Source organism: Pantoea sp. X85, from assembly GCF_029623675.1.
Lineage (GTDB): Bacteria > Pseudomonadota > Gammaproteobacteria > Enterobacterales > Enterobacteriaceae > Pantoea > Pantoea leporis.
The window spans coordinates 2,187,269-2,244,939 of record NZ_CP121108.1 but is presented as its reverse complement, the minus strand read 5'-3'; the positions used below and the strand labels follow the sequence as shown (position 1 = coordinate 2,244,939).

52 protein-coding genes, 1 pseudogene and 1 other annotated feature (2 of these 54 running past the window's edge) are annotated in these 57,671 nt (G+C 53.4%); of the genes and pseudogenes, 28 read left to right on the top strand and 25 right to left on the bottom strand.

Annotation, left to right across the window (positions count from 1 at the left end; all coding sequences use genetic code 11):
• Window positions 1–392: the 5' end (the start) of a bifunctional acetaldehyde-CoA/alcohol dehydrogenase gene (adhE, locus tag P6287_RS10435; RefSeq protein ID WP_101764245.1), read on the bottom strand. It extends 2,284 nt beyond the left edge of the window; 392 of the gene's 2,676 nt are visible here — the first part of the coding sequence; the start codon lies at window positions 390–392; the stop codon falls past the left edge of the window.
• A 446-nt stretch (window positions 393–838) separates the two neighbouring features.
• On the opposite strand from adhE, the gene P6287_RS10430 reads away from it, so the two are divergent.
• The 7 genes from P6287_RS10430 to oppF all read left to right on the top strand — a co-directional run bounded on the left by P6287_RS10430 (window position 839) and on the right by oppF (window position 9,451).
• A complete protein-coding gene (locus tag P6287_RS10430; protein WP_008106584.1) occupies window positions 839–1,486 on the top strand; it encodes a YchE family NAAT transporter in 648 nt (215 codons plus the stop codon).
• A gap of 573 nt (window positions 1,487–2,059) precedes the next feature.
• On the top strand, window positions 2,060–3,694 hold the full coding sequence (locus tag P6287_RS10425) for an ABC transporter substrate-binding protein (RefSeq protein WP_277973665.1): 1,635 nt from the start codon (window positions 2,060–2,062) through the stop codon (window positions 3,692–3,694).
• 159 nt (window positions 3,695–3,853) lie between these two features.
• Window positions 3,854–5,494, top strand: a complete 1,641-nt coding sequence (oppA, locus tag P6287_RS10420; protein ID WP_277973664.1) for an oligopeptide ABC transporter substrate-binding protein OppA — start codon at window positions 3,854–3,856, stop codon at window positions 5,492–5,494.
• Window positions 5,495–5,574: 80 nt separating this feature from the next.
• On the top strand, window positions 5,575–6,495 hold the full coding sequence (gene oppB / locus P6287_RS10415) for an oligopeptide ABC transporter permease OppB (protein ID WP_007892378.1): 921 nt from the start codon (window positions 5,575–5,577) through the stop codon (window positions 6,493–6,495).
• Window positions 6,496–6,510: 15 nt separating this feature from the next.
• Window positions 6,511–7,419: an oligopeptide ABC transporter permease OppC gene (gene oppC / locus P6287_RS10410; RefSeq protein WP_008106577.1), complete on the top strand. Its 909-nt coding sequence runs from the start codon at window positions 6,511–6,513 to the stop codon at window positions 7,417–7,419.
• Window positions 7,420–7,430: 11 nt separating this feature from the next.
• Complete coding sequence (locus P6287_RS10405) at window positions 7,431–8,450, top strand: ABC transporter ATP-binding protein (protein WP_222182260.1); 1,020 nt, start codon at window positions 7,431–7,433, stop codon at window positions 8,448–8,450.
• Window positions 8,447–9,451 (top strand): murein tripeptide/oligopeptide ABC transporter ATP binding protein OppF, encoded by a 1,005-nt coding sequence (gene oppF / locus P6287_RS10400; RefSeq protein ID WP_101764250.1) that lies wholly within the window; start codon window positions 8,447–8,449, stop codon window positions 9,449–9,451. Before P6287_RS10405 ends, oppF begins: the two co-directional genes overlap by 4 nt.
• 43 nt (window positions 9,452–9,494) lie before the next feature.
• Here oppF and P6287_RS10395 read toward each other — a convergent pair whose 3' ends face one another.
• Entirely contained in the window at window positions 9,495–9,824 is a 330-nt protein-coding gene (locus P6287_RS10395) for an HI1450 family dsDNA-mimic protein (protein ID WP_271459703.1), read from the bottom strand.
• Between the two features lie 37 nt (window positions 9,825–9,861).
• A complete protein-coding gene (gene cls / locus P6287_RS10390) occupies window positions 9,862–11,322 on the bottom strand; it encodes a cardiolipin synthase (protein WP_101764252.1) in 1,461 nt (486 codons plus the stop codon).
• Between the two features lie 162 nt (window positions 11,323–11,484).
• Between cls and P6287_RS10385 the strand changes: the two genes are divergently transcribed.
• The gene (locus P6287_RS10385) at window positions 11,485–11,658 is read left to right on the top strand and encodes a YciY family protein (RefSeq protein ID WP_137385893.1); all 174 of its coding nucleotides are present in this window, start codon (window positions 11,485–11,487) and stop codon (window positions 11,656–11,658) included.
• A gap of 190 nt (window positions 11,659–11,848) precedes the next feature.
• On the opposite strand, the gene P6287_RS10380 is transcribed toward P6287_RS10385, so the two are convergent.
• Window positions 11,849–12,145: a YciI family protein gene (locus P6287_RS10380; RefSeq protein WP_101764253.1), complete on the bottom strand. Its 297-nt coding sequence runs from the start codon at window positions 12,143–12,145 to the stop codon at window positions 11,849–11,851.
• 205 nt (window positions 12,146–12,350) lie between these two features.
• Here P6287_RS10380 and tonB point away from each other — a divergent pair, with 205 nt between their 5' ends.
• The gene (tonB, locus tag P6287_RS10375; protein ID WP_277973663.1) at window positions 12,351–13,079 is read left to right on the top strand and encodes a TonB system transport protein TonB; all 729 of its coding nucleotides are present in this window, start codon (window positions 12,351–12,353) and stop codon (window positions 13,077–13,079) included.
• Window positions 13,080–13,132: 53 nt separating this feature from the next.
• Here the strand turns inward: tonB and yciA are convergent, their stop codons facing one another.
• From yciA to P6287_RS10355, 4 genes are read right to left on the bottom strand one after another with little or no spacing between them, the layout of a single operon-like run.
• The gene (yciA, locus tag P6287_RS10370; protein WP_007892397.1) at window positions 13,133–13,552 is read right to left on the bottom strand and encodes an acyl-CoA thioester hydrolase YciA; all 420 of its coding nucleotides are present in this window, start codon (window positions 13,550–13,552) and stop codon (window positions 13,133–13,135) included.
• 54 nt (window positions 13,553–13,606) lie between these two features.
• The gene (locus tag P6287_RS10365) at window positions 13,607–14,146 is read right to left on the bottom strand and encodes a septation protein A (protein WP_277973662.1); all 540 of its coding nucleotides are present in this window, start codon (window positions 14,144–14,146) and stop codon (window positions 13,607–13,609) included.
• A 58-nt stretch (window positions 14,147–14,204) separates the two neighbouring features.
• On the bottom strand, window positions 14,205–14,939 hold the full coding sequence (locus tag P6287_RS10360) for a YciC family protein (protein ID WP_101764255.1): 735 nt from the start codon (window positions 14,937–14,939) through the stop codon (window positions 14,205–14,207).
• Window positions 14,940–14,966: 27 nt separating this feature from the next.
• Window positions 14,967–15,383: a YkgJ family cysteine cluster protein gene (locus P6287_RS10355; RefSeq protein ID WP_101764256.1), complete on the bottom strand. Its 417-nt coding sequence runs from the start codon at window positions 15,381–15,383 to the stop codon at window positions 14,967–14,969.
• Window positions 15,384–15,629: 246 nt separating this feature from the next.
• Between P6287_RS10355 and ompW the strand changes: the two genes are divergently transcribed.
• Window positions 15,630–16,262 carry an outer membrane protein OmpW gene (gene ompW, locus P6287_RS10350; RefSeq protein WP_064738828.1) on the top strand — a complete coding sequence of 211 codons (633 nt, stop codon included), beginning with the start codon at window positions 15,630–15,632 and terminating at the stop codon, window positions 16,260–16,262.
• A 46-nt stretch (window positions 16,263–16,308) separates the two neighbouring features.
• Here the strand turns inward: ompW and P6287_RS10345 are convergent, their stop codons facing one another.
• The 6 genes and pseudogenes from P6287_RS10345 to P6287_RS10320 all read right to left on the bottom strand — a co-directional run bounded on the left by P6287_RS10345 (window position 16,309) and on the right by P6287_RS10320 (window position 23,441).
• A complete protein-coding gene (locus tag P6287_RS10345) occupies window positions 16,309–16,623 on the bottom strand; it encodes a BON domain-containing protein (protein WP_101764257.1) in 315 nt (104 codons plus the stop codon).
• A gap of 250 nt (window positions 16,624–16,873) precedes the next feature.
• Window positions 16,874–17,677, bottom strand: a complete 804-nt coding sequence (gene trpA, locus P6287_RS10340; protein WP_192411716.1) for a tryptophan synthase subunit alpha — start codon at window positions 17,675–17,677, stop codon at window positions 16,874–16,876.
• On the bottom strand, window positions 17,677–18,870 hold the full coding sequence (gene trpB / locus P6287_RS10335) for a tryptophan synthase subunit beta (protein ID WP_101764259.1): 1,194 nt from the start codon (window positions 18,868–18,870) through the stop codon (window positions 17,677–17,679). Before trpB ends, trpA begins: the two co-directional genes overlap by 1 nt.
• A 46-nt stretch (window positions 18,871–18,916) precedes the next feature.
• Window positions 18,917–20,284, bottom strand: coding sequence for a bifunctional indole-3-glycerol-phosphate synthase TrpC/phosphoribosylanthranilate isomerase TrpF (trpCF, locus tag P6287_RS10330; protein WP_277973661.1), 1,368 nt, complete (start codon window positions 20,282–20,284; stop codon window positions 18,917–18,919).
• Window position 20,285: 1 nt separating this feature from the next.
• Window positions 20,286–21,879, bottom strand: a pseudogene (gene trpD, locus P6287_RS10325) (bifunctional anthranilate synthase glutamate amidotransferase component TrpG/anthranilate phosphoribosyltransferase TrpD).
• Window positions 21,879–23,441 carry an anthranilate synthase component 1 gene (locus P6287_RS10320; RefSeq protein ID WP_277973660.1) on the bottom strand — a complete coding sequence of 521 codons (1,563 nt, stop codon included), beginning with the start codon at window positions 23,439–23,441 and terminating at the stop codon, window positions 21,879–21,881. Before P6287_RS10320 ends, trpD begins: the two are co-directional and overlap by 1 nt.
• Before the next feature lie 23 nt (window positions 23,442–23,464).
• Window positions 23,465–23,573, bottom strand: a sequence feature (Trp leader region).
• A 154-nt stretch (window positions 23,574–23,727) separates the two neighbouring features.
• Here P6287_RS10320 and P6287_RS10315 point away from each other — a divergent pair.
• Both P6287_RS10315 and P6287_RS10310 read left to right on the top strand, forming a co-directional pair.
• A complete protein-coding gene (locus P6287_RS10315) occupies window positions 23,728–24,612 on the top strand; it encodes a PHP domain-containing protein (RefSeq protein WP_277973659.1) in 885 nt (294 codons plus the stop codon).
• A gap of 12 nt (window positions 24,613–24,624) precedes the next feature.
• Window positions 24,625–25,245, top strand: coding sequence for an L-threonylcarbamoyladenylate synthase (locus tag P6287_RS10310; protein WP_110866253.1), 621 nt, complete (start codon window positions 24,625–24,627; stop codon window positions 25,243–25,245).
• On the opposite strand, the gene P6287_RS10305 is transcribed toward P6287_RS10310, so the two are convergent.
• Window positions 25,246–25,902, bottom strand: coding sequence for a serine protease (locus P6287_RS10305; RefSeq protein ID WP_277973658.1), 657 nt, complete (start codon window positions 25,900–25,902; stop codon window positions 25,246–25,248).
• Between the two features lie 818 nt (window positions 25,903–26,720).
• Here P6287_RS10305 and rluB point away from each other — a divergent pair.
• Window positions 26,721–27,596, top strand: coding sequence for a 23S rRNA pseudouridine(2605) synthase RluB (gene rluB, locus P6287_RS10300; RefSeq protein ID WP_101764266.1), 876 nt, complete (start codon window positions 26,721–26,723; stop codon window positions 27,594–27,596).
• A gap of 37 nt (window positions 27,597–27,633) precedes the next feature.
• Here rluB and cobO read toward each other — a convergent pair whose 3' ends face one another.
• Window positions 27,634–28,221, bottom strand: coding sequence for a cob(I)yrinic acid a,c-diamide adenosyltransferase (gene cobO, locus P6287_RS10295; RefSeq protein ID WP_277973657.1), 588 nt, complete (start codon window positions 28,219–28,221; stop codon window positions 27,634–27,636).
• The gene (locus P6287_RS10290; protein WP_277973656.1) at window positions 28,218–28,982 is read right to left on the bottom strand and encodes a YciK family oxidoreductase; all 765 of its coding nucleotides are present in this window, start codon (window positions 28,980–28,982) and stop codon (window positions 28,218–28,220) included. The genes cobO and P6287_RS10290 overlap by 4 nt, the downstream gene beginning before the upstream one ends.
• Window positions 28,983–29,155: 173 nt before the next feature.
• Between P6287_RS10290 and sohB the strand changes: the two genes are divergently transcribed.
• A complete protein-coding gene (gene sohB / locus P6287_RS10285; protein ID WP_110866249.1) occupies window positions 29,156–30,202 on the top strand; it encodes a protease SohB in 1,047 nt (348 codons plus the stop codon).
• Window positions 30,203–30,228: 26 nt separating this feature from the next.
• On the opposite strand, the gene P6287_RS10280 is transcribed toward sohB, so the two are convergent.
• The gene (locus P6287_RS10280) at window positions 30,229–30,477 is read right to left on the bottom strand and encodes a DUF2498 family protein (RefSeq protein WP_176969985.1); all 249 of its coding nucleotides are present in this window, start codon (window positions 30,475–30,477) and stop codon (window positions 30,229–30,231) included.
• A 370-nt stretch (window positions 30,478–30,847) separates the two neighbouring features.
• Here P6287_RS10280 and topA point away from each other — a divergent pair, with 370 nt between their 5' ends.
• The 5 genes from topA to acnA all read left to right on the top strand — a co-directional run bounded on the left by topA (window position 30,848) and on the right by acnA (window position 38,573).
• The gene (gene topA, locus P6287_RS10275) at window positions 30,848–33,445 is read left to right on the top strand and encodes a type I DNA topoisomerase (RefSeq protein ID WP_008106525.1); all 2,598 of its coding nucleotides are present in this window, start codon (window positions 30,848–30,850) and stop codon (window positions 33,443–33,445) included.
• Window positions 33,446–33,638: 193 nt separating this feature from the next.
• Window positions 33,639–34,613 carry an HTH-type transcriptional regulator CysB gene (gene cysB, locus P6287_RS10270; RefSeq protein ID WP_064738814.1) on the top strand — a complete coding sequence of 325 codons (975 nt, stop codon included), beginning with the start codon at window positions 33,639–33,641 and terminating at the stop codon, window positions 34,611–34,613.
• A 493-nt stretch (window positions 34,614–35,106) separates the two neighbouring features.
• On the top strand, window positions 35,107–35,265 hold the full coding sequence (locus tag P6287_RS10265; RefSeq protein WP_071531660.1) for a YmiA family putative membrane protein: 159 nt from the start codon (window positions 35,107–35,109) through the stop codon (window positions 35,263–35,265).
• Between the two features lie 3 nt (window positions 35,266–35,268).
• Complete coding sequence (locus P6287_RS10260; RefSeq protein WP_064738813.1) at window positions 35,269–35,448, top strand: hypothetical protein; 180 nt, start codon at window positions 35,269–35,271, stop codon at window positions 35,446–35,448.
• 443 nt (window positions 35,449–35,891) lie between these two features.
• Window positions 35,892–38,573 carry an aconitate hydratase AcnA gene (gene acnA / locus P6287_RS10255; RefSeq protein WP_101764271.1) on the top strand — a complete coding sequence of 894 codons (2,682 nt, stop codon included), beginning with the start codon at window positions 35,892–35,894 and terminating at the stop codon, window positions 38,571–38,573.
• 49 nt (window positions 38,574–38,622) lie between these two features.
• Here the strand turns inward: acnA and ribA are convergent, their stop codons facing one another.
• On the bottom strand, window positions 38,623–39,216 hold the full coding sequence (gene ribA, locus P6287_RS10250; protein WP_097097212.1) for a GTP cyclohydrolase II: 594 nt from the start codon (window positions 39,214–39,216) through the stop codon (window positions 38,623–38,625).
• A 228-nt stretch (window positions 39,217–39,444) separates the two neighbouring features.
• Here ribA and pgpB point away from each other — a divergent pair, with 228 nt between their 5' ends.
• The 5 genes from pgpB to yciH all read left to right on the top strand — a co-directional run bounded on the left by pgpB (window position 39,445) and on the right by yciH (window position 43,052).
• Window positions 39,445–40,209, top strand: a complete 765-nt coding sequence (gene pgpB / locus P6287_RS10245) for a phosphatidylglycerophosphatase B (RefSeq protein ID WP_192411723.1) — start codon at window positions 39,445–39,447, stop codon at window positions 40,207–40,209.
• Window positions 40,210–40,337: 128 nt separating this feature from the next.
• Entirely contained in the window at window positions 40,338–40,643 is a 306-nt protein-coding gene (locus P6287_RS10240; protein WP_101764273.1) for a LapA family protein, read from the top strand.
• A 6-nt stretch (window positions 40,644–40,649) separates the two neighbouring features.
• Complete coding sequence (gene lapB / locus P6287_RS10235) at window positions 40,650–41,819, top strand: lipopolysaccharide assembly protein LapB (RefSeq protein ID WP_110866246.1); 1,170 nt, start codon at window positions 40,650–40,652, stop codon at window positions 41,817–41,819.
• Window positions 41,820–42,021: 202 nt separating this feature from the next.
• Window positions 42,022–42,729, top strand: coding sequence for an orotidine-5'-phosphate decarboxylase (gene pyrF / locus P6287_RS10230; RefSeq protein WP_277973655.1), 708 nt, complete (start codon window positions 42,022–42,024; stop codon window positions 42,727–42,729).
• The gene (yciH, locus tag P6287_RS10225) at window positions 42,729–43,052 is read left to right on the top strand and encodes a stress response translation initiation inhibitor YciH (RefSeq protein WP_110866244.1); all 324 of its coding nucleotides are present in this window, start codon (window positions 42,729–42,731) and stop codon (window positions 43,050–43,052) included. Before pyrF ends, yciH begins: the two co-directional genes overlap by 1 nt.
• Window positions 43,053–43,120: 68 nt before the next feature.
• Here the strand turns inward: yciH and osmB are convergent, their stop codons facing one another.
• Window positions 43,121–43,339: an osmotically-inducible lipoprotein OsmB gene (osmB, locus tag P6287_RS10220; protein WP_008106509.1), complete on the bottom strand. Its 219-nt coding sequence runs from the start codon at window positions 43,337–43,339 to the stop codon at window positions 43,121–43,123.
• Between the two features lie 246 nt (window positions 43,340–43,585).
• On the opposite strand from osmB, the gene araD reads away from it, so the two are divergent.
• From araD to P6287_RS10205, 3 genes are all read left to right on the top strand, one after another.
• Window positions 43,586–44,284: an L-ribulose-5-phosphate 4-epimerase gene (gene araD, locus P6287_RS10215; protein ID WP_192411724.1), complete on the top strand. Its 699-nt coding sequence runs from the start codon at window positions 43,586–43,588 to the stop codon at window positions 44,282–44,284.
• Between the two features lie 547 nt (window positions 44,285–44,831).
• Window positions 44,832–45,815: a 2-keto-3-deoxygluconate transporter gene (kdgT, locus tag P6287_RS10210; protein ID WP_277973654.1), complete on the top strand. Its 984-nt coding sequence runs from the start codon at window positions 44,832–44,834 to the stop codon at window positions 45,813–45,815.
• Between the two features lie 145 nt (window positions 45,816–45,960).
• Window positions 45,961–46,827: a crotonase/enoyl-CoA hydratase family protein gene (locus P6287_RS10205; RefSeq protein WP_007892438.1), complete on the top strand. Its 867-nt coding sequence runs from the start codon at window positions 45,961–45,963 to the stop codon at window positions 46,825–46,827.
• Window positions 46,828–46,842: 15 nt separating this feature from the next.
• On the opposite strand, the gene pdeR is transcribed toward P6287_RS10205, so the two are convergent.
• From pdeR to P6287_RS10180, 5 genes are all read right to left on the bottom strand, one after another.
• On the bottom strand, window positions 46,843–48,828 hold the full coding sequence (pdeR, locus tag P6287_RS10200; RefSeq protein ID WP_101764279.1) for a cyclic di-GMP phosphodiesterase: 1,986 nt from the start codon (window positions 48,826–48,828) through the stop codon (window positions 46,843–46,845).
• Between the two features lie 156 nt (window positions 48,829–48,984).
• Window positions 48,985–49,281 carry a CstA-like transporter-associated (seleno)protein gene (locus P6287_RS10195; protein ID WP_192411725.1) on the bottom strand — a complete coding sequence of 99 codons (297 nt, stop codon included), beginning with the start codon at window positions 49,279–49,281 and terminating at the stop codon, window positions 48,985–48,987.
• Window positions 49,274–51,340 carry a carbon starvation CstA family protein gene (locus P6287_RS10190; RefSeq protein WP_110866240.1) on the bottom strand — a complete coding sequence of 689 codons (2,067 nt, stop codon included), beginning with the start codon at window positions 51,338–51,340 and terminating at the stop codon, window positions 49,274–49,276. The genes P6287_RS10195 and P6287_RS10190 overlap by 8 nt, the downstream gene beginning before the upstream one ends.
• A gap of 184 nt (window positions 51,341–51,524) precedes the next feature.
• Window positions 51,525–53,459, bottom strand: coding sequence for an exoribonuclease II (locus tag P6287_RS10185; RefSeq protein ID WP_192233995.1), 1,935 nt, complete (start codon window positions 53,457–53,459; stop codon window positions 51,525–51,527).
• A 124-nt stretch (window positions 53,460–53,583) separates the two neighbouring features.
• Window positions 53,584–55,890, bottom strand: a complete 2,307-nt coding sequence (locus P6287_RS10180) for an FdhF/YdeP family oxidoreductase (RefSeq protein ID WP_277973653.1) — start codon at window positions 55,888–55,890, stop codon at window positions 53,584–53,586.
• 244 nt (window positions 55,891–56,134) lie between these two features.
• On the opposite strand from P6287_RS10180, the gene P6287_RS10175 reads away from it, so the two are divergent.
• A protein-coding gene (locus P6287_RS10175; RefSeq protein WP_222182229.1) for a PTS transporter subunit EIIC crosses the window boundary here: on the top strand, window positions 56,135–57,671 show its 5' portion. 53 nt of this gene lie beyond the right edge of the window; only the first 1,537 of its 1,590 coding nucleotides appear in the window; its start codon is at window positions 56,135–56,137; its stop codon lies beyond the right edge, outside the window.

The window sequence follows — 57,671 nt, the reverse complement described above, 5'->3', positions numbered from 1 at the left end:
CGGGTTTTCAGGCTAATCAGCGCTTTGAAAATTGCCGTAGAAGTAGGGTTGGTGGTAGGAACGATGCCGCAGATCAGGCCAATCGGTTCAGCAATAGTAATCGTGCCGAAGGTGTCATCAGTGGCGAGAATACCGCAGGTTTTTTCATCTTTATAGGCGTTATAGATGTATTCAGAAGCAAAGTGGTTCTTGATGACTTTATCTTCAACAATACCCATACCTGATTCGGCAACGGCCAGCTTGGCCAGTGGAATGCGTGCGTCTGCAGCGGCGAGGGCGGCAGCGCGGAAGATTGCATCAACTTGTTCCTGACTAAAATTAGCGTACTCACGCTGTGCCTTTTTTACACGTTCAACCAGTGCATTAAGTTCGGCAACATTAGTAACGGCCATAGTGCTCTCCTGAAGGAAGTTAAACTCTTTTAGTAAACAAGCCTGAATCCAGAAGTATAGTCACGCTATGCTTATATATTGATCAGGTTGGCGTCTGTATTGCCGTTGCTTACTAAAAGGGTTTCCTGGTCAAGATACTTAAGCGTCAGGAAGTTGTTTCGACGGGGTAAGATTACCCCTGATGAGGTAGGTAAATTTTGATGCAGATCAATCCGGATCTAAGCTGACACCTTTCAGCACTAACTTTCGCAAGTAAAGTTAGCGCGATGTGCCACATATTCTGCACGCATCGGCTGCATCGCAATAACCAACGGTTAACAGCAGCTAAATAAACTGGCTCAAAGCCAGACGGATAGCATAAATTTCTGCCGCCACCTCTGGTTTTTCGCCCGGCTTATGCACTACATTAAGCGCGCTTTTCTACTCAGACTTTACCGGAGCCCACTTTGAATCCCGTGCTACTCGATCTTTCCGGCTACATTAAGTTTTTTGTCGGTTTGTTTGCCCTGGTAAATCCGGTAGGTATCATCCCGGTCTTTATCAGCATGACCAGCTATCAGGCGGTGGTTGAACGAAATAAAACCAATCTTACCGCCAACCTGGCTGTGGCCATCATCCTCTGGACGTCACTGTTTCTTGGCGATGGCATCCTGCATCTGTTTGGCATTTCGATAGATTCATTCCGTATTGCTGGCGGTATTCTGGTGGTCACTATCGCGATGTCGATGATCAGCGGAAAACTGGGTGAGGATAAGCAGAACAAGCAGGAGAAGTCAGAGAGCGCTATTCGCGAAAGCATTGGCGTGGTACCGCTAGCGTTACCGTTAATGGCTGGTCCCGGCGCAATCAGTTCAACCATTGTCTGGAGTACGCGTTATCACAGCTGGCAGAACTTAATTGGTTTTAGTATCGCGATTGCCATTTTCGCCTTTTGCTGTTGGCTGCTGTTCCGCGCAGCACCGTTGATGGTGCGGGTGCTCGGACAAACCGGGATTAACGTGATTACCCGTATTATGGGTTTGTTGTTAATGGCATTGGGCATCGAGTTTATTGTTACAGGTATGAAATCTATTTTTCCTGGTTTGCTGAATTAAACGAAGTTATTTTTTTCTTTTAAGAGATTTCACGATCCAAAATGGTGCATATCTTCATTTTATTGCACCATTTTGGTTAATTTATTCATTAGCCTTAACTGCAAACGTCCAGCATCACTTTTACTACTATCCTCATCCCATCCGAGTAAAACCTCACACTAAACTGTGATAATTGTCACAGATAATTGTTCTGCACATATCTTTGAAACTAGCATTTGAGAAAAGTTGATAAGTTAATCGATGACTCTTTATGCGGATAATGGCTATTTTTATAGTCGAATTCGTAAAAATCATATTGAAAGAACAATAACGAGTAAATTACATGCAGTTATCCTACAAATAACTTTAAAATCATTTGGTTAATCGATAATTCAATAAAAGAATTAACACTTTTCCTACTCATCCGAACGTGATAAAAGAGAATCTGCTAACATTTTTGTAGTTTAGCTTTGGCGTGCGGGCATCTGTTCTGATAATTTTCGGCACATCACAAATTTTTTATCTGATAGCGACAAATGTGTACGCTTCTTGCTTACAGGCTATCAGGCTTATGATTAAGGTTGATATTTGTTGATGAAATGCATGGTAGCGAAAACGGCAGTACGTTCAGTGCTTGCCCTCTGCCTTACAGGCGCACTGGCAGCAAGCCAGGCAGCCCAAATTCCCGCGGGCACGCAATTATCTGAATTACAGCGTATCGTGATTAATAATGGCAGTGAGGTGGCAACGCTTGATCCGCAGAAAGCAGAAGGCGTGCCGGAATCCAATGTCATGCGTAATTTACTGGAAGGCTTGGTTGAAACCGATAATAACGGTCAACTCGTCCCCGGTGTCGCTAAGCAATGGCAAAGCGAAGAAGGGCGCATCTGGATTTTCACGCTGCGTGACGATGCACGCTGGAGTAACGGCCAGCCTGTTACTGCTCAGGATTTCGTCTACAGCTGGCAGCGCCTGGCCGATCCTAAAACTGCTTCGCCTTACGCCAGCTACTTACAGGCAGCGCATGTGGCGAACGTTGACGCCATTCTGTCTGGCAAAGCCGCACCGTCTGAACTCGGCGTTAAAGCCCTCGACGATCGTCATCTGCAAGTCACCCTTTCTGAACCCGTTCCCTATTTTGTAGCCATGCTGGCTCACAGCGCGATGAAGCCGGTCTATCGTCCGGCGATAGAGCAGTGGGGTGAGCAGTGGACGCAGCCGCAACACTATGTTGGCAATGGCGCTTTTACACTCGCGGAGTGGGTGGTAAATGAAAAAATCGTGGTTAAACGCAATCCACAGTATTGGGATAATGCCCACACGGTGATGGAAGAGGGCGTATTTTTACCGCTCTCCTCAGAGAACAGCGATATCAACCGCTATCGCAGCGGTGGCACCGATATGACCAACAGCGTGGTGCCGCCGGAAATGTTCAAAAAGTTACAGCAGGATCTCGGCGATGAGGTCAAAATCAGCCCGCTGCTGTGCACCTTCTATTACGAAATTAATAACAAAAAAGCGCCATTCGATGACGCGCGCGTACGCGCCGCGCTAAAGTTAACCCTCGATCGCGACATCATTGCGCAGAAGATCATGGGCCAGGGCCAGATTCCTGCCTACGGATTGACGCCGCCGTTTACCCACGGTATCACGCTTTCCCCTCCGGCCTGGGCGCAACAAACGCAGTCCGAGCGTAATGCCAGCGCCAAACAGTTATTAGCCGATGCCGGCTTTAATCAGCAAAACCCGCTGCGTTTTACGCTGCTGTACAACACCTCCGAACAAAACAAGCGACAGGCGATTGCTGCGGCCTCGATGTGGCAGAAAAATTTGGGGGCGGTGGTGTCATTGCAGAACCAGGAGTGGAAAACGCTGCTGGAGACGCGCCATCAGGCGCAGTATGACGTGGTACGCGCCACATGGTGCGCAGATTACAACGAACCTTCTACCTTCCTGAATATGCTGTTGAGCGGTTCATCCAATAACACCGCGTTTTACCACAGCCCGGCGTTTGACCAGTTGATGAAGCAAACATTAACCAGCGCAGACGAAGCAAAGCGCGCCTCGCTTTATCAGCAGGCGGAAGCGCAACTCGATAAAGACTCGCCAATCGTACCGGTCTATTACCGCGTTAGCGTGCGGTTGGTAAAACCCTGGGTGGGTGGTTTTACCGGCAAAGATCCGCAGGACATGCTGGCGTTGAAATACTATTACATAAAGAAACATTGAGTAATGGGCCGATCCGGCGCTACAGTCGGGCGGCACTTTACCGTGGTAAACCCTGAAGGGTGATTAGGGTCTTCGTTCAGACACGCAAAAATCACCTGGAAACGGGGTACGCCGGGCGTTAAATCGACCCGGTAAAGATAATAAAACTGGAGCGTAATAATGAACAACATCACAAAAAAAAGCCTGATTGCCGCGGGCGTATTAGCCGCAATCGGCGTGCTGGCAGGGAATGCCGCGCTGGCAGCAACAGTGCCAGCAGGCGTTGAATTGGCAGCAAAACAGGAACTGGTTCGCGGTAACGGCGATGAAGTACAGTCGCTCGATCCCCACAAGATTGAAGGTGTACCCGAAGACAACATCGCACGTGATCTGTATGAAGGTTTAATCACCAGCGACAGTGATGGCAAACCGGTACCGGGCGTGGCGGAAAGCTGGGAAAACAAAGATTTCAAAGTCTGGACTTTCCACCTGCGCAAGAACGCTAAATGGTCCAACGGTGAGCCGGTCACCGCACAAGATTTCGTATATAGCTGGCAGCGCTTGGTCGATCCGAAAACCGCATCGCCTTACGCCAGCTATCCGCAATACGGCCACATCGTCAATGTTGACGACATCATCGCCGGTAAAAAGCCAACTTCCGAGCTGGGCGTAAAAGCCATCGACGATCACACACTGGAAGTGACGCTGAGCGAGCCCGTACCTTACTTCTATAAGCTGCTGATCAACTCCGTGATGTCTCCGGTGTATAAGCCGGCGATCGACAAATTTGGCGATCAGTGGACTCAACCGCAAAACTGGGTCGGTAACGGCGCCTTCAAACTTGAATCCCACGTGATCAACGAACGCGTAACGCTGGTGCGTAACCCGCAGTATTGGGATAACGAGCACACCGTGCTGAACAAAGTCACCTTCCTGCCAATTAACTCCGAAGTCAGCGACGTTAACCGTTACTTCTCTGAGAACGGCAGCGATATCACTTACAACAACATGCCTATCGAGCTGTTCAAAAAACTGCAGCGGGACAACGGCAAAGAGTTGATGGTCAAGCCATACCTGTGCACCTATTACTACGAAATCAATAACCAGAAAGCGCCATTCACCGATCCACGCGTGCGTACCGCGCTGAAACTCGGTCTGGATCGCGACATCATGGTGAACAAGGTTCTGGCACAAGGTCAGCAACCGGCTTACAGCTTCACCCCGCCAGCCACCGATGGCATGGAACTGCTGCCGCCGGATTGGTTCAAGTGGGATCAGAACAAGCGTAATGAAGAAGCGAAAAAGCTGCTGGCTGAAGCGGGTTACACCGCGGATAAACCGCTGACCTTCAACCTGCTGTACAACACCTCCGATCTGCACAAGAAACTGGCGATCGCCGCCTCTTCTATCTGGAAGAAAAACATCGGCGTGAACATTAAGCTGGAAAACCAGGAGTGGAAAACCTTCCTCGACACGCGTCATCAGGGCAACTTTGATGTCTCTCGTGCGGCATGGTGTGCGGATTACAACGAACCGACTTCATTCCTGAACATCATGCTGTCTGACAGCAGCAGTAACACCTCGCACTACAAAAGCGCTGACTTCGATAAAGTTATCCACGATGCGGTGAAAGCCACAGACGATAAAGCGCGCGTAGCGGATTATCAGAAAGCTGAGCAGATTCTGGATAAAGACAGCACCATTGTACCGGTTTACTACTACGTCAATGCGCGTTTGGTTAAACCTTACGTGGGCGGTTACACCGGCAACGATCCGCTGGATAAAACCGTCGATAAAAACCTGTATATCATTAAACATTAATAGCACTCAGGCTATCGACAGTGGCGGTGCTGCGGCACCGCCTTTTTACTTTGTGAAGCAACAGCCTGGTAGGTACGGCAATGTTAAAATTCATCCTGCGTCGGCTCCTTGAAGCCATCCCGACGCTGTTTATCCTCATCACCATCTCGTTCTTTATGATGCGACTGGCACCCGGCAGTCCATTTACCGGCGAACGTGTCCTCTCGCCGGAAGTGATGGCGAATATCGAAGCTAAGTACCATCTCAACGATCCCATTGGCAAACAGTACCTGAGCTACCTGGTGCAGTTGGCACATGGCGACTTTGGCCCTTCGTTTAAATACAAAGATTACTCGGTCAATTATCTGGTCGGCCACGCCTTCCCGGTGTCAGCCAAACTTGGTCTGGCTGCCTTCTTCCTCGCCGTGGTGCTGGGCGTAACGGCTGGCGTGATCGCCGCCCTGAAGCAAAACAGTTTGTGGGATTATGCCGTGATGGGGGTCGCGATGACCGGCGTGGTGATCCCCAGCTTTGTCGTGGCACCGTTACTGGTGCTGGTGTTTGCGATTACCTTACGCTGGCTACCAGGCGGCGGCTGGAACGGCGGCCAATGGAATTACATGTTGCTGCCGATGGTGGCGCTGTCGCTGGCCTACATCGCCAGCATCGCGCGTATTACCCGTGGTTCGATGATTGAAGTGATGCATTCAAACTTCATCCGTACCGCGCGCGCTAAAGGACTGCCATTGCGTCGTATCGTGCTGCGTCACGCGCTGAAGCCTGCCATGTTGCCGGTGCTTTCCTATATGGGACCGGCGTTTGTCGGCATCATCACCGGTTCCATGGTGATTGAATCCATCTATGGTTTGCCGGGCATCGGCCAGCTGTTCGTTAACGGGGCATTGAACCGTGACTACTCGCTGGTGATGAGTCTGACCATTCTGGTTGGCGTGCTGACCATTCTATTTAACGCGATCGTTGATGTGCTGTACGCCGTGATCGATCCGAAAATCCGTTACTGATTGTGGAGCTCGCCCATGATGTTAAGTAAAAAAAACAGCGAAGCTCTGGATGCCTTCAGTGAAAAACTGGAAGTCGAAGGGCGCAGCCTCTGGCAGGATGCGCGTCGCCGCTTTATTCACAACCGTGCAGCCTTCATCAGCCTGCTGGTGCTGCTGGTGATCACTTTGTTCGTGGTGTTCGCCCCGATGTTGTCGCAGTTCAAATATGACGACACCGACTGGGCGATGATGTCTGCCGCGCCGGATACCGTCTCCGGCCACTGGTTTGGCACCGATTCATCGGGTCGCGACCTGCTGGTGCGTGTTGCGATTGGTGGCCGTATCTCGCTGATGGTGGGCATTGCCTCCGCGCTGATCGCGGTGCTGGTGGGCACGCTGTATGGCTCACTGGCGGGTTATCTGGGCGGTAAAATCGACTCGGTGATGATGCGTATTCTGGAGATCCTCAACTCCTTCCCGTTCATGTTCTTCGTTATCCTGCTGGTAACCTTCTTTGGTCGCAACATTCTGCTGATCTTTGTGGCGATCGGCATGGTGTCGTGGCTGGATATGGCGCGTATCGTACGTGGGCAGACGCTGGGCCTGAAGCGCAAAGAGTTCATCGAAGCGGCGCAGGTCGGCGGTGTGAGCACCTTCAAAATCGTGCTGCGTCACATTGTGCCAAACGTATTAGGCGTGGTGGTGGTGTATGCCTCGCTGCTGGTGCCGAGCATGATCCTGTTCGAATCTTTCCTCAGCTTCCTTGGCCTCGGAACTCAGGAACCGCTGAGCAGTTGGGGCGCATTGCTAAGCGATGGCGCCAACTCGATGGAAGTGTCGCCGTGGTTACTGATGTTCCCGGCAGGTTTCCTCGTGGTCACGCTGTTCTGTTTTAACTTTATCGGCGATGGCTTGCGTGATGCCCTCGACCCGAAAGATCGTTAAGGAGTTTCCCGATGACCATTCATGAATTTCAGCCAGCCCTGGCTGCACGTGCGGGAAACAATAACCTGCTGCTTGATGTAAAAGACCTGCGCGTCACCTTCAGCACCCACGATGGCGATGTCACCGCTGTGAACGACCTCAACTTTTCACTGCATGCGGGTGAAACGCTGGGCATTGTTGGCGAATCCGGCTCGGGGAAATCGCAAACCGCGTTTGCCTTGATGGGCCTGCTGGCAAAAAATGGGCGCATTGGCGGTTCAGCGAAATTTAACGGCGCAGAGATCCTCAATCTGCCGGAAAACAAGCTCAACAAACTGCGCGCAGAGCAGATTGCGATGATCTTCCAGGATCCAATGACGTCGCTTAACCCTTACATGCGCGTCGGCGAGCAGTTGATGGAAGTGCTGAAGCTGCATAAAGGCATGAACAGCGCGCAGGCGTTCGAAGAATCGGTGCGCATGCTGGATGCGGTGAAAATGCCGGAAGCGCGTAAGCGTATGAAGATGTTTCCGCATGAGTTCTCGGGCGGTATGCGTCAGCGTGTGATGATTGCGATGGCGCTGCTGTGTCGGCCGAAGCTGCTGATTGCCGATGAGCCGACTACGGCGCTCGACGTGACCGTACAGGCGCAGATCATGACGCTGCTGAATGAGCTGAAGCGCGAATTCAATACCGCAATTGTGATGATTACCCACGATCTCGGCGTGGTAGCGGGTATCTGTGACAAAGTGCTGGTGATGTACGCCGGTCGTACCATGGAATATGGCCGTGCACGTGATGTGTTCTATCATCCTGCCCATCCATACTCGATTGGCTTGCTGAGTGCGGTGCCGCGTCTGGATGCTGAGGAGGGCGAGTCGCTGACCACCATTCCAGGCAACCCGCCAAACCTGCTGCGCCTGCCGCAAGGCTGTCCGTTCCAGCCTCGCTGCGCCTACGCCATGGACATTTGTGCCAAGGCACCGCCGCTGGAGCCTTTCGCTGAAGGTCGCTTGCGTGCCTGCTTCAAGCCGGTGGAGGAGTTAGTATGAGCACCGTAGTCGAAGAGAAAAAAGTCCTGCTGGAGATCGCCGACCTTAAGGTGCACTTCGAGATCAAGGATGGCAAACAGTGGTTCTGGCAGCCACCGCATACCCTGAAAGCGGTCGACGGCGTCAGTCTGCGTTTGTACGAAGGTGAAACATTGGGCGTGGTAGGCGAATCAGGCTGCGGTAAATCAACGCTGGCCCGCGCCATCATTGGCCTGGTGAAAGCCACAGAAGGGCGCGTCGCCTGGTTAGGACGCGATCTGCTCGGGCAAAGCCAGGAGCAATGGCGTCAGGCGCGCAGCGATATCCAGATGATTTTCCAGGATCCGCTGGCATCGCTCAATCCGCGTATGACCATTGGCGATATCATTGCTGAACCGCTGCGCACCTATTACCCAAAGATGCCGGGCCAGCAAGTGAAGGATAAGGTAAAAACCATGATGATGAAGGTTGGGTTGTTACCTAACCTCATCAACCGCTATCCGCACGAGTTCTCGGGCGGCCAGTGTCAGCGTATTGGCATTGCGCGTGCGCTGATTCTCGAGCCGAAGCTGATCATCTGCGATGAGCCTGTATCGGCGCTGGACGTGTCGATTCAGGCGCAGGTCGTTAACCTGTTGCAGCAATTGCAGCGAGAAATGGGGCTGTCACTGATCTTTATCGCGCACGATTTGGCGGTGGTAAAACACATCTCCGATCGCGTGCTGGTGATGTATCTCGGGCATGCGGTTGAGCTGGGTACTTACGATGCGGTGTATAACAATCCGCAGCATCCGTACACCCGCGCTTTGATGTCAGCGGTGCCGATTCCCGATCCGGACCTGGAGAAGAACAAGCAAATCCAGCTGCTGGAAGGAGAGCTGCCATCGCCGATCAATCCGCCATCGGGTTGTGTGTTCCGTACCCGTTGCCCGATTGCCGGACCAGAGTGCGCGAAAACCCGGCCGCTGCTGGAAGGCAGCTTCCGTCATGCGGTCTCTTGTTTAAAAGTCGATCCGCTGTAAATGAAAACGCCGGGCGATTGCCCGGCGTTTTTTTGTCTGTCGCTTACTCGCGCCACAGGATGTGGCAGAGTTTGTGATTTTTCTCGCGGCAAAGCAGGACGCGTGCGAACACATCAGTGATCGGCTCGCCGTCGGCTTCACCTAATCCAATCACCACTTCTGCGAAGAAGTCTGGGTTGAGATCGAAATCAACATGTTCCTGCCAGTCTTCCGCAGGATCGAACAGTTCCGCGCCACCGCGCTCTTCAAACTGCAGATTGAACAGAATAATGTCAGCGGGATCGAGATTGTCGCCAGCCAGCTCAAGAAAAATATCGTAAGCCTGCTCCAGCGTTTCATCTTCAGTAAGGCGATTATTTAAATCCATGGTCATTCCTGCTTGCCCTGAGACGGTAATATTTTCGCTCGTTTTACAGTAAAGGACTAAAGAAGTAAAACAGTCGTTCAACGATGCGTTGCCACCAGGCACGTTTAGCCCAGCGAGCACCATCCAGTAAGCGTGAGCGGGCGATGTAATCATCCTGCACGGTAGCGAGATCGCTGCCAAAGCCGTCATCATCAACCACCAGAGTGATCTCAAAGTTGAGCCACAGGCTGCGCATATCCAGATTTACCGTGCCGACCAAACTCAGCTGCCCGTCAACCAGCACACTTTTGGTATGCAACAGGCCATCTTCAAACTGGTAAATCTTCACGCCGGCTTCCAGCAGTTCGGTGAAGAAGGCACGACTCGCCCAGCCTACCAGCAGCGAATCATTATGGCGCGGCACAATGATGCTCACTTCCACACCGCGTAACGCTGCGGTACAGATGGCGTGCAGCAGGTCATCGCTCGGCACAAAGTAGGGCGTGGTCATAATCAGCTGCTGACGCGCGGAGTAGACCGCTGTGAGTAACGCCTGATGGATCATATCTTCCGGGAAGCCGGGACCAGAAGCGATTACCTGAATGGTATGCCCGCTCTCCTGTTCGAAGGGCATCACGTTGCCATCCGGCGCGGGCGGCAGAATGCGTTTACCGGTTTCAATCTCCCAGTCGCAGGCATACACAATGCCCATGGTGGTTGCCACCGGGCCTTCCATGCGCGCCATCAGGTCAATCCATTGGCCCACGCCGGCTTCCTGCTTAAAGAAGCGTGGATCAACCAGATTCATGCTGCCGGTATAAGCGATGTAGTTATCGATCAGCACCACTTTACGATGCTGACGTAGGTCCATACGGCGCAGGAAAACACGCAGCAGGCTTACCTGCAACGCTTCAACCACATCGATGCCGGCATTGCGCATCATATTGACCCACGGACTGCGGAAGAAGGTGACGCTGCCCGCTGAATCCAGCATCAAACGGCAATGTACACCGCGACGCGATGCAGCCATCAGCGATTCCGCCACTTCATCGGCCAACCCGCCGGGATGCCAGATATAGAACACCATCTCGATATTATGCCGTGCCAGCTGGATATCACGGATCAGTGCGTGCATCACGTCATCGGAGTTGGTTAGCAACTGCAGCTGATTACCTTTCACGCCGGCGATGCCCTGACGATGGCGGCACAAATCAAACAGGGACCGCGCCACGTCGCTGTGTTCGGTGGCGAAGATATGCCGGCACTGTTTGAGATCGTTGAGCCATTTGGCGGTGGAGGGCCACATGGTGCGCGCGCGTTCGGCACGCCTTTTACCTAAATGCAGCTCACCAAAAGAGAGATAAGCGATTATACCCACCAGCGGTAGAATGTAGATGATCAGCAGCCAGGCCATTGCTGAGGTGACTGCGCGGCGTTTCATCAGAATACGTAGCGTGACACCCGCAATCAGCAGCCAGTAACCAAACAGCAGCAACCAACTGATTAGGGTATAAAATGTGGTCATTAAGTGGACATCCTGTTCGCGCTTTGTTGTGCAAAGTTTACGTGCTGATCACAGGGAGTGAAACCTTTAATCGTGAATGACGTTTCGATGAAGCTTTCGATTTGGCATTTCCTGGCAGATCTTTATAATGCCTGCCGAGTTTAGCCTGTCTGAGAGGATGTGATGAGACGCAGCAAAAATGAAGTGGCGCGCTGGAGAATGTTACGGCAGGTACACCGTCGTCGTTCTCGCTGGCTGGAAGGGCAGTCGCGTCGTTATAAGCGCATCCATACCATTCGTCATCAGGTGGCGCAGCAACATCGCCGCTCCATCCTGTTTATCTCGCAAATGGACTGATGGGTTTACGCGGCCATCATGCGCCGCGTAGCACCCGAATGACATTGACCATTTCTACTGCCGCTGCCAGCACAATTAACATCACAATGTGCTGACGAGCGTTGCGCCAGCCTTGCTGACGCCATAGCCAAAGTGCTCTGCCGATGAGAGCGAATGCTATCACCAGCAGTAAAACTGACAACCACATAGATTAGAAAACGCGTTTGAACGGTTTGACCGCGACTTTCTCATACACGCCTGCGGCAATGTAGGGATCATCCTTGGCCCATGATTCCGCGACTTCCAGTGAAGAGAATTCGGCGATGATCACGGAACCGCTGAAACCGGCCGGGCCTGGATCGTTGCTGTCAACTGCTGGCAGCGGACCCGCAGCAATCAGTCGACCTTCATCTTGCAACAGCTTCAAACGAGCAAGATGCGCGGGACGTACCGAGTTGCGTTTTTCCAGTGAATCAGCGGTATCTTCCGCATAAATGACGTAAAGCACGATGGGATACTCCCGTTAGACTTGCCGAAATTGCGTGACACGTTAAGTGATCGTTAATCAGAGTGCAAACGAAAGATAAATACGCTGTCATTCAGCGCAATCAGGGTTAAAAAAGACCTTTCTGCGGGGCGCTTGCACATCGCTTATTGAAACTGATTGCTATTTGCATTTAAAATCTGCGCTTCACTCAATGAACATGAATGATATGACCACGTTGACTACGCCTTTACCTTCACGTACCCCCATTGCTGTAATTTTATCCGTGGTACTTCACGGTTCGTTGATCGCTGGCATTCTCTATGCATCGTTTCATCAGGTGATTGAAGTTCCAAAAGCGTCCCAGCCTATCAGCGTTTCCCTGGTGGCTCCGGAAGTGCAACCCGAACCTGCGCCTGCTCAGGTCACGCCGCCGCCACCTGAACCTGAGCCGGAGCCTGAAGTGGCGCCAGAGTCGCCGAAGGTTGAGCCGGTACCGATTCCTAAACCGGAACCTAAGCCGAAGCCAAAACCTAAACCGAAGCCAAAGGTTGAAAAGAAGGTTGAGCCGAAACCGCGTCAGCAAGTGAAGCCGCAGGAAAATCCGTTTAAGCAGGAAGCGCCAACCACGCAGACGCGTCCAACTTCCGCGCCGAAAGCCAATCCGACCGCAACGCCGAGCATTTCAGATGGTCCGAAAGCGATGAGCGTCAGCAAGCCTGCCTATCCGGCACGTGCGTTCGCGCTGCGTGTTGAGGGACGTGTGCGGGTGCAGTTTGACGTTGATAGCGACGGTCGTGTGGATAACGTCCAGATTTTGTCGGCAGAACCGCGCAACATGTTCGAGCGCGAAGTGAAGCAGGCGATGAAGAAGTGGCGTTATCAGCCAGGTCGTCCGGGCAAGAATCTCACCATGAACATCGTATTCCGCATCAACGGTGGCGCCAATATCGAATAAGCACTCGTGGCTGAGAGGCAAAAAGAAAGCGGTCAGATGACCGCTTTTTAATGTTACAGATCGCTTAAATTGCTTCTGCCGGGCGGCAACGGGCGAGATTGCCCGGTATTGTCGACGGCGACGTAGACAAACACCGCTTCGGTTGCGCAGTAGGTCTGTCCAATCGGTTCGGACGACACTTTCTTGATCCACACTTCGACGTTTATGGTCATGGAACTGTTGCCGGTGCGGATGCAGCGTGCGTAGCAGCTCACCACATCGCCAACCGCCACCGGTTTAAGGAACGTCATTCCGTCCACGCGCACGGTGACGACACGTCCTTCGGCAATCTCTTTCGCCTTAATTGCGCCGCCCATGTCCATCTGCGACATCAACCAGCCACCAAAGATATCTCCGTTAGCATTGGTATCCGCTGGCATGGCCAGGGTACGCAACACCATCTCGCCTTGCGGCGACTTATGTTTTTCGTCCATTGCTCAGTTCTTCTGCAGGTGAAGAGAAGCCCGACGCTGTCGGGCGGAGTGGCATTATTTTTGTTCTTGTTGCGGCATCTGTCGCCAGATATACACGCCGCTTAGCAGAGTAAAGAGTAGGGTCAGGCCGGTCAGACCGAACACCTTAAAGTTAACCCAAAATTCCTGCGATAACCAAAACGCAACATAAATATTCGTTAAGCCGCAGGCGAGGAAGAAGATTGCCCAGGCAATGTTGAGATTGCGCCACACGCCTGAAGGCAGTTGTAACTCTTTACCCAGCATGGTTTGGATCAGCGGTTGCTTCATAAACCACTGGCTGTAGAGCAGCGCGACGGCAAACAGCGAATAGATCACCGTGACTTTCCATTTGATGAATTCATCGTTATGGAACACCAGCGTCAGCGTGCCGAATACCGCGACCAGCACAAAGGTAAAAATGGTCATCTTTTCCAGCTTGCGGTAGAGCACCCAACTGACGACCAGCGCCAGACCGGTGGCAACGATCAATGCGCCAGAAGCAACAAAGATGTCGTACAGCTTGTAGAAGATGAAGAAAACCACCAGGGGAAGAAAATCGAGTAACTGCTTCATAGCGTTTCCAAATAGGCAGGAGCGTACAGTTATGGCGCCCGGGTGAGCGCCATAACGATTAACGTAACAGCATATACAGCCGGTACAGATAGATAATCAGTACTGCGGAGACCAGGTTACCCAGCGCGTTCAACACCACGGAGGCGATATTGGCGGGCAGCACGGTCAGCGATGAGAAGAAGAACATCAGCACAATTTTGGCCAGCAGCCACAGCACAATAGCCGGTGCGATAACCTTAATATTCTTCCAGGCGAGACGCATGCTGGCACGCATCGCGCCAATCACGCCGAGCTTCTCATTGGCGAGAATCACCGGTGCCAGTGAAAACAGGATCGCCAGAATCACGCCCGGTACCATCAGCACCATAAAGCCCAATTGAACCAGCAGGGTGATCAGGAAGGTCTGCAGCAGCAGCTTTGGCAGGATGGGCGCAGATGCGCCAATAGCGCGCAGCGCGCTGACGCGTTGTCCGCCCGATACCATTGGGATTAGAAGCAGCATGCCACCCAGCAGCAGCGTGTTGCCAATCAACGCAGCGAACGTGCCTGCAGCGGAAGCGCGCAGCAAAATACGCTGCTGATCCGGAGACATATTTTGTACCAGCTCAAACAGCGACGATGCGCTGTCATCGGACTGGCTCAACAACGAGAGCTGGTCTTCACCTGGCGTTAACGCGTGGCCGACGATCACAGTAATGAACGAGGTCAGCAGCGCCAGCAGTAAAATAGTAACCAGCTGATGGCGCAAAAAATTTCCTGTGTCACGGTATAACGAGCTTGCCGTGATAGACATGTAAACTCCTTGAAAGAACCGGATTAATTAACCCGGCGATTGTACATGTTCTACTGGCGTGCTGGCACCCGCATTGGGATAACTTTCTGTCATAACAGGTAAAGAAGGGTGAAAAAGCGCAGGAAGACCGTAGCGAGCACGGGCGCGATCGCAAGCTTCGTTCTGTTCACCGTTCTCGCCGGACATCGAAAACTCCCGACAGGGCGAAGGGCGCTGCTGATAAATACCGCAGGAGACGCAGCCGCCGACGTCGCCCTGCAGCGCAATACAGCGCGGCTGGCGTTGGTTGGTGCCGCGCATATTGCGCATAAATGGGGTTAACGGTTCTGTTAATTCAACGGGAACAGCACCGGCGCCATCATCGGCTTCGGCCCAGTAAAAAGAGACACGGAAGTGCGCGCAGCATGCGCCACAGGTCACGCAAGGATTTAGTGAATCGCTCATCTGATCGCCCGCCACCTTTAAGGTATCGAACCAAAATCACACAGGGGAAAGTTAAAATAGTCACGGCGAAAAATTTTCGCAAGCGGACTTTTATTACGCGCTGTAAAGCCAAAATTGATCTGAATCAATTCATTGTTTTTTAAGTGATTAATTTAGATTGATGCAGATGATCTTTTACCAAAAAAGGGGTAAATGTTGTGCCGCATTCAACATTGAGACCCATCTTTATTTGGCAAAGGAGTGATTATGAAACTGGCAAAATGCGCACTGCTGATGGCGCTGGCAATTCCGCAACTGGCTCTGGCTCATGAAGCCGGTGATTTCTTTATGCGTGCAGGTAGCGCCACCGTTCGTCCGACTGAAGGCTCTGACAATGTGCTGGGTATGGGCGGCTTTAACGTTAGCAACGATACGCAGCTGGGCTTGACCTTCACCTATATGGCAACGGATAACATCGGCGTTGAGCTGCTGGCTGCAACCCCGTTCCGTCATAAGGTTGGACTGGGCGCCACCGGTAATCTGGCCACCGTGCGTCAGCTGCCGCCGACCTTAATGGCGCAGTACTATTTCTTTGATAGCAAAAGTAAAGTCCGCCCGTACGTTGGCGTCGGTATCAACTACACCACCTTCTACGATGCCAAATTCAACCAAACGGGTGAGGATGCCGGATTAAGCGACCTGAGCGTGAAAGACTCGTGGGGCATGGCGGGCCAGGTCGGTCTGGATTATCAAATCAACCGCGACTGGATGCTGAATGCCTCGCTGTGGTACATGGATATTGATACCGAAGTGAAATTTAAAGCTGGCGGTGAGCAGCAAAACATCAACACGCGTATCGATCCGTGGGTGTTCTTCTTTGGTGCGGGATATCGATTCTAATCGGCAACCAGAAATGAAGCGGGCGACCAGAAGGTCGCCCGTTGTGTTATTTGATCTGCATATTGTTAACCACAGATTTCACGCCCGCCACGCTACGCGTTACGGCCACCGCGCGATTTGCCATCTGCGGTGAGCTGACAAAACCGCTCAGCTGAACTTTACCCTTGAAGGTTTCAACATTGATTTCGGTCGATTTCAGCGACTCGTCATTCAACAGCTGAGCCTTAACTTTGGTGGTTACCACGGTATCGTCGATGTAACCGCCAGTGCCTTCTTTGGTTGCTGTGGGTGCACACGCGCTAAGTGCCAGCGCCATTACCGCAGCCATCATAAATCCTGCAACGACTTTGAAAAATTTCATTGGTTATCTCCCTGTCTTAGATGATGTTTCGCCGCAATGGGGCGGCGCAATTAATTGTGGTCTGGAGATGCGAAATCAGCAAATCGGCGCGCGTGAAAAAGTCAGAAATAGGGCGTTTTTACCACTTATTGATCCAATCGCAGTTTTCGCTGGGCATGAAAATCTGAGAGTAGCCGGGAATTTGAGTTTGGGGATATTTTTGGCAATAAAAAGGCCTTATCCGCACCAGCGAATAAGGCCCTGAAGGATTTTAGCGGGTGGCTGCTTTCAGACTACTCACAAAGGCTTTCAGCTCGCTGAGCAGCGTGGCCGGATCGTTCTGGTTACGCTCAATGATTTTCACAATTGCCGACCCGGAAATGGCACCCGCCGCACCAGCGGCGATGGCTTCTTTCACTTGGCCGGGTTCAGAGATACCAAAGCCCTGCAGCGGCGGCGCAGCGTTAAACTCACGCAGCTTTTCGATCAGGTGATGCAGCGGCAGGCTGGCACGATTTTCCGAACCGGTGACGCCTGCGCGTGACAGCAAATAGGTATAACCGCGACCGTGCGCAGCGATCTCACGCAGCAGTTCATCGTCAGCATTTGGTGGACAGATAAAGATCGGCGCCACATTGTGGCGCAGCGCAGCCTGACGGAAAGGCGCAGACTCTTCCAGCGGCACATCCGCAACCAGCACGGAATCGACGCCCACCGCTTCACACTGTGCATAAAAGTTATCGATACCTTTGCTGAACACCAGATTGGCGTACATCAGCAAGCCAATCGGCAGCTCGGGATATTTCTGGCGCACGGTCGCCAGAATTTCAAAGCACTGCGCCACGGTGGTGCCGGAAGCAAAGGCACGCAGCGTCGCGCCCTGAATGGTTGGGCCGTCGGCCAGCGGATCCGAGAACGGAATACCGAGTTCTAACGCGTCCGCACCGCCTTCCACCAGGGTATCGATAATTTTCAGCGAAAGTTCAGGTGACGGATCGCCGAGGGTAACGAAGGGGACAAACGCGCCTTCTTGCTGCGCCGACAGACGTTGAAACAGATGATTGTAACGTTCCATCAGATCTCTCCCTTGGCTTTCAAAATATCGTGAACGGTGAAGATGTCTTTATCGCCGCGACCAGAAAGGTTAACCACCAGCAGCTGCTCTTTTTCCGGATTTTCGCGGATCATTTTCAGTGCATGTGCCAGCGCGTGTGAGGATTCGAGCGCAGGAATAATCCCTTCAGCACGGCACAGCTCTTTAAAGGCGCTGAGCGCTTCGTCATCGGTAATCGAAACATATTCCGCGCGGCCGATACTGTTCAGATGCGCATGCTGAGGACCCACTGACGGGAAGTCCAGACCTGCAGAGATTGAGTAGGATTCTTCAATCTGCCCCTCTTCGGTCTGCATCATCGGCGCTTTCATACCGAAATAGATCCCCACGCGACCGTGCTTGAGCGGCGCACCGTGTTCTCCGGTTTCGATACCGTGCCCCGCCGGCTCCACGCCGATCAGACCAACGCTTTCTTCTTCGATAAAATCAGCGAACATGCCGATAGCGTTCGAACCACCGCCCACGCAGGCTAACACCGCATCCGGCAGGCGACCTTCGCGCTCCAGAATCTGGGCTTTGGTCTCTTCACCAATCATGCGCTGGAATTCACGCACGATAGTCGGGAACGGGTGCGGGCCCGCGGCGGTGCCGAGCATGTAGTGCGCGGTTTCATAGCTGCCAGACCAGTCGCGCAGCGCCTCGTTACAGGCATCTTTCAGCGTGGCTGAGCCGCTATGCACCGGAATCACTTCCGCGCCCATCAGACGCATACGGAATACGTTTGGCGACTGACGCTCAACGTCCTTGGCGCCCATGTAGATGCGGCACTTCATACCCAGCAGGGCACAGGCTAACGCTGACGCGACACCGTGCTGACCGGCGCCGGTTTCCGCGATGATCTCGTTTTTGCCCATGCGCTTAGCCAACAGCGCCTGACCCAGCACCTGGTTGGTTTTATGCGCACCACCGTGCAGCAAATCTTCACGCTTTAGATAAAGGCGGGTTTTGCTGCCTTTAGTCAGGTTGCTGCACAGCGTTAAAGCCGTTGGGCGTCCAGCGTAGTTTTTCAGCAGGTCAGTAAACTCGGCCTGAAACTCGGGATCGCGCTGCGCTTCAACAAACGCATTTTCCAACTGGCGCAAGGCTGGCATCAGGATTTGTGGTACGTACTGGCCGCCAAACTCGCCAAAATAGGGATTCAATAACGTGGTCATTTTTTCATCTTCCTTATTCGGCCCGCGCCATGGCGGGCAAGCGAAATTAATAGGCGCGCAGCGTGCGGAATACCGCCGCGACTTTGCTGGCATCTTTAATGCCTGGCGCAGATTCTACGCCGGAGTTGAAATCGAGGCCGGCACAGCCCAGCTGCGCGGCCTCTACGCAGTTGTCCGCGCTTAGGCCACCGGCCAGCAGCACATTGCTGAGATCCTGGCCTTGCAGCAGTGACCAATCGAAACGCTGGCCGGTGCCGCCCTGGCCATTATCAAACACGTAACGATCGACGTGCGGCCAGTCGCGCGCAGGTAACTGCTCTTTAATGCTCAGCGCTTTCCAGATTTTGGTGTCTGCTGGCAGCGCCTGACGCAATTCTGCGACGAACGCCTGATCTTCATCGCCGTGCAGCTGCACCGCATAAAGTTTTAAACTTTCCGCTAGCGTGACAATGTCACTTGCCGCATTGTTGCGGAACACGCCAACATACTTCAGCGGGGCAGCAGCCTGCACAACCTGCGCTTGGTCGCGGCTGATTTTACGCGGCGAGCCTTCAGCGAAGATTAAGCCACCATAGATTGCGCCAGCTTCCTGCGCTGCACGTGCATCTTCGGCGCGGGTCAGGCCGCAGACTTTATTATCACCGAGCAATACGCGTCGCACGCCAGCAGTGAGATCGGCTTCTTCCATCAGCGCGGAGCCAATCAGGAAGCCGTTAGCGAAGTGGCTCAGCTCACGTACCTGCGCATAATTGTGAATGCCAGATTCGCTGATGACGGTGACGCCATGTCCGAGGCGCGGCGCTAACTGACGCGTGCGATTCAGGTCGATGGACAGGTCGCGCAGGTCGCGGTTATTAATGCCGACGACTTTGGCTTCCAGCGCAATCGCGCGTTCCATCTCTTCTTCATTACTGACTTCGGTCAGCACGCCCATTTTCAGGCTGTGCGCCACGGCGGCGAGCTGACGATATTGCTCATCATCGAGCACCGACAACATCAGCAGAATGGCGTCGGCCTGATAATGTCGTGCCAGATAGATCTGGTACGGATCGATGATGAAGTCTTTGCACAACACCGGTTGCGTGATGGCGGCGCTAACAATCGGCAGGAACGCAAAATCGCCCTGGAAGTATTTTTCATCGGTTAACACCGACACCGCAGAAGCGTAATGACGGTATAAGCCAGCGATGGTGGCGGGATCGAAATCCTCGCGAATCAGCCCTTTGGAGGGCGATGCTTTTTTGCATTCCAGGATGAATACGGTGCGTGAGCCACGCAGTGTATCGTAAAAATGACGTTCCGCAGGCTGCAAATCGTTCTGGAAGGTGGCCAGCGGCTGCTGTGCTTTGCGCGCTTCAACCCAGACGGCTTTATCTTGTACGATTTTCTCTAAAACAGTGCCCTTAATACTCATCTCATCCTCTCGCTGCCAGAGCGACAACGCGCTCGTAGGCCTGTCCGCTGCGAATGGCAGCGATGGCGCGCTGTGCGTTGTCGCGCAAATCTTCATTTCCGAACACTTTCAGTAACATTGCGACGTTGACCGCCACCGCCTGCTCATGGGCGGGCTGGCCTTTACCCTGAAGTAAACGGGTCAGAATGTCACGGTTTTCTTCCGGCGTGTCGCCTGCCAACGCGTCTTTATCATGGTAGCCAAAACCGAAGTCTTCTGGCGTCAGCTGATAGCCAGTGATTTCGCCATCACGCAACTCGGCGACCTGCGTTGGGCTGTGCAGCGCCACTTCATCCATGCCACCGCCGTGAACCACAGCCGCACGTTGATAGCCGAGCACTTTTAGCGTTTGGGCGATTGGCAGTACCAGCTCCGGGCTGTACACGCCAATCACCGCCAGCGGTGGACGCGCAGGGTTAATCAGCGGACCCAACACGTTAAAGATGGTACGGGTTTTCAACTGCTGACGTACCGGCATCGCGTGACGAAAACCGCTGTGATACTGCGGAGCAAACAGGAAGCAGACGTTGAGATCGTCCAGCGCCTGGCGTGCTTGTTCCGCAGGCATATCCAGATTGATGCCAAATGCCGCCAGCAGATCGGAAGAACCCGACTTGCTGGAGACGCTGCGATTACCGTGCTTTGCCACTTTCAGGCCGCAGGTTGCCGCAACAAAGGCGCTGGCGGTCGAGATATTGATGCTGTTGCTGCCGTCACCGCCGGTACCGACGATATCGGCAAAGGTGTAATCCGGGCGCGGGAACGGTTTTGCATCGGCCAGCAGCGCGGAAGCGGCACCGGCGATCTCTTCCGGACGCTCGCCACGGACTTTCATGGCAATCAGCGCGGCGGCTAACTGCGTCGGCTCCAGCTGACCGGTAATAATAGCGCTAAATAGCTGGTGGCTTTCGCCCTGGCTCAGCGTCTCAGACTGATAAAGTTTTTCCAGAATAGTTTGCATCATAATCTCCCTATTACTGCGCCAGCGCCCAGGCCAACGTCTGTTCTAATAAGCGCGCGCCCTGAGTGGTGAGAATGGATTCGGGGTGGAACTGGAAGCCACACACGCGGTCGGCATCGTGGCGCACGGCCATCACCATGCCGTTGTAGCTGGCGTTAACGGTCAATTCGGCTGGCGTATTGCTACCGACCAGCGAGTGATAGCGCGCCACCGGCAGCGGATTGCTCAGGCCAGCGAACATGCCTTCGCCATCATGGGTAATAGAAGAGGCTTTGCCGTGCAGGATCTCCCCGGCCTGGCCGACATGGCCGCCGTAGGCTTCAACAATCGCCTGATGACCGAGACAGATGCCGATAATCGGCAGACGACCGCGCAGCGCTTGTAGCAAATCTGGCATGCATCCGGCATCTTTCGGCGCGCCCGGACCCGGCGACAGCATCAGAATTGGGTTTTCCATCTGCTGCAGGCGTTCAATCAGCACCTCAGCGGGCACGTTGTTGCGGTAAATCACCACGTTATGGCCAAAGGTACGCAGCTGATCAACGAGGTTGTAAGTAAAGGAGTCGATGTTATCGAGCAGCAGGATATCGGCCATCAGAAAATCTCCTTGCAGTGATGGGCTGTTGCGATGGCACGCAATACAGCGCGCGCTTTGTTGCGGCTCTCGTCCGCTTCTGCCTGGGGCTGGGAATCCAGCACCACACCGGCGCCGGCTTGTACGGTGGCTACACCGTCTTCAACCCACGCGGAACGGATAACGATGCAGGTATCAAGGTCGCCGTTAGCGGTGAAATAGCCGACTGCGCCGCCGTAGCTGCCGCGACGTGTGCCTTCTTTCCCGGCAATCAGTTGCATCGCACGCACTTTCGGTGCGCCGCTCAGCGTGCCCATGTTCATGCAGGCGCGGTAGGCGTGCAGCACGTCGAGATCTGCGCGCAACGTGCCGACCACGCGTGACACCAGATGCATCACAAACGAGTAGCGGTCGACTTTAGTCAGGTCTGCCACGTAACGGCTGCCCGGCACACAGATACGCGCCAAATCGTTACGTGCTAAATCCACCAGCATCAGGTGCTCAGCCATCTCTTTATGGTCGGTGCGCATTTCCAGTTCGATGCGGCTGTCGAGATCGCGATCCAGTGAGCCATCGGCATGGCGGCCGCGTGGACGCGTACCCGCAATCGGGTAGATCTCAATCTGACGCGACGTCGCGTCATATTTCAGTGAGCTTTCTGGCGAGGCACCAAACAGCGCGAAATCCTGATCCTGCATAAAGAACATGTAAGGACTTGGATTGCTGTTTTTCAACGTGTCGTAAGCGGCCAGTGGAGAAGGGCACGGCAGCGAGAAGCGACGTGAAGGGACAACCTGGAAGATTTCGCCAATGCGAATCGCTTCCTGCATCTCACTAACTACGCTGCAATACTCTTCGTCGCTCTGACTGGTGCTGAGCGTCATGTGCTCGACGCGCTGGACCGGCAATGCGGGCGCTGCTTGCGTCATCTGGCCGCGTAGTTGTTCGATGCGGCCTTGCAGACGCTGGAACTCGCTGGTCGATGGACAGAACAAGCTGGCCTGCAGGCGAGCAGTGCGCTGCTGATGGTCGATCACCAGTAAGGTTTCGGCCAGATAGAAGCAGTAATCCGGGCAACGCTGTTCGTTGCGCAGTTGCGGCAGATCTTCGAAACCGGCCACTAAGTCATAAGCGAACAAGCCGCCAAGTAGCATCGCTTCACGCTCCTCTTCCGGGCTGTTCACCAGCTGCGGGATCAGGCGCAGCGCATCAAATACGGAAAAGGCCTTCAGGCGGGAATCTTCGTCCTGCATGCCTTGCTGCTGGGTGAAATGCAGCTCGCGGCCATCAGGGCGCACCTCAATACGCACCTCAGAGGGCAGCGCCTCGTCCAGCAGCGGCAAGATGGCGCGACCATTTTCCGACAGCGCTTTGATGGTGACGATGTTACCCAGCGCACTGACGCGCAGCGCGCTATCCACGATTAACAGGCTTTTCAGGTTTTGTTTGCTGTCGATATCTGCGGATTCAAGCAGCAGAGTTGCTGGACGTGCGCCGCATAACTGATGAAACACTGCGGCCGGATCTTCGCGGTAGGGCGCGGTACCGGTTATCAACTTCAATGTAGGTTTCGCAATAGCCATAATGGATTCTCTGAATTTCGCTCAAAAAAAAGCCCGCTCGGTGGCGGGCTTAGGTATCAATCTGCACTGCGGTTACGCAAGTTGTGCACGACGACGTCGCCCGATAAAGGGATCTTCGCGCCACCAACCATTTAAATGCGAACCAAAAATAGTCATGATTAAATACCCGTTACGTGTGAACTTGTGTACTAGTTAACTGGTTCGGGCGAAAAATGTCAATACCCTTTTTCAGCCAGGGTCAAAATCGTTATTATGCCTGCCGGTTTATGCAGTTGCTGGAGTTATCTTGTCGGACATCGCTCGTTTTCCCCTTTACGATTTACACAGCCATACGCTGGCTTCTGACGGCTTATTGACGCCGACCGCGCTGGTGCAGCGTGCGGTTGAGATGAAAGTCGGTGTGCTGGCGATTACCGATCACGACACGGTGGCGGGCGTGGCAGAAGCGCAGGCGGCTGTGGTGCAACAGGATCTGCCAATCCGCGTGCTGGCGGGTTTAGAGGCATCAACCTTATGGGAAAATCACGAAATCCACATTGTGGGGCTGAATGTCGATTGCCAGCATCCCGCGCTGACTGAATTCCTCACGCATCAGTATCAGACACGCCTTGATCGTGCGCAGCAGATTGCCGAACGCCTCGAGCGCGCTCGCATTCCTGATGCGTTAGCCGGTGCGCAGCGACTGGCGCAAGGCGGCCTAATCACGCGCGGCCACTTTGCGCGTTATCTGGTAGAGATTGGCAAAGCCGATAATATGGCGCAGGTATTCAAGAATTATCTGGCACGCGGGAAAACCGGCTACGTGCCTCCGCAATGGTGTACAATTAAACAAGCCATTGATGCTATTCATCATTCTGGCGGCTATGCCATTTTGGCGCATCCCGGTCGTTATGGTTTGTCGGCTAAATGGTTAAAGCGGCTGATTGCGCATTTTGCCGACGTGGGTGGCGATGCCATGGAAGTCGCGCAGTGCCAGCAAGCGCCCAACGAGCGCACGCAGCTGGCAACCTATGCGCGTGACCATCAGTTAGCCGGGTCGCAGGGATCAGATTTCCACCAACCTTGTCCGTGGATAGAACTGGGACGCAAGTTATGGCTACCGGGCGGCGTGGAGCCGGTTTGGGAACGCTTCCCCGAGTTGGCGCCCAGCATTGCTGTTGCAGACAGGTGATATGAGGTTTTTATGAGTCAATATTTTCACATTCATCCCGACAATCCGCAGCCGCGCCTGGTAAATCAGGCCGTTGATTATCTGAATAAAGGCAGCGTGATTGTTTATCCAACCGACTCGGGCTATGCGCTGGGTTGTCGTCTGGAAGAGAAAAATGCCATGGAGCGCATTTGTCGCATTCGCCAGTTGGATGGCAATCATAACTTTACGCTGATGTGCCGCGACCTGTCGGAGCTGTCGACTTACGCGCAGGTGGATAACTCCGCGTTTCGCCTTCTGAAAAACAACACGCCGGGCAATTACACCTTCATTTTGAAGGCGACGAAAGAAGTGCCGCGTCGTCTAATGAATGACAAACGTAAAACCATCGGTCTGCGCGTGCCGTCCAATCCGGTGGCGCTGGCGCTGCTGGAGCGACTCAACGAGCCGATGATGTCGACCTCGCTGATGTTGCCCGGTAACGATTTTACCGAGTCCGATCCGGAAGAGATTCAGTACAGTATTGGCAAGCTGGTGGATCTGATCATCGATGGCGGCACGCTGGGACAGCAGCCGACCACGGTGATCGATCTCACCAGCGATGCGCCGGTGGTGGTGCGCGAAGGCGTCGGTGATACGCGCCCGTTCCAGTAATCATGCATGGTCAGGCGTAACGTTCTGCGTCTGACCAATATTGGTTTCCAGCCAGTTTTTGAAATCCCCGTACGGAATATACAGCGAGACATCTTTTAAGATGACTTTCTTACTACGCACGTTAGATATTTCATGGCTGTAACCGACAATCACGCCGCCAATAGTTTGGTCAGCATTATATACCGCGCCACCCGACATGCCTTGCACGACGCCAGCATTTGATGCCATTGCCATGCAGGGCTTTTTATTCCATTTATTGGTAATTGCGGTGCGCGCTAAATTAACGCCGCTCGATTCCACCGGCATAGCGGAAATAAAGCTGTAACCATACATTTTAATCGGTTCGCCAATGGCACCGCTGCGGAATTTAGCCAGCGTTTCTGGGCTGTTTTTATGATAAATAATCGCGACGTCGCAATAGGGATGATAAGCCTTGACGCGCTGCACGGCAGTTTTTGCCACGTGCGCCGCCGTCAGGCTGTATTCTGGCGTCAGAGGAATGGTTGTGCCGAGGATGCCCAAACCCAGCACAGTCGGAATGCCTGTCACGCTCATATCAACGTGTTGCATCGCAGTACGACTGTACTCAGTGTGGCCCACGGAACAACCGCTCAGTGCCAGCGCAGCGAGCGCAGGCCAAAGCAGAGAGGTTTTCATGGCAGTGATCTTCAGTAAAGCATGTCCGTAAAATCCCTGGTGAAGACTTTCGACATGCGAATTAAATTCATTCCGTAAATGAATAAACGCGTCAAATCCCGCGCGCGCCGGTTTATAATATCAGTGTAATTACACAGTGCTTAGTTAATGATTTGTTAGTTGAACGAATATAAATAGTAAATTAAAGCTATGTTATTATGTCGACACACTGGATTTCAGGCTTAAATTTTACACAGTTTTTTCTGTAGAACAATTCATCAAATTTAATATGATTCAAAAAATACAAAAATACAGACTTAATCCAACCTGTAGTGCCAATAAACTATCAATTTACATTTATTACTAAAAAAGGTCTTATTTAACGCCATTAAATAGTTCTTTATGCTGTCTTAGTGTTTTTACTTAGATTTAAAGTTTGTGATTATCCTTTAGCATGGCGAGCAATACTGCCCAAGCAGTCTTGCAAAGCGCTAATGTATCAGCTGGCTTAAGTCGGTAACAGATTCAATCGGGAAAGGTGAGGGGCAAGTGATAATAATTCAGTCACTTGGCGTGAATGCTGCGGACGAAAATAAGATCGATCTATCAGTCAGCTGAATGTTTGTTGTCAAAATCTTAATGTGCCCGTTTTTACCGGGCCCTCTGTTATCGGCAGCAAAGGAAAAGGTGTTAACAAAACTTGCGTTAGTGTAAAATCGCGGGCCGTCTGAGATTGCAGAAGCAATGCAGAGCGGTAACAGATTCTGATATGGGAATTGGTAATCCCTGTATCGTACCTCTTCTTACCACGACGCCTGGGAAGGCGACAACGAGGCTCCATGAGCGAAAAATTACAGAAAGTATTAGCGCGCGCCGGTCACGGTTCGCGTCGCGAAATCGAAACCATGATTTCAGCCGGACGCGTCAGCGTTGACGGCAAACTGGCGACGCTTGGCGATCGCATCGAAAGTGATAAATCCCTGAAAATTCGTATCGATGGCCATCTGGTTTCCATCGCTGAGTCGGCGACCGAAGTGTGCCGCGTACTGGCGTACTACAAGCCGGAAGGTGAACTCTGCACGCGTAACGATCCGGAAGGGCGTCCAACCGTGTTTGATCGTCTGCCGCGTCTGCGTGGTTCACGCTGGATTGCCGTCGGTCGTCTGGATGTGAATACCTGCGGTTTGATGCTGTTCACCACCGATGGTGAACTGGCTAACCGTTTGATGCACCCAAGCCGTGAAGTCGAGCGTGAATACGCGGTTCGCGTGTTTGGCGAAGTGGATGACGATAAAATCCGTCAGCTGAGCAAAGGCGTGCAGTTGGAAGATGGCCCGGCATCGTTCAAAACCATTAAGTTTGCCGGTGGCGAAGGGATTAACCAATGGTACAACGTGACGCTGACCGAAGGACGTAACCGCGAAGTGCGGCGTCTGTGGGAAGCGGTTGGCGTGCAGGTTAGCCGTCTGATGCGTGTGCGTTACGGTGATATCCAGTTGCCGAAAGGCTTGCCACGCGGCGGCTGGATCGAGATGGAGTTACCGGCAGTCAACTATCTGCGTACGTTAGTCAGTATGCCGGAAGAGACGGTAACGAAAGTGGCCGTCGAAAAGGATCGTCGTCGCACCAAGGCTAACCAAATCCGTCGTGCGGTAAAACGTCACGGTGTGGTGAGCAACAATCCGCGTCGTAATAACACCAAACGCGGTTCCTGATGCCACGCCTGACGCCGCGCTCTGCGGCGTCAGCGTGTTACCAATCTATTCCTTGCTGTGCCTGAATTCCCGCATCGAACGCATGTTTCACCGGACGCATTTCCGTCACGGTATCTGCCAAATCCAGTAACGTACGATGGCAGCCGCGACCGGTAATGATCACGCTTTGCTGTGCAGGGCGCTGTTGCAGCATATCGACCAGCTCAGCTAAATCCAGATAATCCATGCTCACCATGTACGTGATTTCATCCAGGATCACCAGATCGACGCTGCTATCGGCCAACATGCGACGCGCCTGCTGCCACACCAACTGACATGCTGCGGTATCGGTCTCGCGGTTCTGCGTATCCCAGGTAAAACCGGTGGACATCACCTGAAATTCGACGCCGTGCTGTTCCAGCAAGTTGCGTTCACCGTTGGGCCATTCGCCTTTAATGAACTGTACCGCCGCCACTTTTTTACCGTGTCCGCAGGCGCGCAACGCGGTGCCGAAAGCGGCGGTGGTTTTCCCTTTGCCGTTACCAGTGAACACCATCAAAATGCCACGCGTCTCGGTGGCGGCGGCGATACGGGCATCAACCTGCTCTTTCAGTCGCTGCTGGCGTTGCTGATGGCGATCGCTCATGCGGTTGCTGGCCCCGCTTTACGTCCCGGCTGCGCATCGAAGCTGGTACCGGTTTTACGACGACTGTCATCGCCCATTAAATAGAGGTAGAGCGGCATCAAATCCGCGGGGGTTTTGAGTAAATTGGCATCCTCATCCGGGAAGGCGCTGGCGCGCATTTTGGTGCGCGTACCGCCAGGATTGATGCAGTTCACCCGCAAGTGACGGTTTTTATACTCGTCGGCCAGCACCTGCATCATGCCTTCAGTGGCAAATTTCGAAACCGCATACGCGCCCCATCCTGCACGGCCGGTGCGGCCTACGCTGGAAGTGGTAAACACCAGCGATCCGGCATCTGATTTCAGCAGCAGCGGCAGTAATGCCTGGGTTAAATAGAAGGTGGCATCGAGGTTAATCTGCATCACGTCCCGCCAGATCTGCGGATCGAGTTCTTCCAGCGGTACGATCTCGCCCAGAATACCGGCATTGTGCAGCACGCCATCCAGACGCGGTACCAGCGCAGCGACCTGCTCGGCCAATTGCTGGCAGCTTTCTGGCGTGGCTTCAGCCAGATCCAGTAATAAAGAAGCGGCTGGCTGCTTGTTTAACTGGTTGATGGCCTGCTCCGTTTTCTGCAGCGTGTTGGCATTGCGCCCCAACAAGATGACGCGCGCGCCATAGCGCGCATAGGTCAGGGCTGCTTCACGGCCAATGCCGTCGGAAGCGCCGGTGACGAGAATGATGCGATTTTCCAGTAGATCGCTTTTCGGTTGATAATGCACAGCGATGTCCTTTGCTCGGGTCAGAAGGTTTTTGGCTTTATGCCTGAATTTGCCGCGCGGTGCAACGCTTGAGCCTCGCATTCTGTGCCGCCTGCGGGCATTTCAGGCGACGACAGCGCGTAAAGCGGGTAAACTTGCAGCTGTTGTAATTTACTGTTTAATAAGGCGGCAGAATGGATTTTTTCTCCAGTTACGGATTATTTCTGGCTAAGGCTGTCACCGTGGTGGTGGCGATCGCAGCTATTGTTCTGATTGTGCTTAATGCCGCGCTGCGTAAACGTCACAGCAGCGGTCAGCTGCGTTTGACGCATCTCGATGATGATTATCGTGAGATGAAGGAAGACCTGCAGCTCGCCAAAATGAAGCCACAGGCGCAAAAAGTGTGGCTCAAGCAGCATAAGAAAGAAGAGAAGCAAAAGGCGAAAGCCGATAAACGCAATGCCAAAGCGGGCGTGAGCGAGACGCTGAAGCCCACGCTGTATGTGCTGGAGTTCAAGGGCAGCATGGACGCGAGTGAAGTCACCTCATTGCGAGAGGAGATCTCCGCGGTGCTGGCAGTTGCGGTACCGGGCGATGAAGTGCTGCTGCGCCTCGAAAGTCCCGGCGGCGTGGTTCACGGCTATGGTTTGGCGGCTTCGCAGCTGCAACGCCTGCGCGATGCCGGCCTGCAATTAACGGCTGTGGTGGATAAAGTCGCTGCCAGCGGCGGTTACATGATGGCTTGCGTGGCGGATCGCATCGTGGCCGCACCGTTTTCTATTATTGGTTCGATTGGCGTGGTCGCGCAGATCCCTAACTTCAACCGCCTGTTAAAGCGCAACGATATTGACGTCGAGCTGCATACCGCCGGTCAGTACAAACGGACTTTGACGCTGTTTGGTGAAAACACCGAAGAAGGGCGCGAGAAATTCCAGGAAGACCTCAATGAAACGCATCAGCTGTTTAAAGATTTTGTACAGCAGATGCGTCCGTCGCTTGATTTGAACAAAGTGGCGACCGGCGAGCATTGGTATGGTCGTCAGGCGCTGGATTTGGGTTTGATTGATGAAATCGGCACCAGCGATGCGTTGATTATCAAGCATATGGATCGCTTCACCGTGCTGGGCGTGCACTACGCACGTAAGCGTAAAATGATGGATCGCTTTACTAACAGCGCCAGTCTGGCGGCAGAGCGGTTGATTCTGAAAATATGGCAGCGCGGCGAGAAGCCGCTGTTGTAACTGAGCCCGGCAATTGCCGGGCTTTTTTATGCCAGATGATATTGAGAGGAGAGTTCGACCGCGAGGTGTTTAAATACGTTAAATACCGTGGTGGTTTTGGCGGTGGGCAAGCCTTCATCATCGAGAAAATAGGGACCGCGAAACACCAAAACATCACCTTGCTGAATCACATCATTGGCTTCTAATCCGACAAAATAATCGTCGTGCTGCGTGATTATCTGATTGGCTATTTCCAGTAACGCCTGGCGTGAAATAGATTCCGTTGGCACTGACATTTTTCACCTCTTTTTTGACAGCCATTTTTCTCCTTCTATATTACTTGCGAGCTATCGCGTTCAGCAAATCAGCATTGCGTCATAAAACTGGCGCAAAATTAGGCAGAATGCTAATTAAGTTGCGTAACGGATTTTATCAGGTAGAGTGTGGGCGATTCAGCTTTCAGGGAGATCACACCCGGATGTGTGGTTCTGTCAGATGGAAAACTCGCTCCTAATCATAAAGTTGCAGAAGTCGACGCAATCTGACCTGAGATTATCCCTGCTGCCTTGAAATGCGAAATGCTGGCAGCAATATTGAACCCATTGGGTTTTGGGACCTCCAATTCTCTCCCGTTTATCAGGACGTTTCATTTAGGTAAAGGTACATATGGGTAAATCACTCGTAATCGTTGAGTCCCCGGCAAAGGCCAAAACAATCAATAAATACCTCGGTAATGACTACGTGGTGAAATCCAGTGTCGGTCATATCCGTGATTTGCCGACCAGCGGTTCAACTGCCCGTAAAAGTGCCGACGGGGAAAAAGCGAAACCTGGAAAAAAGGTTAAAAAGGATGAGAAAGCCGCACTCGTAAACCGCATGGGTGTGGATCCCTGGCATGGTTGGGAAGCGGATTATCAAATTCTGCCGGGCAAAGAAAAAGTTGTCGCTGAGCTGAAAAACCTGGCTGCCGATGCAGACCACATCTATCTCGCAACCGACCTTGACCGCGAAGGGGAAGCCATTGCCTGGCACCTGCGGGAAGTGATCGGTGGGGACGATAAGCGCTTTAGCCGCGTAGTATTTAACGAAATTACCAAGAATGCGATTCGTCAGGCGTTTGACAAGCCTGGCGAGCTTAATATTGAACGTGTCAACGCACAGCAAGCGCGCCGCTTTATGGATCGCGTGGTGGGTTACATGGTGTCGCCCCTGCTGTGGAAGAAAATTGCCCGCGGCCTGTCAGCCGGCCGCGTTCAGTCGGTTGCGGTGCGTCTGGTCGTTGAGCGCGAGCACGAAATCAAAGCCTTCGTGCCAGAAGAGTATTGGGAAATCGATGCTGATTTCGCCACGCCGAAAGGCGCCGATCTGGCCATGCAGGTGACGCATCAGAATGACAAAGCGTTCCGTCCGGTCAATCGTGAGCAAACTCACGCGGCGGTAGCGATTTTGCAGAAAGCGCGTTACGAAGTGCTGGATCGTGAAGACAAGCCGACCAGCAGCAAGCCTTCTGCACCTTTTATTACCTCAACGCTGCAACAGGCGGCGAGTACGCGTTTGGGCTTCGGCGTGAAGAAGACCATGATGATGGCGCAGCGTTTGTATGAAGCGGGCCACATCACCTATATGCGTACCGACTCCACCAACCTGAGCCAGGATGCCGTGGCGATGGCGCGCGGTTATGTTGAGAGCAGTTTCGGTAAAAAGTATCTGCCAGAAGCGCCGAATACCTATGCCAGCAAAGAGAACTCACAGGAAGCGCACGAAGCGATTCGTCCTTCTGACGTGAATATCGTGGCTGAGCAGCTGAAAGATATGGAAGCTGATGCGCAGAAACTCTATCAGCTGATTTGGCGCCAGTTTGTTGCCTGCCAGATGGTTCCGGCTCAGTACGACTCCACCACGCTGACCGTGGGCGCGGCTGAATTTAAATTGAAAGCCAAAGGCCGCACGCTGCGTTTCGATGGCTGGACGCGCGTGATGCCTGCGCTGCGTAAAAATGATGAAGATCTGACGCTGCCGCCGGTAGATGTTGGCGACATGCTGGATCTTAAAGAGCTGATGCCAAGCCAGCACTTCACCAAACCGCCGGCGCGCTTCAGTGAAGCATCGCTGGTGCGTGAGCTGGAAAAACGTGGCATTGGTCGTCCATCAACGTATGCCTCGATTATCTCCACCATTCAGGATCGTGGTTACGTGCGTGTTGAGAACCGCCGTTTCTACGCTGAAAAAATGGGTGAAATTGTTACCGACCGTCTGGAGTCTAATTTCCGCGAGCTAATGAACTATGACTTCACCGCGCGCATGGAAAATAGCCTCGATCAGGTGGCGAATAATGAAGCCGAATGGAAAGCGGTACTCGACTCCTTCTTCAGTGATTTCAGCCAACAGTTAGATGATGCTGAGAAAGATCCGGAAGAGGGCGGCATGCAGCCCAACCAGATGGTGTTGACGTCAATTGATTGTCCAACCTGTAGCCGCCCGATGGGGATTCGCACCGCCAGTACCGGCGTGTTCCTGGGTTGCTCGGGTTATGCTTTGCCGCCGAAAGAGCGCTGCAAGCAGACCATCAACTTGATCCCGGAAAATGAAGTGCTCAACGTGCTGGAAGGCGATGATGCTGAAACCAATGCGCTGCGCGCTCGTCGTCGTTGCCAGAAGTGTGGCACCGCGATGGACAGCTATCTGATCGATAACCAGCGCAAGTTACACGTCTGCGGTAATAACCCAGAGTGCGACGGCTACGAGATTGAGCAGGGCGAATTCCGCATCAAGGGCTACGACGGTCCGATTGTTGAGTGCGAGAAGTGTGGTTCTGAAATGCATCTGAAAATGGGTCGTTTCGGTAAGTACATGGCGTGTACCAACGACGAGTGCAAAAACACCCGTAAGATTCTGCGTAACGGTGATGTCGCGCCGCCAAAAGAAGATCCGGTGCCGCTGCCAGAATTGCAGTGTGAAAAGTCGGATGCTTACTTTGTGTTGCGTGATGGTGCAGCGGGCGTGTTCCTTGCTGCGAATACCTTCCCGAAATCACGTGAAACGCGCGCGCCGCTGGTGGAAGAGCTGCAACGCTTTGCCGACCGCCTGCCAGAAAAGCTGAAATATCTGTCAGAAGCGCCAGCCGCCGATCCAGAAGGGAATAAGACGATGGTGCGTTTCAGTCGTAAGACCAAACAGCAATACGTCTCTTCCGAAAAGGATGGCAAAGCCACCGGCTGGTCAATGTTCTATATTGATGGCAAATGGCAGGAAGCGAAAAAGTAATTCCCCGCAAGGCCAGCATTCGCTGGCCTTTCTCTTATCCTTATAGCTAATCGTTCTACATTCTTCCTTTAACTGATATAGTAGTTATAGAACTCTTTTCGTTTCGCTGATTCGCTTTCCCTCCCTCACCGCAATTAAAGCGGAAACACGCCTGCCGGGAATGCACCTCTGTCGCTACCAGGAAGATATAACTATGAAATTGCAGCAGTTGCGTTACATCGTCGAAGTGGTTAATCACAACCTTAATGTCTCATCGACCGCCGAAGGCTTATATACCTCGCAGCCGGGCATCAGTAAGCAAGTCCGTATGTTAGAAGATGAGCTGGGCGTGCAGATATTTGCACGCAGTGGTAAGCATCTGACGCAAGTAACGCCTGCAGGTGAAGAGATTATTCGGATTGCGCGCGAAGTGCTGTCCAAAGTTGACGCGATTAAATCTGTTGCTGGTGAACACACCTGGCCAGATAAAGGCTCGCTGTATGTAGCAACTACCCATACGCAGGCACGTTATGCGCTGCCAGGCGTGATTAAAGGCTTTATTGAGCGCTATCCTCGCGTTTCTTTGCACATGCATCAGGGATCGCCGACGCAAATAGCTGAGGCGGTTTCAAAGGGCAATGCAGACTTTGCCATTGCCACAGAAGCCCTGCATCTGTATGACGATTTGATTATGCTGCCGTGCTATCACTGGAACCGCGCCATTGTGGTAACGCCAGATCATCCGTTGGCGGGTAAATCAAATGTGACGATTGAAGAGCTGGCGGATTTCCCGTTAGTGACTTACACATTTGGCTTTACAGGCCGTTCAGAGTTGGACACCGCGTTTAATCGCGCCGGATTAACGCCACGCATCGTCTTCACTGCGACGGATGCTGACGTCATTAAGACGTACGTGCGTTTAGGCCTGGGCGTTGGCGTAATTGCCAGTATGGCGGTTGATCCGGTTGCAGACCCCGATTTGGTGCGTATTGAAGCTTCAGAAATCTTTACGAATAGTACGACCAAAATTGGCTTTAGACGTAGCACCTTCCTCCGCAGCTATATGTATGATTTTATTCAACGTTTCGCGCCACACCTGACGCGTGATGTGGTGGATGCGGCGGTCGCATTGCGCTCCAATGAAGACATCGAAGCTATGTTCCGCGACATCAAGTTACCCTTCAAGTAAATTCCTAACTCATTCTTTTGCCAAGGTGTCCAGTGGGCACCTTCGGAATCCCCTAGCGCTTAGCGCCACGAGTACTTCAAAAAAAATCATTATTTTTTTGTAAATGAAACATGGGTCACATGTTTTTTCATTGTTATCTATTAAATGCGAATCAGTACACAATTTTTACGATGCTGCTTTGCAGCTCGCCAGGAATATTCCCATACTCTAGTTAAGAGTTGATGAAGAAGGGCTTTTTAACTGGCATGGTAAATTAAACTCAAATTTAGATTGGATCTAATTTGCTGTTAACCCAAATTTACAATGTAACGATTTAATTAATAGTTGTGTTGGTAATTAAATTTATCTCATCAATTTTTGGCGTTTTGATAAATAGCGTTAATCGTTGTGCTCAATAAAAATAACTGGATTTTCGGTCTTAACAAGTTTAGGATTCGTCCTAAATCTTAATCGTTGTCATCAATCGTTTTATTGAGAGTGATTATCAAAAACTATGAATACGAGAATAACTGTACAGCCGGGCTTCCGGACTAAAAGCACCAAAGTTGAGCGTACTGGTAATACCCGTCGCAAAGCTTGGATGACTGTCTTCGCTGCTTCAGCACTGTTCTGGGTAGTGGTGGCGTTAATGATTTGGCGTATGTGGGGTTAAGCCATGTGGGCAAATACACTCAGTCGTAAGCATCCGGTTTCTGCACGTCAGCCGCAAACGCCTGCGTGCAAAGTTAAAGACGTTGTATCCACTGAACCTCAGGTCACCATTCCGACTTCGTGGGAACTCAGCGAGAATCAGCGCAATTTTATTGAATCCTTCATGGATATGAAGTCGAAATAACGCAGCATGCGTTCCGTACTATATTTAGTCGTTTAGTCCCTCTTTTTGCCGGATTATCCGGTGGGCAAGTTAAAAGCCCGTCCTTTAACACTCAGCATTAAAAAAACGGTGTCATCAGTACAACGCTGAAGACGGTGGACTTTTTTTGCCCGTAATCCGGGAGGGAGTGAATTATGAGCATCAATACAACAACATTATCCTGGGTGAGCGTTTATACCTTTTCCCTGGCTTTTTGGGCCGCCGCCTTTTGGGCGATGATTTAAGCCCTAACTCAAATTACACTGAATTTTATAAATGCCCTGACAAACGTCGGGGCATTTTTCATTGTGTTTTAATGTGTCTATTCGTGTTGTTATCAAAACGTTAACGGCAATGTAGTCTATCTTTAAGTTAAACCTTGCAGTCACTGAGGTTTAAAAAAGATTCACTTACATGGAGGCGCTATGTCGTTAACGTTACGCGAGCAGAGTCAGGACACGCTGGATGTTCGGGCAAAAAAATATCATTACTACAGCTTGCCCAAAGCAGCTCAGCAACTGGGCAATATCGATCGCTTGCCCAAGTCGATGAAAGTCCTGCTGGAAAACCTTTTACGCTGGCAGGATGGTGATTCTGTCACGCTTGAAGATATTGAAGCGCTGGTCGCCTGGCAAAAAGATGCTCACGCCGATCGTGAGATTGCCTATCGTCCCGCGCGTGTATTAATGCAAGATTTTACCGGCGTACCGGCGGTGGTAGATTTGGCTGCCATGCGCGAAGCGGTGAAACGCCTTGGCGGCGACGTCGCCAAAGTCAATCCCTTATCCCCGGTAGATTTGGTTATCGACCACTCTGTCACCGTGGACCATTTCGGTGATGACAAAGCCTTTGATGAAAATGTGCACCTGGAAATGGAGCGCAACCACGAGCGCTACGTTTTCCTGCGTTGGGGGCAAAAAGCTTTCAATCGATTCCGCGTAGTTCCGCCAGGCACCGGGATTTGTCATCAGGTCAATCTGGAATACCTCGGTAAATCTGTCTGGCATGAGACGCTGAATGGGCAAGAGATCGCCTATCCCGATACGCTGGTGGGCACCGATTCGCACACCACCATGATCAATGCGCTCGGCGTATTGGGTTGGGGCGTTGGCGGGATTGAGGCTGAAGCGGCGATGCTTGGCCAGCCGGTCTCAATGCTGATTCCTGACGTAGTCGGTTTCAAACTCACTGGTAAATTGCGCCCGGGCATCACCGCAACGGATCTGGTGTTAACCGTTACGCAAATGCTGCGCAAACATGGTGTTGTGGGTAAATTCGTAGAATTTTACGGCGACGGCTTAGCCGATCTGCCGCTTGCCGATCGCGCCACCATCGCCAATATGGCGCCTGAGTATGGTGCGACCTGCGGCTTTTTCCCTGTCGATGATGTCACCCTGAGTTATATGACGCTCACTGGCCGCGATGCGGAGCAGGTTGAACTGGTTGAGGCTTATGCTAAGCAACAAGGTATGTGGCGTAACGCGGGTGATGAGCCGGTGTTCACCAGCTCTCTAGCGCTGGATATGGGCGACGTCGAGTCCAGCCTGGCCGGTCCAAAACGTCCGCAGGATCGTGTATCACTCGGTGATGTTCCTACTGCCTTTGATGCCAGCAACGAACTGGAAGTTAATCAGGCGCAAAAACCGCATAAAACCGTGAGCTACCGCGATAGCGAAACCGGAGAAAGCTATCAACTGGATGACGGTGCGGTCGTGATCTCGGCGATTACCTCTTGTACTAATACCTCAAACCCTAGCGTGCTGATGGCTGCCGGTTTACTGGCGAAGAAAGCCGTTGAACGTGGTCTGATGCGCAAGCCCTGGGTTAAGGCCTCACTGGCACCTGGCTCCAAAGTGGTTTCTGACTACCTTGCTGTGGCCCAGCTTACGCCATATCTGGACGAATTAGGATTCAATCTGGTCGGTTACGGTTGTACTACTTGTATCGGTAATTCCGGCCCGTTACCGGACGCGATAGAAAGCGCGATTAAAGAGGGTGATCTCACGGTTGCCGCGGTGCTTTCGGGTAACCGTAACTTCGAAGGCCGAATTCATCCGTTAATTAAAACCAACTGGCTGGCTTCGCCGCCGCTGGTGGTTGCTTATGCCTTAGCGGGTAATATGAAGCTCAATCTGCAATCCGATCCGCTCGGCCAGGATCGTCAGGGCAACGATGTTTTCCTCAAGGACATCTGGCCTTCGCCGGAAGAGATTGCGGAAGCGGTGCAGAAAGTCACCAGCGACATGTTCCACAAAGAGTATGCCGAGGTGTTTAACGGCACGCCAGAGTGGCAGCAGATCAAAGTCAGCGAAGCGGCAACTTACGATTGGGATGGTGATTCCACCTACATTCGTTTATCGCCATTCTTTGACGACATGGAGAAAACGCCGAAGCCGGTGCAGGATATCAAAGGCGCGCGCATTCTGGCGATGCTGGGTGACTCCGTCACCACCGACCACATTTCTCCAGCGGGGAGCATCAAAGCCGAAAGTCCAGCCGGACGCTATTTGCTGTCGCATGGCGTTGAGCGCACCGATTTCAACTCTTACGGTTCGCGTCGTGGTAACCACGAAGTGATGATGCGCGGCACCTTCGCCAATATCCGTATTCGTAACGAAATGGTGCCGGGAGTTGAGGGCGGTTATACCAAACACTTCCCAACTAACGAGCAGTTGGCGATTTACGATGCGGCGATGAAGTATCAGCAGGAAGGTGTGCCGTTAGCGGTGATTGCTGGTAAAGAGTACGGTTCCGGCTCAAGTCGGGACTGGGCAGCAAAAGGGCCGCGCTTACAGGGCGTGCGCGTGGTTATCTCCGAATCCTTCGAGCGTATTCACCGCTCTAACCTGATTGGTATGGGGATTCTGCCGCTCGAGTTTCCGGCTGGCGTGACGCGTAAAACGCTGCAGCTTACGGGTGAAGAGTTTATAGATGTGGCAAATCTGTCGCAGCTTAAGCCGGGTGGCACGGTAACCGTAATTCTGACGCGCGCGGATGGCAGCCAGGAGACGCTGGAAACGCGCTGCCGTATCGATACGGGTAACGAGCTAACCTATTACCAGAACGACGGCATTTTGCATTACGTGATCCGCAACATGCTGAACTAAAAGAAAAAGCCGGGATTTCCCGGCTTTTTTTATCTGCTTTAAAATCTGCTTAAGACTTCGGCAACAGATGACCCATTTTCTCGGCTTTCGTATCGAGATAATGTGCGTTTTTCGGGTTACGCCCGACAACCAACGGCACGCGTTCGACGATATTGATACCGGCTTCACTCAGGATCTCAACTTTGCGCGGATTGTTTGTCAGCAAGCGCACTTCATTGACGCCCAACAGTTTGAACATATCTGCACATAGCGTGAAGTCACGCTCATCAGCGGCGAAACCGAGCTGATGGTTGGCTTCGACCGTGTCGTAGCCTTTATCCTGCAATGCATAAGCACGAATTTTATTCAGCAAACCGATGTTACGACCTTCCTGACGGTGATACATCAGAATGCCACGACCTTCTTCCGCAATCGCCGTTAACGCCGCTTCCAGCTGGAAGCCGCAGTCACAGCGCAAGCTGAACAGGGCATCGCCGGTGAGACATTCGGAATGGACGCGCGCCAGCACCGGATTGTGATCGCTAATATCACCATAAACCAGCGCGACATGGTCGTGGCCGGTTGCCAGTTCTTCAAAACCAACCATCAGGAAATCTCCCCATGGCGTGGGCAGTTTGGCTTCTGCTACCCGTTTAAGCTGCATGTGACTCTCCAGAACCTTCAGAGGATGCGCTATCATCATGATAACGCACGGGCCATGTGGCCCGATGAAACTTACGCTATTGTGCCACAACCCGAACGGCTGCCGTTAATCGGTCAGAGTGATTGTAGTGATAAAGCACAATTATCCAAGCCGCAATAGGTATGTTATTCTTTTTTCAGCTAAAGTTATGCTTAACGCACCTGTTAATCCGGATCTAAAAGGAAGCGAATGTTAAAAATCATTCAGCGCACCACCTTAGGGGCGTTTTTATTGTTGTTGATGCCGTTGGGCGTGTGGATATCTAACTGGCAATGGCAACCCGGGGAAAGCGGCAATCTACTTCGCGCGCTGTTTTGGATGACGGAAACCGTTACCAGTCCTTGGGGCATCCTCACCAGTATCATCCTCAGCGCCTGGGTGTTGTGGTGTTTACGCTTTCGGCTTAAACCCGCGATTCTGCTCATTCTTATCATGAATGGTGCGATTCTTGCTGGTCAGTACACCAAATCCTCAATCAAAGAGCATGTGCAGGAACCGCGCCCCTACGTCATCTGGCTGGAAAAAAGTCATGGCATTAACGGTGATGAGTTTTATCAGCTTCATCGCCAGCAGCGTGGCGAAATGGTCTCAACTTTGCTGGCCAATGACACTCAGCTGCCGCAATGGCTGAAGAATCATTGGGCATTTGAAACCGGTTATGCGTTTCCTTCCGGGCATACCATGTTTGCCGCCAGCTGGGCGCTTTTAGCCATCGGCCTGTTATGGCCGCGCCGTCATTTTGCCACCGTTGCCGTATTATTCGTTTGGGCGACCGCGGTGATGGGCAGCCGTTTAGTGCTGGGTATGCACTGGCCGCGTGATTTAGTGATGGCAACGCTGATATCCTGGTTATTGGTGACCGTTGCTACGCTGCTGGCCCAGCGTTTCTGCGGCCCGCTCACCATCCCACCAGAGGAACATCGTGAGATCGCGCAACGTGATGATGGATTGTAATCAGCCTATTCATCCCCATATGATTGATTGTGCTTGCAGAAAAAAGCGCTAACTGATGTGGGGATAAGCAGCATCGACGGCGGTTTTTTGGCATACTTCTATTGGATAACCTCTCGACAGGACGCATTGTGAAATATTTGCTTATTTTTCTCGTGGTATTGGTCATTTTCATCATCTCCGTCACGCTCGGAGCGCATAACGACCAAATCATCACTTTTAACTATCTGCTAGCGCAGGGCGAATTCCGCATTTCAACACTGCTCGCCAGCTTGTTTGGCGCTGGATTCCTGCTGGGATGGGCGATTTGCGGTCTGTTCTGGTTACGCTTACGTGTTTCTCTGGCAAATGCACAGCGTAAGCTTAAACGTATGCAGGCACAGAATGAACAATCAACTGCAGTGATCCCATCACCAACTGCCAGTCGTCGGGATTAATTTTCGATGCTTGAATTGCTGTTTCTGCTTCTTCCTGTTGCTGCGGCGTATGGCTGGTATATGGGCCGCCGCAGTGCACATCAGGATAAGCAACAGGAAGCGAACCGCCTGTCGCGCGATTATGTGACCGGCGTAAACTTCCTGCTCTCCAATCAACAGGACAAAGCGGTTGATCTCTTTCTCGACATGTTGAAAGAGGACAGCGGCACGGTTGAGGCGCATCTGACGCTTGGCAATCTGTTCCGTTCGCGTGGTGAAGTTGATCGCGCCATTCGCATTCACCAATCCCTAATGGAAAGTGCGTCGCTCAGCTACGAGCAGCGCTTGCTGGCGATCCAGCAACTCGGCCGCGATTACATGGCAGCCGGATTGTACGATCGTGCCGAAGATATGTTTGGGCAACTGGTTGAAGAGACCGATTTCCGTATTGGCGCGTTGCAGCAGTTATTGTTGATTCATCAGGCAACCAGCGACTGGCAAAAAGCCATCGACGTGGCGGAAAAGCTGGTTAAGCTCGGCAAAGATAAGCAGAAAGGGGAAATTGCCCATTTTTACTGTGAGCTGGCGTTGCAGGCATTAAGCAGTGATGACCTTGATCGGGCGATGAGCTTGCTGAAGAAGGGCGAGTCAGCCGATCATCAAAGTGCGCGCGTCTCAATCATGATGGGCCGCATTTTGATGGAGCAGGGCGAGTACGCTAAAGCCGCCAGCCGACTGCAGCGCGTGCTGGAGCAGGACAAAGAGCTGGTGAGTGAAACGTTACCCATGCTGGAAACCTGCTACCAGCGCCTGAACCAACCCGAAAACTGGGCGCAATTTTTACAGCGTTGTGTCGACGAGAATACCGGCGCCGCAGCAGAGCTTTATCTCTCCGATATTCTTGAGCAACAGCAGGGACCGGAAGCGGCACAGCTGTATATCAATCGTCAGCTTCAGCGTCATCCGACGATGCGTGTGTTTCATCGTTTGATGGATTTCCACTTACACGAAGCGGAAGACGGACGTGCGAAAGAGAGCTTGATGGTGCTGCGCGATATGGTCGGCGAGCAGATCCGCACTAAGCCGCGATATCGCTGCCAGAAATGTGGCTTCACTGCCCATGCTCTGTATTGGCATTGCCCATCTTGTCGCGCCTGGTCTTCAGTTAAACCCATCCGTGGACTCGACGGCCAATAAATGGCCGCATAACTCTTCTGGTTACACCTTTTTAGTTACAACATACTTGTAAGTTTGATTAAGAAACTGCTTTGGCATCGTGCAGCTAGCAGTCAAACAGGCAAGTTCTGACGGCAGCGTGATTGTCGGCACCCGCCTGCGCAGGTAGAATGCTTGCCGTTTGTCCATCGCGCCTGCGGGTGCCAGTTACTGAGGAAACGTTATGCCTGTAACCACTTCACCTATTCTGGTGGCACTCGACTATCATGATCTCAACAGCGCGCTGCAGTTTGTAGATCGCATCGATCCAGGCCAGTGTCGCCTGAAAGTGGGCAAAGAGATGTTCACGCTGTTTGGTCCATCGCTGGTGAAAACGCTGCAGGAACGGGGTTTTGAAGTGTTCCTCGATCTCAAATTTCATGACATCCCAAACACCACCGCACATGCAGTCGCGGCAGCAGCCGATCTTGGCGTGTGGATGGTCAACGTGCACGCCAGCGGTGGCGCTCGCATGATGAACGCGGCTCGTGAAGCGCTGGTGCCATTCGGCAATGATGCGCCGCTGCTGATTGCCGTCACCGTGTTGACCAGCATGGATGAGGACGACCTTAAAGGTTTGGGCATTACCTTATCTCCAGCCGAGCAGGCTGAGCGGCTGGCGCGTTTGACCCGCGATTGCGGCCTGCACGGTGTGGTTTGTTCGGCGCAGGAAGCCGCGCACTTTAAGCAGGTGATTGGTCAGGATTTCGCGCTGGTTACGCCAGGCATTCGTCCGGCCGGCAGCGATGCGGGCGATCAGCGCCGTATCATGACGCCGCAGCAGGCAAAACTCGCGGGCGTGGATTATATGGTCATCGGGCGTCCGATCACCCAATCCGCCGATCCGGCCGCCACGCTGCAGCAAATCCTGCAAAGTTTACAGGAGGCTTAATGGCTCAGGACAATCGATTGGTGTATTCGACCGATAGTGGTCGTATCACCCATGAAGAAGAGAAAGCACCACGACCGAAAGGCGATGGCATCGTGCGTATTCAGCGCCAAACCAGCGGACGCAAAGGTAAGGGCGTGTGTCTGATTACCGGTGTCGATCTGGATGATAGCGCGCTCGAAAAACTGGCTGCTGAACTAAAGAAAAAGTGTGGTTGCGGTGGAGCAGTAAAAGAGGGCGTCATTGAGATTCAGGGCGATAAACGCGATTTGATAAAAACGCTGCTGGAAGCCAAAGGCATGAAAGTCAAACTGGCGGGCGGTTGAAGCAGTTCGGGCCACTTTTAGGTGGCCCGTTGTTAAGTAGATGCGCTGCGTAGCCTGATAATTATAATTTATTTGCTGATCTGGTGGCCGATGATGCCGCCGACAGCTGCGCCACCAACGGTACCAAGTCCGCTACCGTTGGTCAGCACTGAACCACCAATGGCACCCGCACCCGCACCGATTGCGGTATTACGGTCGCGTTTAGACCAATTCGAACAGCCGCTCAGCGCGACAACTAGTGTTGTTGCCAATACGGCAGCAGTAAGACGTTTCATTGTTGTAGTCATTAACTTCTCCTTGATTGTTAACACCGTGGTAACCATATAAGTATAGATGTTACACCGCACTCGGCAGGGTAAAACGGTCCTAAAATGCGAGTTTGCAAGCCACTTCTTGTTTAATCATCAAAACCAACCCGCGCCACACATTTAACGCCTTAGCCACTTTCCGCAGCTTTTACAGCCGTTCCATCCATAACGCTTTTTCTTCCTGCTCCGCACAATTCAGCTATCACAGTTCGCAGGAGAAAAAAGATGCTGGAAGCGTTAAAGCAGCAGGTGCTGGAAGCCAATCTCGATTTACCCCGTTACAACCTGGTCACCTTTACCTGGGGCAACGTCAGTGCGGTGGACCGCGATCGGGGTTTACTGGTGATCAAGCCGTCGGGCGTGAAGTACGAGCAGATGCAGCGCGACGATATGGTGGTCGTCGATCTCGCCAGCGGCGAGGTAATAGAAGGGAAAATGCGCCCATCCTCGGATACGGCCACCCACCGCGCGCTTTATCTCGCCTGGCCAGAGATCGGCGGCATCGTGCATACGCACTCTCGCCATGCCACCATTTGGGCTCAGGCTGGACGTGAAATCATCGCGTTAGGCACCACGCACGCCGATGATTTTTACGGCACCATTCCCTGCACGCGGCAGATGAAGCGCGAAGAGATTGAGCAGGAATACGAGTGGAATACCGGCCAGGTGATCACTGAAACTTTTGCACAGCGCGGAATTGAACCAACGGCAATCCCCGCCGTGCTGGTGAATTCCCACGGCCCGTTTGCCTGGGGTAAAGATGCGCATGCTGCGGTACACAGTGCGGTGGTATTAGAAGAGGTGGCCTATATGGCATTGCATACCGAGCAGCTGCGCACTGAGTTACCGCCGATTTCGCAAACTTTGCTTGATCTGCACTACCTGCGTAAGCACGGTAAAAATGCCTGGTATGGGCAGAATTAAAGTCAATTCTGAAACATATACACCTGCTGGCGTAATGCCAGTTAATTAAGCTAATGGTGAGCGCGCAGGCCGGTGACACTTTTGGTCCGGCGGTCCTCGCGCCGCTAGCGCGGTACCTTCACTTTGCTCGTCTGCCTGACGGACCGGCGGAGACGTCCTGTCACGGCTTCGCCTTTCGCCCGCGTCCTGCGGGCTCTCCTGGCCTCCTCGCTTCGTTCAGCGCTGCGGATTGCCGGCACAAAAGCGCCCCCGGCCTGCTCATATGCTTCAGTGCGAGTTGTTGAAAAGGGCAGATGTGTCAGCGCCCGCAAAGATAATCCATCCTTTGAGCAAAAACGCCTCCCGGCTCCTCTCTTTTAACTTCCAATCATCTGGTATGGCGATTCACGGCATAAATACAAAATGACCAATCAATAAAAATAAAACAGCGTTTCATAAATGCATTTGCGATCACTTTTTTCCTTTCTGCCAATCGTTATCTTGCTCGCCATGCCATCTGGCAATTCATAAAAACACCTCCCTCTGGCTCAGTTAAGGTGACACCTTTATGCATATCAAACGTGCAATCGATAAAATTCCTGGCGGCATGATGCTGATTCCGCTGTTTTTGGGCGCGCTGTGCCATACGTTCTCTCCGGGCGCAGGTAAATACTTTGGTTCGTTCACCAATGGGTTGATGACCGGTACCGTGCCGATTCTTGCGGTGTGGTTCTTCTGCATGGGCGCATCCATCAAACTCAGCGCCACCGGCACAGTACTGCGTAAATCGGGCACGCTCGTGCTCACCAAGATTGCGGTGGCGTGGGTGGTCGCGGCGATTGCTTCACGTGTGATGCCGGAAAATGGCGTGGAAGTGGGTATGTTTGCCGGTCTCTCGACGCTGGCGTTAGTGGCGGCGATGGATATGACCAATGGCGGTTTATACGCATCCATCATGCAGCAATACGGTTCGAAAGAAGAGGCCGGTGCGTTTGTCTTGATGTCGCTGGAGTCCGGGCCGCTGATGACGATGGTGATTCTCGGCACCGCAGGCATTGCGTCGTTTGAGCCACATGTCTTCGTTGGCGCGGTACTGCCGTTTATCGTCGGGTTCGCGTTGGGTAATCTCGATCCCGAACTGCGCGAGTTCTTTGGCAAAGCGGTTCACACACTGATTCCGTTCTTTGCTTTCGCGTTGGGTAATACCATTAATTTGACCGTCATCGCGCAAACTGGCCTGCTGGGCATTATGCTGGGTGTCGCAGTGATCATTGTCACCGGCATTCCGCTGATTATTGCCGATCGACTGATTGGCGGTGGCGATGGGACAGCGGGGATTGCGGCATCCAGCACCGCAGGCGCTGCCGTAGCCACGCCAGTGTTGATCGCCGAGATGCTGCCACAGTTTAAACCGGTCGCACCCGCCGCAACGGCATTAGTTGCTACTTCGGTCATTGTCACCTCCGTCATTGTCCCCATCATCACCGCGGTTTATTCACGACGCGTTAAGCGTTCTCATGTTGCTGTGGGGCAACGCGCTGCCATCAAGTAAGCCCGCTAATGCTTCCCCGGCCGCTGGTCGGGGATATCTCTGGATTTTGCTTTATAAATCAATCTCTCATTTGGTCTGGCCTCACTCTGGATTACGCTGATGTGGCGTTTAACGCACTACATAAACATAAACAGAGGATGAGACAATGACAGTAATTAACCAACCAACATGCAGACTGTTCACCGAAGTTGGACAAACCACACAGCTCGCGGCCTACTATGAAGAGGGTCGCCGCACCATGTGGATGATGCTGCGTGCGCAACCCCGTCCGAGTTTTAACCACGAATTAATTGAGGAGATCATGAACCTGAGCTATTCCGCTCAACGTTCCGGTCTGCCGATTGATTTCTGGGTGACGGGTTCGTTAGTGCCACAGATGTTTAACGCCGGAGGCGATTTGCGTTTCTTTGTGGAATGCATTCGCAACAACCGTCGTGAAGCACTGCGCGCTTATGCGCGTGCCTGTGTCGACTGCATCCACTCCGCAGCGCGGGGTTTCGATACCGGTGCGGTCACGCTGGCGATGATTGAGGGCAGTGCGCTCGGCGGCGGCTTTGAAGCGGCGCTGGCACATCACTTCATTCTGGCGCAGAACAGCGCGCGCATGGGTTTCCCGGAGATCGCATTCAACCTGTTCCCGGGTATGGGCGGCTACTCGTTAGTGGCGCGTCGGTCTGGCATGAAGCTGGCCGAAGAGCTGATTATGGAAGGTGAGTCACACAGCGCGGAATGGTATGAAACGCGTGGTCTGGTCGACAAGGTGTTCCAGCCGGGCGATGGTTATCGCACCACACGCACCTTCATCGATACGTTACGTCCAAAACTGAACGGCGTGCGGGCAATGCTGAAAGCACGTCAACGCGTATTGCAGTTATCACGCGCTGAGCTGATGGATATCACGGAGGACTGGGTCGATTATGCCTTCACACTGGAACCTAAAGACATTGCTTACATGGAACGACTGGTACAACTGCAGAACCGTCATAGCGCATCCTTGCGCAAAGCCGGCTAATCTCGCAGACCAGCGTTAAACGCGGGCAGGATGCTTAGCCAGCCAATGCCCGAGCTGTTCTGCGGGCATTGGTTTTGCATAATAATAACCTTGACGCCCATCGACACCGTTGGCCATAACAAACTTCTCTTCGGCTTTGGTTTCAATGCCCTCGGCGATCACCTGCAGCTTCAGGGCTTTGGCCACCGCGACAATCGCACGCACCAGCGACTGCGCCACGGGTTGTTTGTTGATATTACGTACAAAGCTCTGATCCAGCTTAATGGCATCAATCGGGACGCGCGCCAGTTGAGAAAGTGAGGAGTAACCGGTACCAAAGTCATCGAGATGCACTTGCGCACCCAGCTCCTGGAACTGTTTCATCAGCATCAGCGCACCGGCTTCATTCTCAATCAGACAGCTTTCCGTCAGTTCGATATCAATCGGACAATCGGTCAAACCGGCTTCATTCAATGCCTGTTTCAGATCGGTGTAAATGCTCTGGTCGATCAGCTGCTTAGCCGAGACGTTAACCGCGACGCGCAGAAAGATGCCTTCGCTGCGCCACTTAATGATCTGCTGCAGCACGTTGAGCATCACCCAGCGGCCCAGGGGCACAATCAAACCGGACTCTTCGGCGTAGGAGATAAAATCGCCCGGCGGCACCAGACCACGCTCTGGAGAATTCCAGCGCACCAGCGCTTCGGCGCTCAGCACTTCGCCTTCGGCATTGAGTTTTGGCTGGTAGTGCACCACCAGATGATCCAGCTCGAGCGCTTTGCGCAGGTTGGTATCGAGCCACAGATATTCAAACACGCGCTGATTCATCTCATTAGCGAACACGCAAAATTTGCCGCGGCCGTTTTCTTTGGCGTGATACATCGCGGTATCGGCGTTACGAATCAGGCTTTCACGATCTTCACCATGCAGCGGGGCGAGGGCGATACCCAGCGAGCAGCCGCTGTAAACCTCAATCAGGCCAATGCGGAATGGCTGACGCAGCCGCTCAAGAATACGCGACGCCATCGCTTCCAGCGCTGCCTGGCTGGTGTGTTCCGCCAGCACCACGAACTCATCGCCGCCAAGGCGCGCCAGCGTCTGGTCTTTGCCAAGACAGCTGAGGATGGCCAGCGACACGGCTTGCAACAGCTGATCGCCAAACATATGGCCGTAAGCGTCATTTACCTTCTTAAAATTGTCTAAATCGAGGTACACCACACCGGTCTGACTGCCATTCGCCAGCTCCAGTGCCAGACTAATCTGCTGATGGATCGCGTTGCGATTGGGCAAGCCGGTGACGGTATCGGTATTGGCCAGCACGCGCAGACGTTCCTGAGCGCGGCGCTCTTCGGTTATGTCGGTTCCGGAACAGATGAGGAAAATTTCATTTTTCCCGCTGCCGCTGTGAACGAACTTATTACGAAACAGAAACAGTCGCTGACCTTTACGGGTTTTTATCCAGCGTTCAACTTCGTAAGAACTGCCTTCACGGAAGAAACCGGCGATATTACGGCGTGATGCCTGCGCTTCCTGCTTGGTCATAAACAGCTGGAATACGTTGCGGCCAATCACTTCCTGCTCTTTCAGCCCGGTGTACTCTTCACTCAAACGGTTGAAACGCTGGATATTGCCGCGTTGATCGAGGATCACGATGACGGAATTCGCCTCAGAAACCACTTGCTCGGCGAAGGATAAACCCAGCGTCAAATCGCGCGCGACAGACGACGTATCGCCCCAGGCTGACGAGGTGCCTGCCCAGGTAGATTGATTGACTTTACGGCCGACAAAATGCATCGGAACAGGTTCGCCATGCAGCGACAGCGTGAGGTTAATACTTGAGGTAATGACCGTCATCGCACGTAATAAACTGGCTTGTGCGGGAGTCAGCGGCACCGCCATATTGGTGTTTGCGTTCTCATCTTCGGCAAAATGCAGAGCATCACTATCTGAAGTTAAACGCCAATGAGGGCTGGTGGTGCCAAACAAGGTATATAGCAATGTTTGCCCTTGTTCATCGGTCATGGAAACTTCCTCCGGGGGAATGCTCAGCGGGCGGTATCTCATTATTTTAGCAACAGTATTCAACCTCCTGCGTCAGCACAAGATGCAATCCAAATATATTTTTGTTTTTATTAAAGAATGGCACGAAAAAGCCCCGACAAGCGGGGCTAATCTCTGTTAGCAAGGGCACTTACCGAGTTTTCCGGCCTGGCTGGGAAAGCGGGCATCGAGGCAGTGACGGTGAAAAGCGCGCTCATCCATGGGGGCGATCGTTGGATGATGTTCGCGCATATGCTTCAGATAAGTTTGATAGTCATGAACGCCGACCATTAAACGAAAACTTTGCTGCAATCCCTGCCAGATGCGCTGCCAGCGCGTAAGATTTTGCCCAGCCGTGGCGGCTGCGATTGGTAAGCACTGCTGAATGTGCCACGCCCCGATGGGTTTTCTCCAGTGATAAATGGACTCAGACATTTCGCACCTCTTTGCGCAGTGAGATCTCAGATTCATGGGTGGTTGGCACCGTGCTGTTGAGCGCCCGACGAATCACGAAGAAGGCCGCCACCAGCATGGTCACTGCCACCAGCATGAAGAAGGCGCACAGGGCCGCGTTAATTTGATTGCTGAAGACGATGGTTTGCATGTCAGCGACACTCTTCGCCGGGGCGATGACGATGCCGTCATCAATGCCTTTGCGGAACTTGTTGGCCTGCGCCAGGAAACCAATCGAAGGTTTTTCGTGGAAAATCTTCTGCCAGCCCGCGGTCATCGAGGTAATGAACAGCCAGGCGGTTGGAACAATCGTCACCCACGCATAACGCTGCTTCTTCATTTTGAACAGCACCACGGTGCCGAGAATCAGCGCCATTGACGCCAGCATCTGGTTGCCGATACCAAACAGCGGCCACAGCGTATTGATGCCGCCGAGCGGATCGACCACGCCCTGATACACGAAGAAACCCCAGCCCGCCACCGCGACGGTGGTTCCCGCCATGTTGCCCAACCATGAACGGTTATTCGCCATCGACGGTACCACGGTGCCCACCAGATCCTGCACCATAAAGCGACAGGCGCGGGTGCCGGCATCCACAGCGGTCAGGATAAACAGCGCTTCAAACAAGATGGCGAAGTGATACCAGAACGCCATCATGGCGCGGCTGTTAAACACTTCGGTGATGATATGCGCCATGCCGACCGCAAAGGTTGGTGCACCACCGGCACGCGAAAGAATGGTGCTTTCGCCGACGTCGCGCGCAATGCCGCTCAGCATCTCTGGCGTCACCACGAAGCCCCAGCCGTTAATCACCTGCGACGCATTTTCCACCGTGGTGCCAATCAGCGCGGCAGGGGAGTTCATGGCAAAGTAGACGCCCGGATCAAGCACCGAGGCACAAATCAGCGCCATGATCGCCACAAAGGACTCCATCAGCATCGCGCCGTAGCCGATGAAACGGATATGGCTTTCGCGCTCCACCAGTTTCGGCGTGGTACCGCTGGAAACCAGCGCATGGAAACCTGAAATGGCGCCACAGGCGATGGTGATAAACAGGAACGGGAACAGCGCACCGGAGAAGACCGGCCCGGTGCCATCAATAAATTTGGTCACCGCGGGCATCTTCATCTCGGGCATGGCAAACACGATGCCAATGGCCAAACCGATGATCACGCCAATTTTCAGGAAGGTGGAGAGATAATCGCGCGGTGCCAGCAGCAGCCACACCGGCAGCGAAGAGGCGACAAAACCGTAGATCACCAGCACCCACGTCAGCTCCGTGCCTTTCAGCGTAAACAGTGGGCCCCAATAGGGATCGGCCGCCACATTGCCGCCGTAAATAATCGCCGCCATCATCAGCACGAAGCCAATGATCGACACTTCCGCGATTTTTCCCGGACGCAGGAAGCGCATATACACGCCCATAAACAGCGCAATCGGAATGGTTGCGGCAATGGTGAACAAACCCCATGGACTGTTGGCCAGCGCCTTCACCACCACCAGCGCCAGCGCGGAGAGGATGATGATCATCACACCCAGCGCGCCGAGCATGGTGACCACGCCAGCGAATGAGCCGAGCTCCTGACGCGCCATCTCACCCAATGAGCGGCCATCACGACGCGTTGAGATAAACAGGATCAGGAAATCCTGCACCGCACCGGCAAACATTACGCCAACCAAAATCCAGATGGTGCCGGGCAGGAAGCCCATCTGTGCCGCAAGGATCGGACCGACCAGCGGGCCCGCACCGGCAATCGCCGCAAAATGGTGGCCGAACAGCACCCATTTATTGGTCGGCACATAATCGAGGCCATCACTTAAGCGCTCCGCCGGCGTGCGACGGCGATCGTCCAGTTCGAAAATACGCTTAGCGATAAACAGGCTGTAAAAGCGATAGGCAATGCTGTAGCAGGCGACGGAGGCAATCACCAGCCACACCGCGTTGACGTGTTCGCCACGGCTGAGGGCCAGCATGGCAAATGCGCCCGCGCCAATTAACGCCACCGCTAACCAGATGAGACTGGTTTTGACGTTGTTCATGAGTTAACTCCTTGTAGGGACCGGGAAAAGAGGCGATCGAATACAACAAGTTAAAAGTAATGTAATGAATTGTTAACGACAGACAAAGGCATTAGAAATGTGAAGCGGAAAGCAAATTTAACATTTGCTGAAGCGGGCGGAGAGAAATGCGGGATAACGGCTGTTATCCCGCGAGTTTTCATGCTCAGGCGGCCGGACGCGCGACCACGCTGCGGGTTTCCATACGCACTTCGGCGATGGTCACGTCGATGATGTCAGTGACACGGTAAGCGACTTCACCTTTTATCTGCACGGTGCCGCTTTCCTGCGAGCACACCAGCTCATCACGCACCGCGTGGATGAACGGCGCAGGAATGAAGGCTACCGCGCCATTCTCCAGCAGACGAACGCGCATGCCGCCGCGAGACACGTCGATGATCTCGGCGCTGAACTTGCGATCGGTAGCGGCAAACGGTGCGAGGAAACGTGCATACAACCAGTCCCCAACATCGCGCTCGGCCATGCGGTTCAGGCGACGACGTTCGCTCATGATGGTGGTCAGCTCATCCTGCGGACGGCCAGTGCTTTCACCGCGCACGATCGCCTTCAGCAAGCGATGGTTGATCATGTCGCCGAACTTACGAATCGGCGAAGTCCAGGTCGCGTAGGCTTCGAGGCCAAGACCAAAGTGCGGGCCCGGCTCGGTGCCGACTTCTGCAAATGACTGGAAGCGACGAATGCGGCTATCCAGATACTGGGTTGGCTGCGCATCGAGTTGACGACGCAGCTGGCGGAAGCCTTCCAGCGTGGTAATCGCCTGCGGATCCACGGTGATGCCATGCCCTGCCAGCACGCCAGCGGCCTGCTCAGCATTGGCCAGATCGAAACCGGTGTGCAGGTTATAGATACCGAAGCCCAGCTTCTCCTGCAGCACTTTCGCGGCACAGACGTTAGCCAGAATCATTGACTCTTCCACGATGCGGTTCGCGATGCGACGTGGCTCAGAGATGATATCCAGTACTTCGCCTTTTTCGCCCAACACAAAGCGGTAGTCCGGACGATCTTTAAACACCAGCGCGTGGGTTTGACGCCATTCGCTGCGCGCCAGGCACACCTGATGCAGCAGGCGAATCTGCTGAGCAATGGCATCGTTCTCAGGCTGCCAGCTGCCGCTGTTTTCCAGCCAATCGGAAACTTCGTCATAAACCAGCTTGGCTTTCGACTCGATCCACGCAGCAAAGAAATGCACGTCATCAGCCAGGCTACCATCTTTAAGTACGGTAACGCGGCATGCCAGCGCGGGACGACGCTCGTTCGGACGCAGGGAACAGACGTCGTCAGAGAGTTCGCGCGGCAGCATCGGAATGTTGAAGCCCGGCAGATAGTTGGTGAACGCGCGTTTCGACGCCAGCTTATCCAGCTCGCTGCCTTCTGCCACGTAAGCGGTTGGATCGGCGATGGCGATGGTCAGGATCAGATTGCCGTCGGCAGCCTCTTCCACGTAAAGCGCATCATCCATATCCTGGGTGCTGGCGCTGTCGATGGTGACGAAGTTCAGTGCGGTCAAATCTTCACGCTGCAGATTTTCGTCGAGCATCTCACCAAAACCGACGTCCGGAGCTTGACGTTCGAGGTTATGGCGCGACAACGTTACCCACCACGGCGCGAGGTGATCGTCCGCAGTGACAATGAATTCGGTCAGTTCAGCATAGAAACCGCGATCGCCTTTCAGTGGGTGACGACGCATCTCTGCTACCGCCCAATCGCCGTTCTGGAAATCGTGGGTCACGCCACGTTCGGCGCGGCACTGAATCGCCTCTTTCAGCAGCGGATGATCCGGCACAATTGACAGGCGATCGTCTTTCTTCTGCACGCGGCCGACAAAGCGGGTCAGGAACGGCTCAACCAGGGTTTCCGGCTCGGCACTCTCGCGGTCTTTATCGGTGTGGATCACGGCCGAAATACGGTCGCCGTGCATCACTTTCTTCATCTGCGGTGGCGGAATGAAGTAGCTTTTCTGGGCATCAACTTCGAGGAAGCCAAAGCCTTTTTCCGTACCTTTAACAACACCTTCGACGCGCGGAGTCTGCGCGTGAAGCTTCTCTTTAAGCTGCGCGAGCAGCGGATTATCCTGGAACATAATTTATATAGTTTCGTGGCCTAAGAGCGGCTGACAGTTTTACGCGAATCGGGTCCGCGCGGCAAGGCCAAAACAGGCTAAAAAGCCGCTTTACGCGGCTTTTTACCTTCTGATAACGCTTTGGTCAGGCGATACGTTGTGACGGTGTGGCGGCGCTTAATGCCAGCTTCACCGGCACCGATTTTGAGGTCGGCGTACCGCTGCCGTCGCCAAAACTCGAGAGCGGCACCAGCGGGTTGGTTTCCGGATAATACGCCGCGAGGTTACCGCGCGGAATGTTATAGGGCACCAGCTTGAAACCGCTGACGCGACGGGTTAAACCGTCATTCCACAGCGTCTCGATATCCACCAACTGGCCTTCAGTGAAGCCCAGCGACGCCATATCATCCGGATGGATAAACACCACTTCGCGCTGACCGTACACGCCACGATAACGGTCATCGAGGCCGTAAATCGTGGTGTTGTACTGATCGTGTGAACGCAGCGTTTGCAGCGTGAACGGCACCGCGACATCGCCCAACTGCGGGAACAGCGACGTTGGCAGGGCGGCGGCGCTGAACTCAGCACGTTTGCTTGGCGTATTGAAGCGCAGCTCGGCGGCAGCGCTACCCAGGTAGAAACCGCCCGGAATGTCGCACTTGTTATTGAAATCAGCAAAGCCGGGAATCGTTGCGGCGATGTGATCGCGAATCAGATCGTAATTGCCTGCCATCGCCAGCCAGTCGATTTTATCGCTGCCTAATGTCGCATGGGCGATGCCAGCCACAATCGCGGTTTCAGAGCGCTGCGTCTCCGCCAATGGAATGCCGACGCCTTCTGAGGCGTGCACCATGCTGAACGAGTCTTCCACGGTAATGTACTGATTACCGCTTGCCTGACGATCGCGTTCGGTACGGCCCAGCGTTGGCAGAATCAGCCCTTCGCGGCCCGGCACCAAATGGCTGCGATTGAGTTTGGTGCTGATGTGCACGGTCAAACCGCAATGCTGCAACGCTTCTTCGGTGACCGGTGAATCCGGTGCGGCCGCCGCGAGGTTGCCGCCCAGCGCAATCAGCACTTTCACTTCGTCACGCAGCATCGCGTTCAGCGCTTCAACGGTGTTGTGACCATGCTCGCGCGGGGGTTCGAAATCAAAGTGCGCGCCGAGTGCATCGAGGAACGGCTTGCCCGGTTTTTCATCGATGCCCATGGTGCGGTTGCCCTGCACATTACTGTGGCCGCGTACCGGACACAGGCCTGCGCCTTTCTTGCCCAACTGACCAAACAGCAGCTGCAGGTTGGTGATCTCGCGAACGGTATCTACCGAGTGTTTATGCTGAGTAATGCCCATCGCCCAGGTGACAATCACGCGTTCAGCACTTTGATAGATCGCCGCCGCTTCACGAATCTGCACTTCGCTGAGACCGGATTGGCGCACGATATCGTCCCAGCGGGTGTTATCAACGGCGGCAAGATACGCGTCAATGCCGTGAGTATTGGCATCGATAAACGCCTGATCGAAAATGCCTTCTTCACCGGCAGCCAAACGTGCACGCTGTAGCTCAAGCAGGGCTTTCACCATGCCGCGCACCGCTGCCATATCGCCGCCCAGATTAGGTTGGTAATAGGCGGAACTGATGGTGCCCGCCATCGACGTGACAATCTCCAGCGGCTTTTGCGGATCGGCAAAACGCTCGAGGCCGCGCTCGCGCAGCGTGTTAAAGGTGACGATTTTCGCGCCGTGATCGGCCGCGTGACGCAGGCTGTGCAGCATGCGCGGATGGTTGGTGCCCGGATTCTGACCCAACACGAAAATCGCGTCGGCATGATCAAAATCGTCCAGACGAATGGTGCCTTTACCCACGCCGATGCTGCGTTTCAGGCCGGTGCCGCTGGCTTCGTGGCACATGTTGGAGCAGTCGGGGAAGTTGTTGGTGCCCATCACACGGCCAAACAGCTGATAAAGCCAGGATGCTTCATTGCTGGCGCGGCCGGAGGTGTAAAGCTCCATTTGATTTGGATGATCCATCGCCTTCAAATGGCGAGCAATCAAGGCTAACGCATCGTCCCAGCTGATCGGTTCGTAGTGGTCGGTCTCGCTGTTGTAGCGCATCGGATGGGTCAAGCGTCCCTGATACTCAAGGAAGTAATCGCTCTGCTGGTAAAGGGTGCTGACGCTGTGCTGGGCAAAAAATTCCGGCGCAACCACACGACGCGTGGCTTCCCACGTCACCGCTTTTGCTCCGTTTTCACAGAAGCTGAAGGTGCTTTTGTTGTCATCGCCCCATGCGCATCCTGGGCAGTCGAAACCGCGCGCTTTATTCATGCGCATCAGGTTTCGCATGTTCTTCAGGGCAGCTTTACTATCAAGGACGAAACGGGTGGTGGCTTCCAATGAACCCCAGCCGCCCGCAGCAGCGCGATAGGGTTGAATCTTACGTTTAAATTTCATAGTTGCAGGCTTATTTGTTTATGAGTTGTTATCAGAATATGTCTTCTGTTAGCGGGAAGTGTGCGACTCTCCTTAAAAGTTGTCTAATTGATTGGTTTAATGGTGCGATAGGCGGCGTTTATCGTGAAACGCACTTAAAGCGTGACCTAAGTCAAACTTTCCCGACCGTTAAGGGGCGGCAGTTACGTGCTGCTGAGATAACTGACTAATAATTGCTCTTTCCATTCTGAAAAGGGCACGCAGCATGAAGAATCTGGCAAGCCAAATTCACGCCTTCGGTAAAGCCTTAATGATGCCCATCTCGGTGATTGCTGCCGCAGGGATCTTTCTTGGCCTGGCCGCTGCAATGCAAAATCCGGCCATCACCGGCGATGCCTTCGCTAATCTGCAGGTGCCACAGCTGATTATCGGGTTTATCCGCAAGGTGGCGGGCGCGCTGTTCGCCAATTTGCCGCTGTTTTTTGCGGTGGCCAGCGCCATCGGGCTGGCGAAAGCGGAGAAACCGACCGCCGCCTTTGCCGCCGTAATTGGCTATATCGCCATGAATGTCGGAATCAGCTCCACGCTGGCGTCGAAAGGTTTGACGGCCGCTACCACCACGCCAGAAGCGCTGCAGAAAGCGGGTATGGATCAAACCGCAGCGATGATGACGTCGGCCGAATACATCGACATGCTCGGCATCTTTACTTACAACATGAGCGTGCTGGGCGGCGTGATTGCTGGATTGATTACCGTGCTGCTGCATAACCGTTTTTACACTCAGCAACTGCCGACGGCGATCAGCTTCTTTGGTGGACGCCGCTTTGTGCCGATCGTGACCGTGGTGGTGCTGCCGCTGGTGGGCGTGCTGCTGGCGTTGATTTGGCCGACCATCGGCGAAGGCATCGCGTGGGTGGGTTTGATGATTGGTAAAAGCGGGCAATACGGCGCCTTCCTGCTTGGCACCAGCGAACGCTTACTGATTCCCACCGGTTTGCACCATATCCTCAACGAAACCGTGCGCTTCACACCGATTGGCGGCATGGCAACGGTTGATGGACAAAGCATCGTCGGCGCGCTGAACATTTTCAACACCTCGCTAACGCATCCCGGCGCCATCCCGGACGATACGGTGCGCGGTGCTACGCAGTTCCTCGCGCAGGGCAAAATTCCGGTAATGATGTTTGGCTTACCGGCCGCCGCGCTGGCGATCTACCACACCGCGCGCCCTGAGCATAAGCAGCGCGTTAAAGCGCTGGTGCTGGCCGGTGCACTGACTTCCTTTACCACCGGCATCACCGAGCCGCTGGAGTTCTGTTTCATCTTCGTGTCGCCGGTGCTGTATATCCTTCATGCGCTATTAACCGGCCTGTCATTTATGTTGATGTCGATGCTGCATTTGATGATTGGCAACGTGCAGGGCGGCGCCATCGATCTGGTGGTGTTCGGCATTCTCGGTGGCAGCAAAACGCACTGGTGGTGGACGATTGTGCTCGGCGTGATTTACGTGCCGATTTACTACTACGGCTTCCGTTTTGTCATCACGCGGATGCGGGTTGAAACGCCGGGACGGGAATCCGATGAAGAACACAAACCCGAACAGGTGGCGGCGGATGAGCGCACCAAAGTGATCATCAGCGGGCTGGGCGGCGAAGCCAATATAGAGGACGTCGATTGCTGCTTCACCCGGCTGCGCGTGCGGGTCAAACAGATGAATGAGGTGGTCGATCAAACGTTACTGACCACCGGCGCGAACGGCATCAATCGCGTCAGCGAACATGATATCCAGGTGATTTACGGCC

What these genes read in the sequence shown, in the direction of transcription:
- P6287_RS10425 (WP_277973665.1), top strand. Translation starts at nt 2,060, where the DNA reads ATGAAATGCATGGTAGCGAAAACGGCAGTACGTTCAGTGCTTGCCCTC.
- oppA (WP_277973664.1), top strand. Translation starts at nt 3,854, where the DNA reads ATGAACAACATCACAAAAAAAAGCCTGATTGCCGCGGGCGTATTAGCC.
- oppB (WP_007892378.1), top strand. Translation starts at nt 5,575, where the DNA reads ATGTTAAAATTCATCCTGCGTCGGCTCCTTGAAGCCATCCCGACGCTG.
- oppC (WP_008106577.1), top strand. Translation starts at nt 6,511, where the DNA reads ATGATGTTAAGTAAAAAAAACAGCGAAGCTCTGGATGCCTTCAGTGAA.
- P6287_RS10405 (WP_222182260.1), top strand. Translation starts at nt 7,431, where the DNA reads ATGACCATTCATGAATTTCAGCCAGCCCTGGCTGCACGTGCGGGAAAC.
- oppF (WP_101764250.1), top strand. Translation starts at nt 8,447, where the DNA reads ATGAGCACCGTAGTCGAAGAGAAAAAAGTCCTGCTGGAGATCGCCGAC.
- P6287_RS10395 (WP_271459703.1), bottom strand. Translation starts at nt 9,824, where the DNA reads ATGACCATGGATTTAAATAATCGCCTTACTGAAGATGAAACGCTGGAG.
- cls (WP_101764252.1), bottom strand. Translation starts at nt 11,322, where the DNA reads ATGACCACATTTTATACCCTAATCAGTTGGTTGCTGCTGTTTGGTTAC.
- P6287_RS10385 (WP_137385893.1), top strand. Translation starts at nt 11,485, where the DNA reads ATGAGACGCAGCAAAAATGAAGTGGCGCGCTGGAGAATGTTACGGCAG.
- tonB (WP_277973663.1), top strand. Translation starts at nt 12,351, where the DNA reads ATGACCACGTTGACTACGCCTTTACCTTCACGTACCCCCATTGCTGTA.
- yciA (WP_007892397.1), bottom strand. Translation starts at nt 13,552, where the DNA reads ATGGACGAAAAACATAAGTCGCCGCAAGGCGAGATGGTGTTGCGTACC.
- P6287_RS10365 (WP_277973662.1), bottom strand. Translation starts at nt 14,146, where the DNA reads ATGAAGCAGTTACTCGATTTTCTTCCCCTGGTGGTTTTCTTCATCTTC.
- P6287_RS10360 (WP_101764255.1), bottom strand. Translation starts at nt 14,939, where the DNA reads ATGTCTATCACGGCAAGCTCGTTATACCGTGACACAGGAAATTTTTTG.
- P6287_RS10355 (WP_101764256.1), bottom strand. Translation starts at nt 15,383, where the DNA reads ATGAGCGATTCACTAAATCCTTGCGTGACCTGTGGCGCATGCTGCGCG.
- ompW (WP_064738828.1), top strand. Translation starts at nt 15,630, where the DNA reads ATGAAACTGGCAAAATGCGCACTGCTGATGGCGCTGGCAATTCCGCAA.
- P6287_RS10345 (WP_101764257.1), bottom strand. Translation starts at nt 16,623, where the DNA reads ATGAAATTTTTCAAAGTCGTTGCAGGATTTATGATGGCTGCGGTAATG.
- trpA (WP_192411716.1), bottom strand. Translation starts at nt 17,677, where the DNA reads ATGGAACGTTACAATCATCTGTTTCAACGTCTGTCGGCGCAGCAAGAA.
- trpB (WP_101764259.1), bottom strand. Translation starts at nt 18,870, where the DNA reads ATGACCACGTTATTGAATCCCTATTTTGGCGAGTTTGGCGGCCAGTAC.
- trpCF (WP_277973661.1), bottom strand. Translation starts at nt 20,284, where the DNA reads ATGAGTATTAAGGGCACTGTTTTAGAGAAAATCGTACAAGATAAAGCC.
- P6287_RS10320 (WP_277973660.1), bottom strand. Translation starts at nt 23,441, where the DNA reads ATGGCTATTGCGAAACCTACATTGAAGTTGATAACCGGTACCGCGCCC.
- P6287_RS10310 (WP_110866253.1), top strand. Translation starts at nt 24,625, where the DNA reads ATGAGTCAATATTTTCACATTCATCCCGACAATCCGCAGCCGCGCCTG.
- P6287_RS10305 (WP_277973658.1), bottom strand. Translation starts at nt 25,902, where the DNA reads ATGAAAACCTCTCTGCTTTGGCCTGCGCTCGCTGCGCTGGCACTGAGC.
- rluB (WP_101764266.1), top strand. Translation starts at nt 26,721, where the DNA reads ATGAGCGAAAAATTACAGAAAGTATTAGCGCGCGCCGGTCACGGTTCG.
- cobO (WP_277973657.1), bottom strand. Translation starts at nt 28,221, where the DNA reads ATGAGCGATCGCCATCAGCAACGCCAGCAGCGACTGAAAGAGCAGGTT.
- sohB (WP_110866249.1), top strand. Translation starts at nt 29,156, where the DNA reads ATGGATTTTTTCTCCAGTTACGGATTATTTCTGGCTAAGGCTGTCACC.
- P6287_RS10280 (WP_176969985.1), bottom strand. Translation starts at nt 30,477, where the DNA reads ATGTCAGTGCCAACGGAATCTATTTCACGCCAGGCGTTACTGGAAATA.
- topA (WP_008106525.1), top strand. Translation starts at nt 30,848, where the DNA reads ATGGGTAAATCACTCGTAATCGTTGAGTCCCCGGCAAAGGCCAAAACA.
- cysB (WP_064738814.1), top strand. Translation starts at nt 33,639, where the DNA reads ATGAAATTGCAGCAGTTGCGTTACATCGTCGAAGTGGTTAATCACAAC.
- P6287_RS10265 (WP_071531660.1), top strand. Translation starts at nt 35,107, where the DNA reads ATGAATACGAGAATAACTGTACAGCCGGGCTTCCGGACTAAAAGCACC.
- P6287_RS10260 (WP_064738813.1), top strand. Translation starts at nt 35,269, where the DNA reads ATGTGGGCAAATACACTCAGTCGTAAGCATCCGGTTTCTGCACGTCAG.
- acnA (WP_101764271.1), top strand. Translation starts at nt 35,892, where the DNA reads ATGTCGTTAACGTTACGCGAGCAGAGTCAGGACACGCTGGATGTTCGG.
- ribA (WP_097097212.1), bottom strand. Translation starts at nt 39,216, where the DNA reads ATGCAGCTTAAACGGGTAGCAGAAGCCAAACTGCCCACGCCATGGGGA.
- pgpB (WP_192411723.1), top strand. Translation starts at nt 39,445, where the DNA reads ATGTTAAAAATCATTCAGCGCACCACCTTAGGGGCGTTTTTATTGTTG.
- lapB (WP_110866246.1), top strand. Translation starts at nt 40,650, where the DNA reads ATGCTTGAATTGCTGTTTCTGCTTCTTCCTGTTGCTGCGGCGTATGGC.
- pyrF (WP_277973655.1), top strand. Translation starts at nt 42,022, where the DNA reads ATGCCTGTAACCACTTCACCTATTCTGGTGGCACTCGACTATCATGAT.
- yciH (WP_110866244.1), top strand. Translation starts at nt 42,729, where the DNA reads ATGGCTCAGGACAATCGATTGGTGTATTCGACCGATAGTGGTCGTATC.
- osmB (WP_008106509.1), bottom strand. Translation starts at nt 43,339, where the DNA reads ATGACTACAACAATGAAACGTCTTACTGCTGCCGTATTGGCAACAACA.
- araD (WP_192411724.1), top strand. Translation starts at nt 43,586, where the DNA reads ATGCTGGAAGCGTTAAAGCAGCAGGTGCTGGAAGCCAATCTCGATTTA.
- kdgT (WP_277973654.1), top strand. Translation starts at nt 44,832, where the DNA reads ATGCATATCAAACGTGCAATCGATAAAATTCCTGGCGGCATGATGCTG.
- P6287_RS10205 (WP_007892438.1), top strand. Translation starts at nt 45,961, where the DNA reads ATGACAGTAATTAACCAACCAACATGCAGACTGTTCACCGAAGTTGGA.
- pdeR (WP_101764279.1), bottom strand. Translation starts at nt 48,828, where the DNA reads ATGACCGATGAACAAGGGCAAACATTGCTATATACCTTGTTTGGCACC.
- P6287_RS10195 (WP_192411725.1), bottom strand. Translation starts at nt 49,281, where the DNA reads ATGTCTGAGTCCATTTATCACTGGAGAAAACCCATCGGGGCGTGGCAC.
- P6287_RS10190 (WP_110866240.1), bottom strand. Translation starts at nt 51,340, where the DNA reads ATGAACAACGTCAAAACCAGTCTCATCTGGTTAGCGGTGGCGTTAATT.
- P6287_RS10185 (WP_192233995.1), bottom strand. Translation starts at nt 53,459, where the DNA reads ATGTTCCAGGATAATCCGCTGCTCGCGCAGCTTAAAGAGAAGCTTCAC.
- P6287_RS10180 (WP_277973653.1), bottom strand. Translation starts at nt 55,890, where the DNA reads ATGAAATTTAAACGTAAGATTCAACCCTATCGCGCTGCTGCGGGCGGC.